At 70.5% G+C, this 42,603-nt stretch carries 29 protein-coding genes and 1 tRNA gene; 7 read left to right on the top strand and 23 right to left on the bottom strand.

The genetic code is table 11. The features are described 5' to 3' along the window. Positions 1-35 precede the first annotated feature (35 nt). Positions 36-413, bottom strand: coding sequence for a thioredoxin family protein (locus ACH9D2_RS16265; RefSeq protein ID WP_396363862.1), 378 nt, complete (start codon positions 411-413; stop codon positions 36-38). Between the two features lie 156 nt (positions 414-569). Here ACH9D2_RS16265 and ACH9D2_RS16260 point away from each other — a divergent pair, with 156 nt between their 5' ends. After that, entirely contained in the window at positions 570-1,607 is a 1,038-nt protein-coding gene (locus ACH9D2_RS16260) for an LLM class flavin-dependent oxidoreductase (RefSeq protein WP_396363861.1), read from the top strand. Positions 1,608-1,624: 17 nt separating this feature from the next. Here the strand turns inward: ACH9D2_RS16260 and ACH9D2_RS16255 are convergent, their stop codons facing one another. From ACH9D2_RS16255 to ACH9D2_RS16190, 14 genes are all read right to left on the bottom strand, one after another. Then, complete coding sequence (locus ACH9D2_RS16255) at positions 1,625-2,317, bottom strand: class F sortase (RefSeq protein WP_396363860.1); 693 nt, start codon at positions 2,315-2,317, stop codon at positions 1,625-1,627. Positions 2,318-2,403: 86 nt separating this feature from the next. After that, positions 2,404-3,108, bottom strand: coding sequence for a hypothetical protein (locus tag ACH9D2_RS16250; protein ID WP_396363859.1), 705 nt, complete (start codon positions 3,106-3,108; stop codon positions 2,404-2,406). Between the two features lie 764 nt (positions 3,109-3,872). Continuing rightward, on the bottom strand, positions 3,873-5,144 hold the full coding sequence (locus ACH9D2_RS16245; protein ID WP_396363858.1) for a hypothetical protein: 1,272 nt from the start codon (positions 5,142-5,144) through the stop codon (positions 3,873-3,875). Between the two features lie 280 nt (positions 5,145-5,424). Then, positions 5,425-7,551: a DEAD/DEAH box helicase gene (locus ACH9D2_RS16240; protein ID WP_396363857.1), complete on the bottom strand. Its 2,127-nt coding sequence runs from the start codon at positions 7,549-7,551 to the stop codon at positions 5,425-5,427. Next, positions 7,551-8,873: a BREX system ATP-binding protein BrxD gene (brxD, locus tag ACH9D2_RS16235; protein ID WP_396363856.1), complete on the bottom strand. Its 1,323-nt coding sequence runs from the start codon at positions 8,871-8,873 to the stop codon at positions 7,551-7,553. Before brxD ends, ACH9D2_RS16240 begins: the two co-directional genes overlap by 1 nt. After that, the gene (pglZ, locus tag ACH9D2_RS16230) at positions 8,870-11,599 is read right to left on the bottom strand and encodes a BREX-2 system phosphatase PglZ (protein WP_396363855.1); all 2,730 of its coding nucleotides are present in this window, start codon (positions 11,597-11,599) and stop codon (positions 8,870-8,872) included. The genes brxD and pglZ overlap by 4 nt, the downstream gene beginning before the upstream one ends. Then, positions 11,589-15,308: a DUF6079 family protein gene (locus ACH9D2_RS16225; protein ID WP_396363854.1), complete on the bottom strand. Its 3,720-nt coding sequence runs from the start codon at positions 15,306-15,308 to the stop codon at positions 11,589-11,591. The genes pglZ and ACH9D2_RS16225 overlap by 11 nt, the downstream gene beginning before the upstream one ends. 52 nt (positions 15,309-15,360) lie before the next feature. Then, positions 15,361-18,915 (bottom strand): BREX-2 system adenine-specific DNA-methyltransferase PglX, encoded by a 3,555-nt coding sequence (pglX, locus tag ACH9D2_RS16220; RefSeq protein ID WP_396363853.1) that lies wholly within the window; start codon positions 18,913-18,915, stop codon positions 15,361-15,363. Next, positions 18,912-23,147, bottom strand: coding sequence for a BREX system serine/threonine kinase PglW (gene pglW, locus ACH9D2_RS16215; RefSeq protein WP_396363852.1), 4,236 nt, complete (start codon positions 23,145-23,147; stop codon positions 18,912-18,914). Before pglW ends, pglX begins: the two co-directional genes overlap by 4 nt. A gap of 110 nt (positions 23,148-23,257) precedes the next feature. Further along, positions 23,258-23,962 carry a hypothetical protein gene (locus ACH9D2_RS16210; RefSeq protein WP_396363851.1) on the bottom strand — a complete coding sequence of 235 codons (705 nt, stop codon included), beginning with the start codon at positions 23,960-23,962 and terminating at the stop codon, positions 23,258-23,260. A gap of 136 nt (positions 23,963-24,098) precedes the next feature. Further along, positions 24,099-24,278 (bottom strand): hypothetical protein, encoded by a 180-nt coding sequence (locus ACH9D2_RS16205; protein ID WP_396363850.1) that lies wholly within the window; start codon positions 24,276-24,278, stop codon positions 24,099-24,101. Positions 24,279-24,423: 145 nt separating this feature from the next. Further along, positions 24,424-25,728 (bottom strand): DUF3631 domain-containing protein, encoded by a 1,305-nt coding sequence (locus ACH9D2_RS16200; protein WP_396363849.1) that lies wholly within the window; start codon positions 25,726-25,728, stop codon positions 24,424-24,426. Next, on the bottom strand, positions 25,725-26,111 hold the full coding sequence (locus tag ACH9D2_RS16195; protein WP_396363848.1) for a hypothetical protein: 387 nt from the start codon (positions 26,109-26,111) through the stop codon (positions 25,725-25,727). Before ACH9D2_RS16195 ends, ACH9D2_RS16200 begins: the two co-directional genes overlap by 4 nt. A gap of 104 nt (positions 26,112-26,215) precedes the next feature. Next, the gene (locus tag ACH9D2_RS16190; RefSeq protein ID WP_396363847.1) at positions 26,216-26,422 is read right to left on the bottom strand and encodes a helix-turn-helix domain-containing protein; all 207 of its coding nucleotides are present in this window, start codon (positions 26,420-26,422) and stop codon (positions 26,216-26,218) included. A 119-nt stretch (positions 26,423-26,541) separates the two neighbouring features. On the opposite strand from ACH9D2_RS16190, the gene ACH9D2_RS16185 reads away from it, so the two are divergent. Both ACH9D2_RS16185 and ACH9D2_RS16180 read left to right on the top strand, forming a co-directional pair. Continuing rightward, a complete protein-coding gene (locus tag ACH9D2_RS16185; RefSeq protein WP_396363846.1) occupies positions 26,542-27,159 on the top strand; it encodes a helix-turn-helix domain-containing protein in 618 nt (205 codons plus the stop codon). Beyond that, entirely contained in the window at positions 27,159-28,466 is a 1,308-nt protein-coding gene (locus ACH9D2_RS16180) for a site-specific integrase (protein WP_396363845.1), read from the top strand. Before ACH9D2_RS16185 ends, ACH9D2_RS16180 begins: the two co-directional genes overlap by 1 nt. 124 nt (positions 28,467-28,590) lie before the next feature. Here ACH9D2_RS16180 and ACH9D2_RS16175 read toward each other — a convergent pair. Beyond that, positions 28,591-28,672 (bottom strand) — tRNA-Tyr (locus tag ACH9D2_RS16175). Positions 28,673-28,778: 106 nt separating this feature from the next. After that, positions 28,779-29,099, bottom strand: coding sequence for a hypothetical protein (locus tag ACH9D2_RS16170; RefSeq protein WP_396363844.1), 321 nt, complete (start codon positions 29,097-29,099; stop codon positions 28,779-28,781). 136 nt (positions 29,100-29,235) lie between these two features. On the opposite strand from ACH9D2_RS16170, the gene ACH9D2_RS16165 reads away from it, so the two are divergent. Next, positions 29,236-29,727: a YajQ family cyclic di-GMP-binding protein gene (locus ACH9D2_RS16165; protein ID WP_368807831.1), complete on the top strand. Its 492-nt coding sequence runs from the start codon at positions 29,236-29,238 to the stop codon at positions 29,725-29,727. 48 nt (positions 29,728-29,775) lie between these two features. Here ACH9D2_RS16165 and ACH9D2_RS16160 read toward each other — a convergent pair whose 3' ends face one another. From ACH9D2_RS16160 to ACH9D2_RS16140, 5 genes are all read right to left on the bottom strand, one after another. Next, positions 29,776-31,401: a LuxR C-terminal-related transcriptional regulator gene (locus ACH9D2_RS16160; protein WP_396363843.1), complete on the bottom strand. Its 1,626-nt coding sequence runs from the start codon at positions 31,399-31,401 to the stop codon at positions 29,776-29,778. Beyond that, complete coding sequence (locus tag ACH9D2_RS16155) at positions 31,331-32,542, bottom strand: NAD(P)-binding domain-containing protein (RefSeq protein ID WP_396363842.1); 1,212 nt, start codon at positions 32,540-32,542, stop codon at positions 31,331-31,333. Before ACH9D2_RS16155 ends, ACH9D2_RS16160 begins: the two co-directional genes overlap by 71 nt. Before the next feature lie 167 nt (positions 32,543-32,709). Beyond that, positions 32,710-33,594 (bottom strand): zinc metalloprotease HtpX, encoded by an 885-nt coding sequence (gene htpX, locus ACH9D2_RS16150; protein ID WP_396363841.1) that lies wholly within the window; start codon positions 33,592-33,594, stop codon positions 32,710-32,712. Positions 33,595-33,741: 147 nt separating this feature from the next. Further along, complete coding sequence (locus ACH9D2_RS16145) at positions 33,742-35,613, bottom strand: zf-HC2 domain-containing protein (RefSeq protein ID WP_396363840.1); 1,872 nt, start codon at positions 35,611-35,613, stop codon at positions 33,742-33,744. A 303-nt stretch (positions 35,614-35,916) separates the two neighbouring features. Further along, positions 35,917-37,839 carry a zf-HC2 domain-containing protein gene (locus ACH9D2_RS16140; RefSeq protein ID WP_396363839.1) on the bottom strand — a complete coding sequence of 641 codons (1,923 nt, stop codon included), beginning with the start codon at positions 37,837-37,839 and terminating at the stop codon, positions 35,917-35,919. Between the two features lie 261 nt (positions 37,840-38,100). Here ACH9D2_RS16140 and ACH9D2_RS16135 point away from each other — a divergent pair, with 261 nt between their 5' ends. Next, positions 38,101-38,589, top strand: coding sequence for a Fur family transcriptional regulator (locus ACH9D2_RS16135; RefSeq protein WP_396363838.1), 489 nt, complete (start codon positions 38,101-38,103; stop codon positions 38,587-38,589). Positions 38,590-38,604: 15 nt separating this feature from the next. Here the strand turns inward: ACH9D2_RS16135 and ACH9D2_RS16130 are convergent, their stop codons facing one another. Next, positions 38,605-39,993, bottom strand: a complete 1,389-nt coding sequence (locus tag ACH9D2_RS16130; RefSeq protein ID WP_396363837.1) for an SseB family protein — start codon at positions 39,991-39,993, stop codon at positions 38,605-38,607. A 226-nt stretch (positions 39,994-40,219) separates the two neighbouring features. Here ACH9D2_RS16130 and ACH9D2_RS16125 point away from each other — a divergent pair, with 226 nt between their 5' ends. Both ACH9D2_RS16125 and rarD read left to right on the top strand, forming a co-directional pair. After that, on the top strand, positions 40,220-41,488 hold the full coding sequence (locus tag ACH9D2_RS16125; protein ID WP_396363836.1) for a DUF6882 domain-containing protein: 1,269 nt from the start codon (positions 40,220-40,222) through the stop codon (positions 41,486-41,488). Between the two features lie 21 nt (positions 41,489-41,509). After that, a complete protein-coding gene (rarD, locus tag ACH9D2_RS16120; RefSeq protein WP_396363835.1) occupies positions 41,510-42,442 on the top strand; it encodes an EamA family transporter RarD in 933 nt (310 codons plus the stop codon). Positions 42,443-42,603 lie beyond the last annotated feature (161 nt).

The following is a 42,603-nucleotide window of genomic DNA, read 5'->3' as shown; positions in this document are numbered from 1 at the left end:
GGCCCGGTGCGGGTCGTGCGGGAGCGGTTCCGCGGTCAGGCGTTGGGCGCGTCCTGGGACTGCTTCGCGACCTCGGCGCGGACCTCTTCCATGTCGAGGCCCTTGACGGCGTCGATGACCTGGTCGAGGGCGGAGGCGGGCAGGGCGCCCGGCTGCGAGAACACGAGGATGCCCTCACGGAACGCCATGAGCGTGGGGATCGACGAGATCTGGGCCGATGCGGCGAGCATCTGCTGCTCCTCCGTGTCGACCTTCCCGAAGACGATGTCCTCGTGCTTCTCCGAGGCGGCCTCGTAGGTCGGTGCGAACTGCTTGCAGGGTCCGCACCACTCGGCCCACCAGTCGAGCAGGACGATGTCGTTCTCGGCGATGGTCGTGCCCAGGGTGTCCTGGGTGATGTCAACAGTAGCCATGCCCTCCAGCGTAGAGGCCGGGCCGCCCGAGGGCACAGGATTTCACTGCTGGCTCAAGACCGAGCGGTGCGCCCGAACTAGACTGGGCGTCCGGGCCGGCCCTCCGGCCCGGGCTTCCGTCCCCGGAGGCAGCCCCCGTGCACGCCGAGGTGCGCCATGAACTTCGAGATCGGCATCTTCTCCCTGGGCGAGGTGGTCCCGGACCCGGTCACGGGCACCCGGCCCGACAGCCGTCAGCGGCTGCGGGACATCATCGAGCTGGCCGAGGCCGCGGAGCGCGCCGGGCTCACCGTGATGGGCGTCGGGGAGAACCACGGCACGGACGTGGTGGCGGCCTCCCCCGTGGTGCTGCTGTCCGCGATCGCCGGCCGCACCCACCTCCTGCGGCTCACCACGGCCGTCTCCGTGCTCACGGCCGGGGACCCCGTGCGGCTCTACGAGCAGATCGCCATGCTGGACAACATCTCCGGCGGCCGCGCGGAGATGATCGTGGGCCGCGGTTCCTCCCAGGGCGTGCTGCGCGCCCTGGACCTGGCGCAGGACGACCAGGACGCCCTGTTCGAGGAGAAGCTGCTCCAGCTGCTCCGGGTGCGCGAGACGAACCCCGTGACCCTGACCGGCCCGCTCCCGCAGCACGGCATGGACATCGACCTCGAGCCCCGTCCCCTGCAGCCGTGCCTGCCGATCTGGCTGGGCAGCTCCGGCACGCCGGCCTCCGTGGCCCGCGCCGGGGCCCTCGGGCTGCCCCTCGCCCTGCTGCGCACGCACGGTCCGTTCACCGCGGTCGTGCCCCTCGTCGCGGCCTACCGGCGGGCCCTCGAGGCGTCCGGCCGGGACGCCGGGACGCCGGTGAGCCTCAACGTGCCGGGCTTCGTGGCGCGCACCCCGGCACAGGCGCGGGAGCTCAGCCGCCCCTGCTTCGCCGCGGGGGCGCGCAGCCACGGGCCGGTCCACCCGGAGGATCCCCGCTGGTCGCGGAAGGAGTACGACCGGGAGTGCGCCCCGGGCGGAACCCTCGTGGTCGGGGACGTGGAGGAGGTCGTCGCCAAGATCGTGGCGCAGCAGCGCGCGATCGGCCACGAGCGACTCCTGGTGCGGATGGACGCGGGCGGCCTCCCGCACCACCGGGCACTGGAGTCGATCACGCTGCTCGGCACCGAGGTGGTGCCCCGGGTGCGCGCGGTCCTGGGCTGAGCCCCCGGGGGCGGACCTCAGTCCTGCGCGGGGGACGCCGTGAGCACGACGTTCTTGCCCCACAGGTCCTCGGTGTAGCAGCTGACGACGACCAGCCGGTCCGGCACGATCTGCCAGATGTCGCTGTCCTTCAGGGTGTTCTTGTCGTGGGTGACCACGGAATCCACCACGTACTCCAGCGTCCCCGTGGCGGTCTCCACCTCGATCTCGCTGCCCACCAGTCCGGGGTCGCTGAGCCGGTTGAACGGGGCGTCCCGGTCCTCCCAGCTGTGACCGGTGATGTAGGTGGTGTTCTCCGACCCCTCACCCGGCACGCCGTACGGGGTGAGCCAGTAGCCGTCCAGGGTGTCCGGCGGGACCAGCAGCTCCGTGGCCAGCTCCTGCTCGCTGGGCGTCAGCGGCAGGACGGTCACGTCGAACTGGGCGTCCTCGACGGCCAGCCGCACGGGCGCCGCCGCAGCCGGCCGGTCGGAGGAGGCCGCGGCGGCCGACGGCGCGGCCTCGGGCGCCGCGGTGGTGGGTGCCGCCGAGGTCGCCTCCACCGGAGCGGTCGACGTCGCGGCCGGGGCGCCGGCGTCGGAGCCCACGGCGCCCCACGGGTCCGTCAGCAGCACCGTGGACAGGACCGCCACGGCGCCGAGACCGCCGAGGGCGGCCCAGCGCGTACCCGCACCGCGGCGCGGCGCGGTCTTCTGCTCGGGTGCGTCCATGCTGCGGTCCTCACGGGGTCGGGTCGGGAAATGGCTGCGCCCTGGTGCCGCGCGAGCACGGCACCAGGGCGGTCAGCGGTGGTGGATCAGGCGCGCGCGCGGCGCATCCGGAAGGCCACGGCCCCGGACACGGCCGCACCGGCGGCCAGCAGGCCGGCCAGCACACCCATGCTGAGCCCGCCCTCCTCGGCGGTCTGCATGTTGATGCCCTGGTTCACGCCGGCACCGGAGTCGGTGCCCGTACCGGCCCAGTCGTCCGAGTCGGTCCAGTCGCCGGAGCCGGTCCCGTCCGTGCCGGTCCCGGTGCCCAGGACCTCGCAGTTGTTCTGGAACAGTGCCACGAGATCGGCACCGTCCTCCATGAAGACCTCGCCCTCCGCGCGGGCCTCCGTGGCGGCGGCCTGGAAGTTGGCGGCTGCGGCCCGGGCGGCCACGTAGGCCTCGTCCACGGCGGGATCATCGGTCGACGCGGCGTAGGACTCCTGCAGGCGCAGGATCTCGGTCCAGGCGCCACGGGCGCGGTCCATGGTGTCGTCGTTCACGATGGCGTCCTCGAGCACGGCCTGCTGGGTCTGCAGCTGGCTCAGGACCGCCTGGTCCGTGACGAGCGAGTTGAAGTGCGCTCCCGTGTCGTAGAGGTGGTCGGCGGCGGTGACCAGGTTGCTCACCGTGGTGCTGGCGGCGGGGGCCACACAGGTGTCGGCGTGGGCCGCGGGGGCGCCCAGGAACAGGCCTCCGGCCAGGACGGCAGCCGACGAACCCGCGGCCACCCACTTCTTCACAGCAGTCATATCGGTCTGTCTCCTCAAATCATTCAGAACCCCGGGCCTGCCCCTGGGGTACCAGCGCGCGGCACAGTCCTTCCCGGCCTCCTCGGCGCCGGACACCGGCGGGAGCGCTGCAGGGTCGGTCGTGCTGCTGGTCATCCGGTGTGGGGGTCCCGACGTGCCGGCTCGGGGTGTGGTGGCACGTGGCCGGATGATGCTGTCGCCTCAAGCTACAAGGGTATTCATGTTCTTAGCAATTGTTAAGGCCGGAACGGCGCGGCGCACTCCTCGGCGCGTCCCCGGATCGGGGGATCCGGCGCAGGATTCGGCGCCGGCGCGGGAGCCTCCCGGCAGGAGTGGAGCACCGGCTCCGGGGCGCTCCCGGCTGCCGGGGCGGCCGCGTGCGTCCCCGGGGCGAGGGACCGCCCCGTCGGTCGTGGCCGGCAACGGCGAAGGCCCCGGTCCTGGGACCGGGGCCTTCGTGGTGTCGCTCGTGGCAGATGAGGGATTCGAACCCCCGTAGGCTGTGCCAGCTGATTTACAGTTCGTTAACGCCCATGTCAGGCTCTGTTCGCAAATGCAATTTTATGATGTTTCGCCTAGCCAGAGCAGGATTGGGGGTTGTCACCTGTTAGCTGGTGATGGCCCATGCTGGCAGGTCCCCTAACAGTTCTCTAACACTGGCCACCTCGACCTCTAGCGACGTCTCCCCCAATAGAGGCGGGCCACTGTGATGGTGACCGCCTCCGACATACCCGGAGGCCTATCGTGTTCCGTGGCGTCGACGCTCAGTCGCCGATTCGGGTCATGTTGCACCCATCGATGGTGAACCCGGCCGCGGTAGCCGGGATGTATAGCTCGAACTGCGGAGCGACGCTGATGAAGTTGTTGTCGATGGTCTCCCCGGTGGCGTCGGTCATCTCCCAGTAACAGTTCTCCACCTGCGGTCCCACCGTCTGGTAGAGCCCCGGCTGCAGGTCCTTGCCCACCAGGTATTTCTGCCCGTCGGAGGCGTAACCGCCGTTCTCCCTATTCTCCATGTCCCGATCCGCCTGCTGGCGCTGGGCGTCTGCCTTCGCCTCCGCGGCCGGCAGTTTCTGCGACAGTTGCTTCCACTGCCCAACCTGCGGATGGGACGGGCACAGATTGGCGGCGGTGAGCCGGTCATAAATCATGTGCTTCTGAGCCGGCGCGTCGGCGAGCTGGTGGTCGTTCTCTGCGCAGAGACTGGCCACATCGGCCACTCGGCTAGGGCCGATGGAGTCCTCGTTCTCTCCGGAAATGATTGGCTCGAAGGCGGCTCGGGCTTCTGCGGTGAGGTCCTCTGCGTCAGTCGCGTCCGAATCGCTCCAAAGGAATTCCGGCTCCCATTCCCAGTCGGTGATGCACAGCTCTCCGGCGGACACCTTCTTCCACGACTCACCAAAGGTCTCCGGGTGAGATTCGGCGTAGTTGGCGTTGAAGAGCATGGGGTCTCCATCGAACGGGGCGCAGTTGTTGACAACCGCAGTATCGGCTCCGATCAATGGTGCGTTGGGGTCCTTCTCGGGAGTGGCCTTCACCGTGGGCGACGGTTCTGCCGTGGGCTCAGCGGGAGTGGAAGCCGCCTCATCGGAGAAGCAGATGTCAATGACTTCTGTACCGCTCTGGGAGAAGTCACTGAAATCCACGTCCAGCCGGTCGGCGCCGCTCTCGGCCTGGTCGACCACCTCGCGGGGCGCAGCAATGACATCCTCAAGATGGCCGCGCAGCTCCGGACTCGCCGCAGCGACAATAGGCTCCAGGTCCGATTCCAACTGCCGCCCCTGGTCGAGCATTTCTTGGTCGAACACCGCGGTATTGACAATGTCATGGGCGTAGTCGGCCACGTCCTCCACCAGACCAGCACCCTCTCCATTGCCATTGTCCAGGAGCTGCTGGCAGGTCTCTTCGGTCGAGACCGACCCACTCGCCTCAATATCGGAACTCTCATCACGGCCTTCAAAGTCGGCTGCGGTGGGTCCACAGCCTGTGGCGAGCAGAGCCACGAGAGCAACGACGGGCAAGGCTAAAGGTTTCATGGGCGTCTACCTGGGGGCGCGGGGCGGAGCGATCCGCCGAAAGAGGGGGAATTACAAGTGTAAATGAGAACGATGACCTCACATGTACGCAAGGCACCCTTGGGCGTCATCGTCAGCCGCACCATGCGGATTGCAGCCCTTCGGCTTCCAGCAGGAAACTTCACCGATCCGCATAACGCGGGACTGAAGTAACGCACCGACTCCCAGCAGGTACTTCGCACGTGGAAATCGTCCATGGCCAGCACTATGCCCGCATAGTTAGGGACAAAATGCCGTCGTCTCAGGACGCCGTTACGTGGCCGCGCTCCAGCACGTGGATCACGCCTATTCGATCGTTTATCCGCTCGGCGACCGTCCGCAGGGAAAGTTCCGGCGGCAGCATCTCGAAAAACTTCAGTTGCCGGACCGCCTTTTCGTCAGTCTCGGGAACAGCTTCGGCGAGCTCCGTGCCGAACTTCTCCTGAGCCAGTCGTAGCGCCGAGAACACCGAGCCACCGGTCGCATCGTTGCGCAGGGCGATCTGGAAGTTGTCGAAGGCGGTGTTGGTCTCGAACAGGTCGGGGGCCACGTCGGAGAGCGCCGCGGCCAGCACGGCGTTCGCCCTCGCCCCTGCCCAGGTCCACCAACGCACGCGGCTGTCGTCCTGACCGGTGACCACGGACCCGGAACCGTCCACCCGGTGGGCGTACTCCTCCCGGAGGTCAGTAACCCTGTCTCGGGCACGTCGGGTCAGCCGGACTCCGGTTGGCTCGGCACCCAGCAGGACCCGCCGCACGGCGTCCGAGAGGGCGTAGGAGATGGGCTGGGGCATGCTCATCCAGCGGACGGCGCCACCGCTCTCAGAGGGCTCGACGAAGGCCTTGCGCCGCTTCCAGTCGATGTACGTCACCCGCCAGGGCCGACCGCCCAGGGTGATCAGCCTGGGCCCTGCGACCTTGCGCTGCAGCAGCATCGGATCGACGGCACCGACCTCTTGCCGCCCGTGCAGGACGATGATCTGCGGATCAGCGGTGAACACCGCCATGAGGTCGCGGTAGTGGATTTTCCCGTAGCGGCGTTCGGCCTCGGGGCCGACGAAGAGCATGCCGCCGTCCTCGTCGAGGTGTCCTTGCTGCAGGAGCCAGTCCTGGATCTCGTTCCACTCCTCGGGCGAGGCCAGATCGAGAGCACCGAACCACTCGGGCCAGACGTTGCGTCCGACGTGGCGCTCCTGCAGGACGAGCCCGAGGAGTTGCTGGGCCGCGACATGGCGGGGCGAAGGCGGAGGCAGGACCGGTTCGACGTAGCCCTCGGACCAGAGCAGCAGCAGCCCGCAGGCGCGCAGAAACTCGGCGTCGTTGGTGCCCAGGAAGAGCATGTTCCGTGACGTCCCGGCGCGCCGACCCGTGCGGCCGAGCCGCTGCAGCAGCGAGGCCACCGTGCCCGGGGCCCCGACCTGGATGACCCGGTCGAGGTCGCCCACATCGATGCCCAGTTCCAGCGTCGAGGTGGCGACGATGACGCAGTCCCGCCCCTCGGCGAAGGCTCCCTCGGCCCAGAGGCGGGCGTCGGCCGACAGCGACGAGTGGGAGACATGGGTCTCGACCTCTCGGTGGTGCAGGCCCAGCGCCAGGTCCTCCACGACCCGCCGGGAGTCTGCGAACACGAGCCGCTTCTCCCCGCGGTGCAGGAGTGAGATGACCGTCGCGGCGTTGTCGGCGCTCCCGACGAAGTCGAGCTCCATGTCCGGCACCACGGTGGAAGCGGCCTCCGGGGCCACGACCGTGGCCGGTCGATCGGCGGCCCCGCCTTGGAGCCAGTGGAGCAGGTCCGGGGCGTTGCCCACGGTCGCGGAGAGCCCAATGCGCTGCAGCGGATGCCCCGCCAGGTGGCTGATGCGTTCCAGCACGCCCAGCAGGTGCCAGCCGCGGTCGTCTCCGGCGAAGGCGTGGACCTCGTCGACGACGACGGCGCGCACGTCGGCGAACAGCCGTCGCGGGTCGCTGCTCGCGGACACCAGCATGGACTCCAGCGATTCCGGCGTGGTCAGCAGGACGTCGGGACGGTGCAGCATCTGGCGGCGCCGGGCCGAGGCACCGACGTCGCCGTGCCGCACGGCGGCGGTGCGACCCAGCCAGGCGGTGTAGCCGGCGATCCGCGGCTCCAGGTTGTTGAGCAGCGCGCGCAACGGGCAGACGTAAAGCACCGAGGTCCCCTGCCACTGCTCCTCGGACATCCGGGACAACAGCGGGAAGACGGCGGCCTCGGTCTTGCCGCCGGCCGTTGGCGCGAGCAGCAGGGCGTCGTCGCCGCGCATCAACGGTGCGACCGCCTCCGACTGCAGCGGCCGCAGCGCCGGCCAGCCCAGGCTGTTGACGATGTGGTGCTGGACCGCCGGGCTGAGCAGGTCGAATCCGCCGCCGGCCATCAGAGGTCGAGGCTGATGTCGTCGGCCGTCCGCGCGCCGGCGTTGCGCTCGACGTCCGTCATGTCGTCGCGGGACAGCGTCAGGGAGTAGTGCTTCCGGGGGTCGAAGTCCTCGAACTGGTCGACCCGGTCCAGCACGTCCCCCACGAGCTTCTTGAGGAACAGGCGCGGAGCGATGCCGACCCGTCCCCCGAGCCCGCCCGCGACGGCGGCGGCAAGATCCGCGAGATAGGCGTCGTCAACGATTGCGTGGAGGCGGTCGACGTCAGACGAACCTGAAGCGTAGAGGTCCCGCACCCGCCCACCGACCTCGACCAGCGAGCCCTGGGTGAAGCCGGGCAGCCGGATTTGAACGGCCCGGGGATTGTCGAAGCGCGCGTCGGTGGTGAAGTCCGTGGCCAGCCGCTGCGCCAGCGGAGGCAGGCGGGGCACGCCCGAGGGTCCCTCGAAGAACGCCGGTGTGCCGGTGAGCACGAGGTACAGACCCGGGAAGCGACCGGCGTCGATCTCGTCCATGAGCTGGCGCAGCGCGTTGAGGGCCTTGTCCCGGACGTCAGCGCGCATGCGCTGTAGGGTCTCGACCTCGTCGAGCACCACGAGCAGACCCGGATGCCCCGCATCCCGCAGGACCAGGAGCAACCCCTGGAGGAAGGCCATGGCCCCGAAGTGGTCGAGGTCGCCTTTGATCCCGGCGGCTCGCTTCGCCGCGGCCGCCACGTGCGGTTGTCCCCCGAGCCAAGCGGCCAGCCCGTCCGCGATGGCGGCGTCCCCGGAGGCCGTGGCGGCCCGGTAGCCACGGAGCGCCTGGGCAAAGGCGGGGGTCTTGGCACTGACGGCGGCCAGCCGCTCGTCGAGCAGCTTCGTGACGGCCCCATCCAACGCTTCGACATTGGACGGGTCCAAGGATGGATCCGCGGAGAGCGCGTCGTCCTCGAGAGTGAACAGCCATGAGTCCAGCACGGCGCGGAAGGCGGACGGCGGAACGGAGGCGGTGCGCAGCGACTCGGTGATGCGGCGGTAGACGGTCTCCAGCTTGTGCAGTGGCGTCTCGGTCTCGGAGATCTGCACCTCGGCGGCCGCGAACCCGCGGCGCAAGGCCGCCTCGGAGAGATGACGGGCGAAAAAGGTCTTGCCCGTCCCGTACTCACCACGCACGGCCTTCACCACCGAGCCACCGCCCGCCACGGTGTCGAGCTCCTCATCGAGCGCACCGCGGAACCGGTCCAGGCCCACCGCAAGCTGGTCGAGCCCGTTGGCCGGGACCGTTCCCCGGCGCAGGGCGTCGACGACCTCCTGGCGACGACGGGGAGACACAGTGCTCATGCGGGAATTCCAAACTGCTGGGCGAGAAGCGGGGCGTCCAGCACGAGCATGCCACCGTCCATGCGCACCACCGAGTAGCCCTCGACGTTGAGCAGCTTCTGGAGCTGCCCCACGGCGAACTGCACCCGCTGCTCGGGGATGCGCAGAAGGGAGGCCACGGCCGAGGCCGGGACCCGCTGCCCGCCTGCACCGAGCAGCGCGTCGATGAGGCCGGCCACGGCGTCGTCGGCGAGGGTCACCCGTCCGGCGATCTGCCGTTGTGCGGCGTAGCGCTCGGTCGCCACGACGGTGGGGCCCACGGCTTGGGCTGCCGGCGGCGTCTCGAACAGCTCGAAGGCGCCCTGTCCCGGAGCGTCCACCGCCGGTTCGGGAACGACCGAGGGGGCACCGGCCCGGGCGAGATCCCACCAGACCGGCACCTGGGTCGGGGCCGGCTTCCACCCGGCGAGGCGGACCTCATCACCGGTCACCGTGGCCGTCGGGATGAGCACGACCACGGGCACGACCACCTCGGCCGGGGAGCCGCCGCCGTGGTAGCCAGCCTTGAGGGTCGAGTACCGCAGGCCCTCGTCGACGGCCAGCACCGCCGACCCGCCGTGGGACAGCACCCGGGGACCGCTCACGAGCACCTCGCCCTCCCCCGCCGGGTTCTCCGCCGCGCGGGAGCGAGCGCTGGAGACGTCCGTCGCCGCCTGCTTTTCTCCGGTCCGTCGTTCGACGACGTGCCCGTGGTCGGCCGTGATGATCACGGCGCGCCCGGCCGCCTGAGCCGCGGCCAGGACGGGTCGGAGATGCTTGACGAGCTCCTCGTTCCAGACCGTGCCCCCGGGGTCGCTGCGGTCGAGGGCGTCGTCGATGGTGTTGAGCACGCACCCCACGAGCGGATGCCGCTGCACATCGGCGATGGCGTCCGCGACGTCCTGCGAGAGCTCGAAACCCGCCCGCCGGGTGTCCAACCCGGCCTTATGGAAGAGCGTCCCGTTCCCGCGACCGGCGGCCCGAGCGATCTCCGTGAACCCGACGCGCTCGTCCGATTGTCCGCCGGTCGCCAGGCGCCCACAGAAGAAGGAGGTGCGACTGTGCTCGGTGAGGCTGGGCAGGACCGCGAGCGCAGAGGCCCGGCGCGTGCTGCCGGCGGGGACGAGCTCGGTCCACTGCGCGCCGCGCTGGGTGACGCTGCTGAGCACCTGGGTGGCAGCCCCCGTGCTCATGCCGTCGAGCAGGAGAACCAGGGTGGGCCGCTCGCGGGCAATCGGGACGACCACCTCGCGGGCGAGCTCCTCGATGCGCCACACCGCGCCGTCGCCCTGGTCCGACCCGCACAAGGACCGACCGACATCGGTTCCTTCATCGGCCACGGCGCAGGCGAAGTCACGGTCGTGGAGCCGGCGCTGCTCGAGGGCCCGCCGGACCATCGCTTCGAGGCCGGAAGCGAGTTCGGTCGACTCCACGCCGCGGGCGGCGATGTTGACGGCGGCGTCCACCCAGGCGTCGTCGGCGGTCTGCCGCCGTGTGAGGGAGACCAGCGTGCCTGGCGCCTCGGACTCTGCGAGGTGGGCCAGCCACCGGGTGATCCGGACGCCCGCCTGGGCCGGTGCCCTGCGCGGGTCGGCGTGCTCGCCAATGCCCTGGGCCAGGGGGTGCTTCTGCACCTCGGACCAGACGTTCTCCACGTCCTCGGCCCCACCGGCGAGCGCGCGGCCGAGGCGGTCGTAGGCCGCGTCCAGGCCCGAGGGGAGCAGACCGGACCGACGGGCCACGGTGGGAGCGGAGACCTCCGTGAGCACACGATCGGTGCGGTCGAGAAGGCGTTCGCAGGTTTCCTGCGTGGCCGTCCGGGCGAGGAGCTCCTGGACGGTTATCTCGCACAGCGTGCCGAGCGCTTCGGCCTCCTCGGGGCGCAGACCCAGTCCGCTCCAGACCCGTTCGGTGAGCCGGACCTCGGCGACCTTGGCTTCCTCGCGCAGCTCTCGCGCGGCGCGGCGGAGCTGGTGCAGCGCCAGGCCGGCCGGGAGGATCTCCGGGAGCCGTCCGCGCCCGAGCAGGTGCAGGATTGGGCGGCGGGCGGGCCCCGCCTGGTCCGCAAGCCAGCCGAGGACCGCATCCGTCAGCGCGTCCTGGGCCTGTGCTCGCAGGGTGGAGACTGCGGCGACTGCCTCGGGGCGGGCAGTCCACTCCAGGATGCCGGGGGCGTCGGCGCCCAGGGGCAGGCCGAGGTACTTCACGGCGACCGAGGCGTAGGCATGCTCCCGGGTGAGGACCCCGCCGGGGGCCGTCGGCCAGCCGTCCTCGGGGGTCAAGGCGACCAGCTGGGTGGGCAGCTCAGCCTGGCGTCCCTCAGCCAGCAGCGCCCGCTGGAGGGTACGGGCGCCGAAGACCTGCATCGCCGCCTCCCAGGGGTCCGGGGTCAGGAGACGGTGGTCGACCAGGCGGGCGAGCGTTCCGGAGCCGAGGTCGTCCTCGGGCCGGTCGGTGAGGACGACGAGCCAGCCGGTCCCGTCCCAGCGGTGCAGGGCGTCCCACACCGCCAAGGTGGAGTAGCACGCCTCAACCGTAATCCGATGACCGGCCGGGGAGGAGCGGGCCACCGTCACGTTCGACGTGGGATCCGCCCGGATCCCGAGAACTCCGCCGTTGCGGTGGCGTCCGGTGGCCTCCACCTTGGCGACGACGGCGGCCACCGCCGCTCCGGTCACTCGCGGCGCCGTCAGCAGGTCAGCTGCCATCGACGAACCTCCAGCGCAGCTCAATCCGGCGGCCCTCGGCGTTGCGTTCCTCGAGCTCGTCCTGCAGCTGCTGCAGCGAGCCGTTGCCCCACGTGATGGTCCGCGTGTGCCAGGAGACGTCCGGAAGGGGGCCCGTCGGCGGTTCGGGCGGATCAGCGAGGACAGGACCCCATGGCTGCATGGCCCAGTCCCAGGCCGCTTTCTTCGCCGCGGTGAGCGCCCCGATCAAGGACCGCTCGTACTCGTGCGCGGTCAGGGCCGTGCCCAGCGTGTCAAGAATCCGCGCCGCGGCCCGGCCGCGGTCGGTGGTCTCCCCGCGGGCTCGGAGCAGCGCCTCGAGCGGCTCCCACTCGACCGCCCGCAGCGCCTGGACCACCGCGCCGGCCTTGTCGAGGGACACCGACGCCATGGCGTCGCTGCCGGGCAGGTCCGCGGTCGCGAGGTGGCGGACCAGCGGAACTCCGGACAGGTCCCGGAGGGTCCGGGTCAGCGTGGCGGTCGCTCGGGCCATCTCCAGCCGGGCGCTCTGGCGCCGGTCGAGCCTGTCGTAGGCGCTCTCTAGGGCCCCCACGAGGTCCTGGGCCGGTGCGGCGAACGCGGCGGCCTTCTCCGTGACCTGCTGACCGAACCGGTTGACCGCCGAGGCGGTGAGGTACGGCTGGTCGCCGGTACCGAACAACCGCGCGGCCCGCTTCCGGGCGAGGTCCCACTCCCCCGCCTCCGGCATCTCCTGCGGGCGCAGCTCCCAGGTGCCCTGGATCTTCCCAGGGCTTGCCTGTTCCTTCATGGCCACGTTGTAGGCGTACCAGGCCCGCTGGCGCAGAGCGGCCCAGGCGATGACGACCGTGTCCGCGACCTCGTCGCGCAGTCCGCGGGCCGGTTCAATTGCGTCGAGGATGCCGCGCAGCTGCTGCACGGTCACGGGGTCGTCCTCTTGAAGACCCTGTTCCACCATGCCGCGGACGATGAGGCGGGGCCAGTCACCGAAACGGTCCTCGCCGAAGAGGAAGTGGGTCTCCGTAGCTTGGCCGACCTTGAGGGCGTTGGCGACGCGGCGCACCGCGGCGATGTCTCCTTCGAGCGGCACGCGGTGCTCGGGGTGGGCCACCGCCCGCTCGACGTGGCGGAGGACCTGCTGGAGCTGCGGGACCCGCACTTCCTGGTCCGCCGGCTCGAACTCCGGGTGCCCCGGGTAGCTCGCATCGAAGGCCTCGGACACGAGCCGTGCGAAGGCATCCTTCATCGGCCGGTTCGTGGCCAGCTCCGGGGTGAAGCCCCGGTCGAGGGACCACAGCACCTGGCTCGCCGAGCCCTCCTGCAGCGTCCCGGTCTGCGCGGTAGCCACGCCGTAGGCCTGGGCGACCGCCTTGCGGAGGGTGTCGAGCAGGGTCCGGTGCTGGCCGTTGAGGATCTCCTTGGCCACGCTGCGGTCGGTCTCACTCAGGTGTTGGGAGTACTGGTTCCAGCGGTCCCCACTGCCGGTGAGCAGCCAGTCCAGGACGACGAGGCGGCGCAGTTCCTTCATCTTCTCCGCGGAGAGGAAGCGGGGCAGCCACAGCACGGACTGGCTGGCGACATTGCGGGCCAGGAGGCTGTCAATGCGTTCGACGTCCTCGCGGAAGGAGTGGCCCTCCTCGTCGAAGGGATGGTCGATGACGAACCGCCACGCCCCGGCGGAGGCGCGCAGACGGTCCTCTGGCAGGTCCCCGGCGTCGCGCACGTTGCCGAAGACGATCTCGATCTCCCGGCGCGAGCCCCGCCACACGATCGTGTGCCGGTGAGCGCCGGTCATGTCGGTGTCCCCGCCGAGGTTCAGCTCGAGGTTCTCGAGCACGAGCCGCCGCAGCATGTTGCGCTGCCGGCCAGCGTTGTCCTCGACCCGGGCCTTCTCGACGATCGACTCGTAGTCGACGTCGGAGAGCTGGACCCGCACCACCGGGTCCTGGGGGTCGTCGTCCACGTGGATCTCGGGCACGCCGCTGGCCCAGGTGCGCACCTTGGCGCCCACCACACGGGCCTCGCCGCCGGGAAGCGGCGAGACGATCGAGCCGTGGTTGAGCGAGGCCAGGCGAGTCGTCGTGAGCCGGCTGAGCGCGGGCACCTTCGTGGCGACCGCGGACAGCAGCAGCGTCTTGGCGAGCCGCTCGTCCGCCCGGTAGGCCGCGGGCAGGGTTTCGGGGTTCTCCAGGTCCTGCGGGGAGAGGTTGTTGGCCTCGAGCAGGACGGGGCGCAGCTTCTCCTCGTAGAGCTGGCTCGCCGAGCGGAAGAGGGCCGCGGCCTGGGGATCGAGCACGGCACTGCTCTTGCCGGTGACGATGTGGTCGAAGGCGTCCCCGACGGGGATCACCTCGTCGATGGTCATGGTGTCCTGGCGCTCCACGAGCATCTGCTGCATGACCTTCAACGCTGTGCGGTCGCGCTGCATCACCCCGGACAGGGACCGCAGCGTCGAGACCAGCGCCGGGGAGAACGGGTAGGTCATCCGGAAGGACTTCTCATCAGCCCCGCGGTGCTGCTCGTCGGTGTTCACCCCGTCGAGCAGTACGGTCCAGACGTCGGGGGCCCGGTCGAGGTGCTCGAAAGCCGTCTCGACCGCCGTGCGGGCGGACTCGTCCTTGGGCTGGAGGAGTCGCTTGCTGGCGACGAAGGGCAGGTTGTCATCGCCCAGGGTGATGGTCGCGAAGCGCCCCTCCTGGTGGCGGAAAGCCTGGTCCAGCGCGGCCTGCTGGCTGCCGCTGGCCCCGGAGTCGGCGAACCACTGGCTGAGGTCCATCTGCCGGGCGATGAAGGAAACCAGCGGCACCGGCAGCTGACCGTAGGCACCTTCGACGAGCTTGGTGATTTTCTGCGACTCCCGCCGGAAGAAGTCCGGTGTGTGCATGGCGAAGGCCAGCCACAGCACGAGCTCGTCAAGAAACAGCACCACGGCGTCGTAGCCGAGATCCTGGGCGTGCTCGGACATCGCCCGGAGTCCCTCGTCCAGGTCCACATAGGTGCCCTGGCGCGCATAAGACCGGAAGTAGGTCTCGGACAGTGCACTCACCAGCTGCTGACGCTCGGCGCTGCTCGGGCCGGCGGCTCGAGCAGCGTCGTACCGTGCGCGATTCCACGCGTCACCGTCGAACACCATTCCCCACTCGTCATCGGCCGGTTCTTCCCCGCCCAGACCAGCGAAGAACTCGGCCTCATTCATGCGCTGCCGCATGCTCTCGGCGTCACGGAGTAGGTCGTCGGCTCGGTAGAACGCCGGCAGTGACGCCTCGGGGTGCAGGGCGCGGATCTGCTCGACGTACCCGCCGAACAATGCCGCCTCCATGGAATTGGCGTTGAGGAAATGGAAGGCCAGCGGCAGGATTTTCCGCTCGCGCAGCGCATCGTCGTGGCGGACGACAACGTCCTGCAGCTCCTCGATGGCCCGCGCCTCCGGACGGTGCCGCAACAGGGCGTGGAGCACGGCCATGAAGTGCGACTTGCCGGACCCGAAGGAACCGGCCAGGAACGCGCCGCGGTTCTTCCGCTCCCGGATCGCGCTGGAGACCAAGTCCAGGGCCTGGTCGAAGGCATCGGCCAGCGCCGGGGTCACGACATAGTCCTGAATGGCCCGCACAGCACCGTCGTCGTCGACCGTGCTGGTCAGCCGCAGGACGTAGTCCTCGGCGCCTGCGCGGCGGGGGATGTCGAAGACGTCCTTGAGGAGGGGGGAGGTCACGCGGTCGTCCTTCCGTCCGGGTCCGTCGAGAGCAGTGAGTGCGGAGCGAAGATCACGAAGCCTTCTTCCGCCGGCCGCGGGTCGCCTTCGGCGGTCGCCACGCGACGAGGTCGTCGAACGAGACACCGAGCCGCGCTCGCCGCTGCTCGACCTCCTGGGCCGCGAAGTTGCCGAGACTCACCCCGTAGGCGGGGTCGAGGTCCGCGTGCCACTGCTGCACCCACGGCATGAGTTCGTGCAGACCGGCGAGCACCGGGACGAGCCGGTCATCCCCGGCGCCGTCAGCAGTCATCCGGTCCATGTGCGAGGCCAGGGCCAGGAACTGCTCGGCGTGGTTCCAGCCGGCCCAGCCCAGCAGCATCGACCGGTCGGTCGACAGCTCCGCCTCGGAGTACACGATGAAACGCTCCTTGGGCACGTCCAGCTTCCCTCGGTGGGACCAGTAGGACTGCTTGCGGAAGTCCGCGGTCGTGTACTTCGGCGGCACCGGGATCGGACCGATGTCCTCGCCCTCGTCCTCGCGCCGCTGGAGATCCCACGTGGTCTTCCACGCCTCCCACTTGCGCAGGGCCGGCTCCTTGAGCCGCCATGCCGCGAGGTACGGGACGGCCTCATCGGCGAGCAGCTTGCTCAGTGAGGCCACGAGGTCGACATCGCGCTGACCTGCCCAGAGTTCGAGGACAGACACGAAGTCCTCGTCGCGGCCCAGCGCATCAGCGAGCTGACCGATGCTGCGCACTGCCGGACGCCCCTTCCGGTCGAACCAGTGGTCCCGCGTCTCGATTCGGTCGAGGAGCCAGCCTCGCAGTGCACGTTCCTGCCGCTTCGCCCAGGGCTCCTCGGCCCAGCGCCGTTTGTACTCCGGACGCTCCAGGAGATTGATCTTGCGGTCGGACTCAATGACGTCAATCCGCCGCTGCACGAGCTCTCGATAGTCCTGCGGCCAGTCCTGCGGGATCTCGGTGATCGGCGTGCTGCCGTGGCGGGTGAACCACGCGCTGTCCAGCTCACCGGCCGCGACCTTCCGGGCCATGACGATCTCAAAGGCCCGTTGTCCCGGGACGATCTCGGGCAACCGGCCGGTGTCGAACGTCAGCGCCTGGTCCTGCAGGCCGTATGCAGCGTAGTTCTCCCAGTCAAGCTCCTCCTGCAGAGCGACCATGCGGCAACGCAGACTGGCATCCCGCGCCTCGCAGTCAGCAGTCCTGAAAGCGGTCGGCGCAGTCGCTCCATCGTGCAGGTGAGTGGTGATGTTTTTGCGCTGTTGAGCCAAAGAATCGAGCGCAGCGCCCAGTTTTGCATCCAGCTGGCGAGGAAGAGGGAAGCTTTGAAGCGTCGTCCCCGTGAACTCATATCGGGGCTCCCAAGCTTCATCGCCGATCCCACCCCCGATACCGCCATTGCCTTTGTTGTGACTGTTTTGCTTGAGCCAGAAGCAGGCCACCGAAGAGTTGAGGACACCAAGCAACTTCAGGTGATCTTCCTCCGTTGCCCCCTCACGCAATTTAATCACTGGCGCGGAACGGTTGAATACCTTCCCGCCTCGATCGAGCACGAAGTGGTTGTGTGTCGCGACAAAGGCAAAAGTGATCGAGAGTGGCGTCTGATATCGCTTCTTGACCCATCTATACCAACCCCACCAAGGCACCCCGGCCTCAGCCTGGGTTTCTCCTCCAAAACCGGTAACATTTCCTAAACTGGTTCGTAGAGGCCATTGCCGCTGATACCAAATGGAACCATGTGCCAGATTAACCAATCTATGTTCTTGATCGTATGGAACGAATGCCCAAAGGCCTTCTCGTTCAGCCCAATCCCGAACTATTTCTCCAGTAACTACCGGCCGAATGAAATTGAAGGCGTCCGCGAATCGTATAAAATGCTTTCCTGCCCCAAAGAAGGCATCGTCCTCGCCAGTGAAGCTCGCAAAACCGATCTTCCCTTCAAGTTTAGAAACCAACCGATCCGTGGCTACCTCTTGAATTCTCTGCACAACACGAGGCGCCGCACCGCCCTGCAAATTCCAGGGGTGATTGCCGAGCGCACCGCGCTCAAGATCGACGACAGAAATCCATTCGTCTTCGTAGTTTGGCTCGCTGACATGAGTTGAGATGGATGACCACACCAGCCCTTGGGAGGCATCGGCCGGACGCCCGGGCTCCCCTCGAATACCGAGCACCGCACGGACGGTTCCAGATTCTGGCCTGCCGTTTCGGCCCACCAAAATGACGGTCGGGGTTCCGTGCCCCGGAATGTAGGCGCCAGAAGTGTCGATCACCGACCGGAGGTCGAGCTGAGCGAGAAAATCCTCGATGATTTTCGAACCGAACTCCCGTTTCATGAAGGAGTTCGAGGTAATCTGGCCCGTCCACCCTGCAGGCTGGTCTGAACTCCCGCGCTTCGCGAGCTCGAAGAATCGCTCCATGAAGGGCACAGTCATGGCGTACTTGCCCGCGCACGTCTCGTACAGCTCTCGATACCGCTCGTTCAGAGTCCTGTCCTTGACCGTGATGTACGGCGGATTGCCGACCACCACGTCGTACTGGTCCGTTGCCAAGATCTTCTTGAGGGCCTGCTGGTCCTCGGTCGCGTATGCGAAGAGGTCCGCACCGGTGCCATCTGAGAAGCCTTCAAACATGTCCGGAGCCTTGCCATGAATGAGGGAGTCTCCGGTCTCCACGTGGATATCGAAGGAATCCGCGGTGTCCAGGGACCGCTCGCCAGATGCCTGGAGTGCGGCGATCGTCAGGCGGAACCGCGCCACGGCTACCGCGAACGCGTTGATGTCCACTCCATAGACCGACGCCAAGGCTTTCTGGACACGCTCCCGCGCCTCCATGCTTGAAGCCTTCTGCGCCCACAGGTCGTTGAACCGGGCGAACGCACCCAGCAGGAAGTGCCCCGAGCCACACGTGGGGTCGATGAGCTTAAAATCCTCCAGAGGTCGTTCGTCGAGCGCCGGTGTCAGCGTCTGGTCGAGGATGAACTCCTCGACGAACTCTGGCGTCTGGAGCAGAGCAAAACTCTCCCGTGCGTGCTCGGAAAGATCCTGGTACAGGTCGCCCAGGAATCGGGTGGACAGCTCCGGATCGGCCAGGTCGTGAACGAGGGAGCCATCGTCGCCGATCCGCCGCCAGAACTCCAGGATGCGGGTCGCCATCTGTCCGGAGGGGCTGATCAGCCGCAGCCCGGCGTGCTCATCGACCAACCCTGCCGTGGCCGGAATGCTGCGCAGGTGCCCGAAGGACTGCTCAATCCACTCACGGTCGGTGAGCTCGGGGTGCTCACGGAAGAAGGCCTGCTGCGCCTCGACCGCGTGGTGACGCCGCTCCCCCGGCCCTGTGAACCAGGAGGGTGCAATCAGTTCGTTGTCCTCGGCGAACCTGACGAAAACGGTGGTCAACACCCAGGAGACGGCAGCCTGCACGATGCGGTCGTCCCGCCAAGTGGTCCAGGCCATGGCAGTGCGGCGCGCCTGCAAGGCCTGTTCATGCTCCTCGTGCCAGTCCCGGTTGCACTCGGAGTCGGCGTCCAATCGGGCGCGGAGGTCGTCCTCGACCTCCAGGACCAGCTTCTGCAGATCAGTGGTCAGCTGGGGGGTGGCTGTCATGCGTGGGCTCCTCGTGGATCAACAGGCTCGAGCAGCTGGGCCGCCCGGGGGTCGATCCACACCGAATCGACAGGGATGAACTGCTGGGGGGAGGTCTGCACGGACTCGCCGTCGACCATGGCCCCGACGTGGGAGGCGAACTGCGGCACGAGCACCCACACGGCGCGCTCCCGGCGCTCGGTGAGGTCGCTCAGTTGGCGCAGGACGGCACCGTGCCCGTAACGGACCAGCGGAGCGGTCTCGGTGAGGACGACCGGCCCGGGGCGTTCGGCGTCGTTCAGGACCTCCTGCAACCGCTCACGGATGCGGGGGATCGCGCGATCCACGACGATCTGCAGGCCCTTGCGCGGACGGGCCGTCTCCGGCTGGGCATCGGCGGCAGCGAGGGTGGGCCACGCGGGCGCCTTGCCCTCGTCGGCCATCCGGTGCAGTTCGTCGAGGAGCAGGCCGGTGACGTCCAGGATCTGTCCGGCGAACTGCTGCTCCAGGATCTGCTCCAGCTTGGCCATGCGGTCCGGGCGGGTGCCGAGCACGAGGTAGGAGCGGCGGTCGATGCTGTCCTTGAGCCGCTGGGTCAGGGCCCCGGCGCTGAGGTCCTCGGCGTCGTCGGCGATGTAGGTCGGGACCTGAGTGTACAGCCCCGTGGTGTCGCCCCGGACGGTGGGGCTCTGGTATACCTTGCGCGTCTCGTCGTAGACCAGCTCCACGCCAGCCTCCCGCAGCACGGTGTCCAGACCCGGCCGGTTCGGCAACGAGCCGAAGGACGGGAAGCGCGAGCGCACGCGGTCGTGGATCTCCTTCGGGGTGAGCTGCTCACGCACCCCGATGCCCCCGAGTACCAGGGCGACAGCGCGGTGCGGGGCGAGGTCCCGGACGTAGAGCTCGCCGATGCTCGTGGCCGCCGCGGTGGAGGACATCTGCGCGGCGAGTCGCACCGGACGGAGGCCGTCCCACAGCGGCTGGGGATCGTCGTCCTGCTGGTGCTCGCGGAACTGGGCCAGGACACGATCGGCCGACACGAGATCGTCGCCAGCGGCCCCGCGACGGACCAGGGCGTCGGCCTCCGAGCCGAGAGTGTCCGCGAGGTCGAGCAGCCGGGTGTCCCGGGCGATGGCGAAAACGCGCTTGTCCCGACGCCGGACCTCGAGGAGCTCGGCGTCCTGCTCACCGCGAAGCAGCGCCCTGCGCCGGTCGACGACTATGCGCAGGAGCCCGTGGGCGAGTCTGCGGGCCTCAGCGGGCCTCTCGGTTCCGGCCGTGGAGGCCGTGCGAATGGCCTCGGTGAGCTCGTCGGGCGTCGCCACCTGTCCCAGCTCATCGAGCCGGGCGTCAACTACATGCTCAAGAGTGCGCAGGAGACGAAGAGGGTCATCGTGTTCTGCCCATGAGCTGTGCACCTCCTCGAGGAGCTGGCTCACGCGCCCCGGTGTGACGGCCTTGCTCACAGACGCGCCGAGCTCCGCCTGCGTGGCGAAGGCCTCGAGGGATCCGGTGCGGCCGAGGATTAGGTCGACGGCCTCGACACCGCTCGAGGTGCGCCCACCGTCAAGCGCTTCGCGGAGCAGGTCGGTTGAGCGGGTCAGGGTCGGCAGGTCTGCCTCGGGGGCGCCGGGCACCACCTGCTCGCCGAGGCGGCGCCGCCAGGCGTTGGCACGCTTTTTGACCTCCCGACGGGTTGCCTCGGCCACCCCGGAGAGGCGGTTGAGCCGGACGGCGTCGACCGCCAGCAGATCACCGACCGTCTTTACCCGGAACGGCTCGAGGGCCGACAACCCTCTGGCGGACAGACCTGCCTCCGTCAGCAGAGTGCCGATCTCGGCGCGGTCGGCGAAATCGTCGGCGTCCTCGGGAGCCGTGGTTCGCTGGCCGGCGAATGCCCTTTGCCACGCTGCGCGCATTTCCTGGACCGTGTCGAAGCGCTCCGCGGTGTCGCGGGCCAGTGCGCGACAGAAAAAAGCCCCGAGGGGCTGCTCCAGCGAGGGGTCCAGGTCGCCGGGGAGGACCGTGACATCGTCGTCGACCACGGTGGGTGCCGCGTAGGGGTCGTCGCCGTAGTACGGCGTCCTTCCGGTTGCCATCTCGAAAAGCACCACGGCCACGGCGTAGCGCTCCGCCGCGGAATCATACTGGGGACGGTCGAGGCCCAGGAAGGGGTCGAGGTAGGGCGCGGTGCCGATCTCGAGGTTGTCCGGGTCGGCGCGGGACGCGGAGAAGTCGAAGAGCACCAGGTGCTTGGACTTGTTGCTGTCCGGACGCACGCCGAGGTTCGAGGGCTTAATGTCACGGTGGACGATGCCGGCCTTGTCGAGGAGCTCAACCGCCTGGAGGAGGTCGTTGCCGAAGCGCTCGGTCAGGTCGAGGGACAGGCGGCCGCGGCGCTCGCGCAGCAGCTCGGTGAGGGTCTGCGATCCGGCAGACTCCAAAAGGAGGGCCTGGCGGCCGTCGACGTCGATCGGGCCCTCGACCCGTGCCACGAGGCGCGGCGAGCGCGGCAGGTCGGCCATGACCTCGGCCTCGACCTGCAGGCGCGCGGCGGCCTTGTCGTCGAGCGCCAGCTTGAGGACCCGGACCACGGGCTCGTCGCCGGTGCGGTCCTCGACTTGCATGCCGACCGCAGTGGAGCCCTTGCCCAGTCGTCGTTGCACGACGAACCGCCCGCCGGCCAGGGCGGTTCCGGCCGTGGCTTCCAGCGGGTCGTCCACGACGATCTCGGCGACGTCCGGCCGCTCGAGCCGGTCCAGGAAGTCCCGGACGGTCGACGTGCGCTCGCTCGGCCGCGACCGCGTCGCGCCCAGCACGGCATCACGGACATTGGAGCCCAGTTGCGGCACGAATGCGGCAGCGTCGAGACCGCCCTGCTCGCGGAGCTTCTCCGCCAGGTCGAGGGCACTCTCGGCCGGGTGCCGGCCCGTCAGGACGTAGAACGTCAGCGCGCCGAGGGCGAACACGTCGAGACCCATGCGGTCCGTGGACGGGCTGATCCAGCGGCCTTCAGGAGCCCGGTACGCCGCGGACCGCGCGCCGTCGTCGTCCGTTCCTCCGAGCTCGGTGGCCTCCGTGCGCACGAGGCTCGTGACGCCCGCCTCCGCGGCATCGGCCGACGCCGAACCGGCGGTCTGCCAGTCGCTGAGCTTGACCGAGAGGCGGTTCTGCTCGCGTTTGACCCACACGGTCTTCGGCGAGAGGCCCCGGTGGACCACGGCGTTGCGGTGGGCGTAGTCGATGGTCTCGGCGATGTGCCGGACGATCTCCAGCTGGTCCTCGAGGGCCACGCCATTGATCTGGTCCGCCATCCAGAGGTCCAAGCGCTGGTAGGCAGGGTCGTAGTCGTAGACCAAGCCCACGCCCATGTCGGTCTCGAGCAGATCGACGGGACGCATCAGACCGTCGTGGGAGAGCCGGCTCATGAGGCGGAACTCGTGCTCTGCGACCTGGCGTCGGTGACGGACTTCCTCCTTGGAGGCACCCGCGGGCGTGAGGTGGATGCGGATCCGGCCCTGGCGGTCGAGCAGCGCGGAGTGGCTCGTGGCGAGGTCCAGCCAGCCCGGGCCTTCGCCGAGGACCTCACTGGTGTGCAGGATCCACGAACCGACCTGCCGTTCGCGGCGTTCCACGCCGACGCGTTGGATCAGCTGGGCGAGGATCTGCTCCTGATTGCTACCGATCGGCGTGCCGTTGTGCGGGTCCTCGTGGATGAGGCCGGAGATGCCGGGAAGCCCGGAGACGCTCTCGGTCTCGTCGAGTCCCCACAGATCCTGCTTCGAGGCGTCGCTGAGGTCGACACGGACGTGCGGGTGGTGCAGCAAGACCGCGGCTTTGACGAAGGGCACCACCTGGCGCATGTGTGCTCGGGAGTCGATGCCCTTCTGGGCCGCCCACTCGGTGAACTCGTCCTTCAGCCGGGACGCGAAGACGCGGGCCTTCTTCTGCGCCAGCATGAGCGGGGAATCCTCGGAGCGACTGCCGCCGCCGTTGTCACGACGCCACCGGGTGTCGGTGCCGGAGATGGTCCCGCTGTAGTACTTCAGCTCGACGATGTGCAGGGTATTGCGGGTAAGGATCATGGCATCGACCTCGTGCCACCGGCCCTGGGAGTCGCGGAACTCGAAGTTGGTCCAGGCTCGGTACGGGGACTCGTCCGGGAGCAGGCCACGGAGGTAGGTCAAGCCTCGGGCTTCGTGCTCGAACTCCGATGGGCTGACTTCGATCCACCTCTCGTCAGCCAACGTCATCTCTCCAAGTCCTCTGGTGTTGCCCCGGTGCAGTTATGCCCATGGTCCGATGAAAACGCGAGCGCCGTGACGGCGACACGCCAACACACTCTAGCTTTGGTGGACACATGTCATGTGATCATGAAATCGCCCGCCACATACCGGAGAAGGTCGCTGTTTCTGATGTCCTCGAACGCCCCGAGATACCGGAAGTAGACGCCGCTGTGGAGCAGCCCGCCATCCTGTGCAACTCGTGCGGCGGCCCCCCGGCCCGTACAGGCGGGGTTGATGCCCACCGTGGGTATGCCCCATTCGGCACTAGTCCCCTTGCCGGGAGCTGGGTTCACTTCCAGTTCGTCCCAAGGGATCAGGTGAGCGGGGACGTTGGTGATGTCCACGGTCAAGAAGAACGGTCGAGTCTCCCCCGGCGGTGGGCTGTACGCGTTCTGCGGACCATGGTGATGAACGAGGCCGTCACTGGTCTCCCGCCGAACCGAGCTGCCGTCGTGCCCCATCATCTTGGCCCGGGTCTCTACCACCTTGCGGCGGAGATCCAGCGCCCGGATGATCTCTGCGGCACCGACCCCGGGCATGGTCACCACAGCCGAGACCGCGGCGTCGATCTGATCGAGCTGCTCCATCGACAACGCCACCAGCTCCTCAGCGCCGAGCCTGGACCGCCGTTCGAGTCCACGCCGGAGCGCTTTGGCAACACCGGACCGGGTAGTGATCCCCACCGTGGGGTCGCTGGCGATCTGCTCAGTGGTCCGGCCCTGGGCACGTAGCTCCAGGACCCGGGCCTCATTCTGGAGAGCGACTTCGTTCTGCGTGGTCATTTCTGATTCCTCCCCTGGGTGTCCCGGTTCGTGTCCTGCGTGGCACCACCCGGCCGGCCCCGGTATGGCCGGATTGGGTTGCTAGCGGCGAATGCTCCAGGATTCAGCCCTCCCGCGCCGGCGCTGCGGCGTCCCATCATGTGCCTCCCTTCTGCCGGGCGGCGTCGGTCTGTGAGCGGTGGAGCAGTTCCTGCAGCCGGTGATTGCGTCGCTGGAGTTGTTGGGCAGCTTCGATCCAGTCCGGTTTGGTCTTACAGATGCGAGTGAGATCGGGCATGTCCTCGAACTCGTCCAGGCGCTCGCTGTCGTCCGTCATGGGAGTAGCCTCCAATCGCAGCACGGGTGCACATCGTCCGCGAGCGCCGGGTGAAGGGGGTAACGGCACGAGGGACACCAGCGGCCGGTGATGGGGATGAGGTGTCCGTCGTTGTCAGGGACGCGGCGGAGGTCGCGGAGAGGGTTCATGCGGCGTCCCACCCTTCGGCTTTGCACTGGAAGCATTCATTCTCGAGGCCGCCGTGTGGGCAAGTGCCCTGCCCGTTGTCCGGAAAGTCGGTGACATCGGTGACATCCGTGACATGCCTTGTCACAGGGTCTTTGGCCGGCGACGGTGATGTGTTGCGGTCGGTGACATCAGTGACAAGCCGGTTGGGGGCGTCACCGGTGTCACCGGTGTCACCGGTTTTCGGGGGAACGGGCGGCAGGTAGCGCTCCCAGGCATCGATCAGGTCCACCTTCTTGTAACCCTTCCCCCGCCCCGTGGCAGTCCGGACTGTCTGGTTCGTCAACACCTCGAACTTGGTGAGAGTGCGGGCGAGGAATCGGGCGTCGACCGGCTGTCCCTTGATCGAGCCCCACGGCGAGGTGTCGATCCCGATCAACTCGTCCAGGAGGTCTGTGGTGAGCATGGTCTCCCGGTTCCCGAACACGTCGCGCAGGTCGGCCAGCAGTTTCACCCCCAGCGTCTGGGGCTTGGTCTTGGCGATGGCGACCAACTGAGTGGCGGCCTCCCGGACGGTCTGGGGCCAGTGCCCGCCGGCGGCGTCCGCGACGGCTACCAAGGGTTCCCATATGTCCGCGTCCCGGTCCTCGATCCCCGGCGGCAGCTCCGGCCACGCATCCCGCACCTCATCGAAGTGACGGCGTGCAGCACGCTGCAACCTGGCGGCCAGTTCGGCCGCCTCGGGCCCGTAGGTTCGGCGCCGGTACGGTTTCACCACCTGATCCGGCCGGCGCTTCTTCATCGGCACGATGATGGAACGGCTCATCAATGTGTCGGGCAGTTCGTTCAATCCTGCGAGTGCGACGGGGCAGAAGCTGGGCCAGTCCTCCGGGATCTGCTCGTTGCCCCGCATCACCACCCGCCCAGCTGTCGCGCCCTTCCGGTAGCCGGAGTTGAGCAGTCCGCGCAGGTCCTCGTTCCCGTCGGCCTTCTTGTGGGAGAACACGGCGTCGGCCTCGTCCATGAGCAGAGTCGGCAAGCCGTCCGGGTCTGAGATTTTCCGGAAGACGTAGGCCACTGAGGCGTTGACGCTGAGCACCGGGCGAGGCACCAGAGCTTCGGTGATCTCCATCGCCCGGGACTTTCCCGAGCCCGGTTCCGGGGACAGAAACGCCAGCCGCGGGGTGTTTTCGAAGGCGTCCACCAGGTGTGCGTGCCCGATCCAGAGTGCGTGGACCGGAGCAGCCTCAGCTGTCGGGTAGGCGATGAACCTGGTGGCGAACTTCTGCACGTCGTCGAGAACTTCGGCGAGGTAGGCGGTCATGCTGCTCGACCCTCCTGATGGTTCTCGATCTCTTCCAGCTCCTCGGCGGTGTAGATGGGGTAGGGGTCGTGAGTGCGCCCCTTTGCGGCGCGGTCCCCGCGGGCGGTGCCGGTGTACCGCTGGGGACCCGTGGACGCGGCACGGGCGGTCTGGGCGGATTCCTGCGCCAGAATCAAGGCCACGGACAGCTGACGAACGATGAGGTCGATGTCCTCCGGGTGCAGCCGGTAGGGCTGCGGGGTGGCTTGGGACTCGATCCCAAGCCGGTGGCACGCGAGGGCCAGCTGATCGTTGCTGCGGATGAGCCGGATGGCCAAGTCCAGGAACTGGTCGGGGTTGCGCCCCTGGTTCTGGGTACCGGTGGGGGGTATATTGGTGTGCACGTTGTTCACTCTCCGGGAGCCCCCGCCCCATGCGGGGGTTCTCCTTTTTCCACGGGCCTGTCCGCCCCGCCCCCGGATGGGGGCGCCGTTGCTGGTGTTGCTGACTACGCAGCGCGGTCCCGGTGGCCACTGAGGTACCGGTCCAGGTCGACCGTGGACACCCGGAGCTTTTTCCCGAGCCGGAGGACCCGAATCGGAAACTCACCCGTCCGGACGAGCTCGTACGCGGTCGACCGGCCAATACCGAGCACTGTGGCGACGTCGGGCCAAAGAGGAAGTGTGGCGGGGGTGTCGCAGCATTTGTGTTCCATGAGGTCACCTTTCCTGTTTTCTGACCCTGCCGGGGTCACTCCACAAGATTGACCCCTGTGCCGTCTCGTGTCAAGCTGTACTGGAAATCCATCACTGGAGCACAACGACGGAGAGTGGCATGGACGACTGGGGCACCACCACCACACACCGCATCGGCAAGAACGTGGCCGAGACGCGCAAACGGAAGAAGATGTCGGCGCAGACGCTGGCGGATCTGTGCGAGGCCCGGGGGATCCCGATGAAGCGCACCTCCATAGCGAATCTGGAGAACGGACGCAGGGACAGCGTGACCGTCACGGACCTGATGGCGATCGCCGCGGCCCTGGAAGTACCCCCAGTGACCCTGATGTTCCCCACCGACCAGGCGGGGCTGGAGGTCGAGGTGTTACCCAATAATTCAGCCATGACCTTCGACGCCCTCACCTGGTTCACGGGCGAGACCACCATCACTCCGGGCGATCCCGACATCGAGGTCTCCCTGCTGATAAATCTGCGGAGCATCCGGGCTGCTGAAAACAAGGCACGTCGATTCATTAGGCAGCCCATGGGAAATCCACCCAGCGAGGAGCTGCAGGCAACACTGCGCGACCATGCGGTATGGGCCTTGAAGGAATCTCTCCCCTACCGCGAGGCCTGCGAGCGCCTGTTGAACCATCCCCTCCCCATACCGGACGACCTGGTAGGTCTGTACGGCCGCGCCGAACTTGACCGCTCCTCCGTCCCGGGGGGGCTGTGATGGCCGGATCGGTGTTCAAGCGATGCACCTGTTCTGCCACAGAGCTGACCGACCCCAGCACCGGGAAACGGCGGGTCTGTACCAAGTCGCACGGCGCGTGGTGGTTCAACATCGCCGCCGGCACGGACCCCGCGACCGGGAAGCGGAAGCAGGTCGCCCGGGGCGGGTTCAAGACCAAGCGCGAGGCCCAGGCCGCGGCCACCGACCTGGTGTCACAGATCAACGCCGGCACCTGGACCGACGATCGGGGCATGACGGTGGGCGCCTGGCTCGAGACGTGGCTGGACCGGAAGGTCGCCAACGGGTTGCGCCCGGCCACGGAACGCCTCTATAGGCAGCACATGACCGACTACCTGGTGCCGAACCTGGGGAACGTCCGGCTGCGCGACCTACGGCCGGGGCACGTCTCCGACCTCCTGGCGCGGCTCCAGACCGAGGCTGGCGCCGGCGGGAAGCCGTTGTCTGCGAACACGGTGGTGCGCGTGCATGCCTGCCTGCGCTCCGCGCTGACCACGGCGGTGCGGATGCGGCTCGTGTCGTTCAACGCAGCCCGAGACGTCGAGCTGCCCAAGGTACAGCGAACCAGGGTGCACCCATGGGAGCCGTGGGAACTGGGCGCCTTCCTGGACGGCATACAGGAGGAACGGCTGGCGCCGCTGTTCGAGGTCATCGCATCCACCGGCCTGCGCCGCGGGGAGGCTTTGGGGTTGCGGTGGAATGACGTGGACGTTGCTCGGGGTGTACTGGTGATTCGACAGCAGCTCACGGAACGGTCGGGCACCACAGAGGTCTGCCCATCCTGTGATGAGGTGCACGTGGGATTGAAGTTCGCCGCGCCGAAAACCGAGTCCGGTGAGTACCGGCGGGTCGAGCTGGACCGGAACACAGCCGGGGTGTTGCTCGGATGGCAGGTCGCTCAGAGCGCGGAGCGGGAAGAGTGGAGGCACGGGTACGCAGACCACGGACTCGTGTTCTGCCAGGAGGACGGCACCCCGTTGCGCCCGGAGCGGGTCGACCGGTTGTTCCACCGGCTGACCGACAAGGTGATGGTCCCGAAGGATCGCGAGCGCACCGAGGGCTCCCTGGTGCCGTTGCGCCGAGTACGCCTCCACGACCTCCGCCACGGACAGGCATCCATGATGCTCGCGGCCGGGGTAGACATGAACATTGTGTCGAAGCGACTGGGGCACTCGCGGTCTAGCTTCACCGCGGACGTGTACAGCCATCTGCTCGAGGGGGTTGGTCGGGACGCCGCGGAACGGGCCGCGGCGTTGATCCCAAGGCGGTCCACGACATCAACCCCCTGATGGGCGGCTCTAACATCCCTCTAACAATCAGGGGTCCTCAGAGCTGTTAGCGGCAGGACACCAGGCAACAGAAAACCCCGGTTCCTAGGTGTTTCTCCTAGTGAACCGGGGTTTTCCCGTGCCGTGGCAGATGAGGGATTCGAACCCCCGTAGGCATTGCCAGCTGATTTACAGTCAGCCCCCTTTGGCCGCTCGGGTAATCTGCCGGGGTGCTGCCGCCGGCCCGTCCGGACCGGTGGTGGCGGCCCCCGCGTGCGGGAGCACTTCAACAGTACAGAACATCCGCCGTGATGCGAAATTGCCGCGACCGGCTCAGCCGGCCAGCCGCTCGCAGACCTTCCGGAGGAAGCTCGTGGCCTGTTCCGCGGTGATCTCGCCGTGTGTCACGGCCTCCGCGAGGTCCTGGGCGACGCCGACCAGCCGTTGCGCGACCTCGGGGTCGATCCGCTCGGTGGCCGCGGCCCCCGTCCCCGGACGGGGCTGCGGCGCCGTCTCGGCAGCGGTTGCCGCCGCCGGGCCCAGCCCGATGCCCATCAGCAGAACCGCCGCCAGTGCGGTGGCCGCCACGGCGCTGCCGCGCCGGGTCCGGCCCGGGACGGGAACCACGTCGTCGTGGCCCGGGGATGTGCTCATGCCGCCATCCTGGGAGACCGACCTGAACAGTTCCTTGAGCGCAGGTCACGAAACGGTGACGGGGCCGCCCGGTAAGCTGGGCCACAGACCCACGGGCCGCGCGCCGCCCGTCCACCGTCCCAGCACAGGAGGCAGCATGGCCAGCGATTCCTCGTTCGACGTCGTCAGCAAGGTCGACAAGCAGGAGGTGTCCAACGCCCTGAACCAGGCCCAGAAGGAGATCGCGCAGCGCTACGACTTCAAGGGCGTGGGCGCCGAGATCGACTTCTCCGGCGAGAAGATCCTCATGAAGGCGAACTCCGAGGAGCGCGTCAACGCCGTCCTCGACGTCTTCCAGTCGAAGCTGGTCAAGCGCGGCATCTCCCTGAAGTCCCTCGACGCCGGGGAGCCCTTCGCCTCCGGCAAGGAGTACCGGATCGAGGCCTCCGTGAAGGAGGGCATCGCCCAGGACCAGGCGAAGAAGATCACCAAGCTCATCCGCGACGAGGGCCCCAAGGGCGTCAAGGCCACCATCCAGGGCGACGAGCTCCGGGTGTCGTCGAAGTCCCGCGACGACCTCCAGGACGTCATCACGCTGCTCAAGGGCTCGGAGCTCGAGGTGGACCTGCAGTTCATCAACTACCGCTGAGCCACCGGGCGGGGTCGGCCCTCGGCCGCCGGAGGACCGGCCCGGGGCTCAGACGATCCCGTGCCCGAACGCGAAGGCCGCGGCTGCCGTGCGAGTCGGCACGTCCAGCTTGGTGAAGATGTTCGACAGGTGGCGCGACACCGTCTTCTCGCTCAGGAACAGCTCGGCCGCGATCTCGGGGTTGGTCCTGCCGGACGCGACCAGCCGGAGCACCTCGACCTCGCGGTCCGTGAGACCGTGGGGGGCTGCCGGACCGCACAGTCGCGCCGACTCCGACTCCTCCGCCGGAGCGCCGAGCTCGTGGAACGCCTGCCGCGCCGCGCCGAGTTCGGCCCGAGCGGACCGGTCGTCGCCGAGCGCGCGCAGGGCGCCGCCGACGAGCAGGCGGGCGCGGGCGGTCTCGTACGGGGCCTCGAGCCGCTGCCAGTCGAGCTTCGCCCGGCGCAGCTCGGGCAGGGCGGAAGCGGGCTGGCCCGCCGCGAGCAGCACGTCACCGCGCGCATGGTGCGCCATGGCCTTCAGACCGGGGCACCCGAAGGACTCCGCGACGGACGTCAGCTCCCGGCTCGCCGCATCCGCCTCGTCCACGGCGTCTCCCGCCACGAGGATCTCCACGGCGGCAGGCAGCAGCCGGGACCGGTGCACCGGATCGCGCGGCTCGGCCAGCAGCCGCCGGACCGCCGCCAGTGCGTCGGCGGTGCGTCCGCGGGCGAGCCAGAGCATTGCCAGTCCCGGCTGGGGGTCGTGGCCGAAGCGGATCGCGCGGGCGTAGGCCGCCTCCGCGGCGGGCAGCTCGCCGAGGATGCGCAGCACGCCGCCGCACTCGTCCATGGCCAGCCCGGCGGGGGCCGGCGTCCCGGTCCTCTCGTAGCGTTCCACCGCCAGCTCGAACTCCTCCACGGCTTCGTGGAAAGCTCCCCTCAGGCGCATGATCTGTCCCCGGTGGACCGCACACTGTCCTGTGAACGCGACGAGCCCGGGCTGGGCACCGACCCAGTTCGTCAGTGCGGCGGTCCACTCGGCGGCCCGGCCGAAGTCGGACACCTCCTGGCACGCCTCGACCAGCGAGCAGTAGGTCGTGCCCGCCACGATCGGGGAGACGTCCCCGGTGGAGATGCCGATCATGGCCTCGTCGAGCAGGGCGAGCCCCTCGGGGACGTGCCCGGAGTACAGCAGCAACCGGCCCTGGACGTTGAGCCCGGTGGCCAGCAGGTCCGCGTCGTCGAACCGGCGGCCGTAGTCGATGATCTCCAGCGCCAGCTCGTGCGCCCGGTCGTACTCCTCGGCCAGGACGTGCCGGAGCATGATCGGGGCGAGCACCTGGCCGCGCTCGACGACGTCGCCCTCCACGTCGGCGAGCATGCGCTGGGCCCGTGCCGCCCATCCGCCGGCGACGGCGCCCTCCCCGCTGGTGAGCAGCACCATCGCCAGCTGGGCGGCGCACCGGACGGCGGCCAGCGTCTCGCCGGCCTCGACGTGCGCGGTGTAGGCCCGTTGCATGGCCTGGATGAAGTCGTTCAGGCGTCCCAGGAGGTACGCCGTCGTGGCCAGCCGGGTGAAGTCCTCGGCAGGCATGGCCGCGCCCTGGGCGCCGGAGAGGGCGTCATACGCCGCGACCCACTCGCGGCGCTCGAACGCCTGCCGGGCCCGGGCGAGATCCTCGAGGACTCCCATGTGCACCTCCCCCACCCCCCGAGGATAGCCCCCGGTGGTGGGCGGACGGCAGCCGCCGGGACGGGTGCGACGCTCTCCGGGCGATCTGCCGGGCGATGTGCTCCGCGTCGCGGCCGACGCCCGGCAGGAGCATCGAGGTGAAGGAGTACTGGAAGCTCAGGCCGCAGAAGTACAGCCCCGGGGCGTCCTCGGCGACTCCCCGGAACTCCCGTGGCCAGCCGCTCCCGTCCACGACGTCCAGCCGGATCCAGTCGAAGCTCTGCCGGAAGCCGGTGCACCAGAGCACGTTCTCGACCGCCACTGGCCGGTCGCCCACGACAGGGAGCCCTCCGGCCACCCCCGTGACGCGGTCCGGCAACCGTTCCACCCCGCGTTCCCGCAGGTCCTCCCGCTTCACCCGGAGCATGGGTGCACCGTGGAACCGGACGTGGGCCATCGCCCGGCGCCCGACGGGCGTGCGGCGCGTGAGCACGTGCCGTCCCATGAAGAGCAGGAGCGGCAGCACGACCCGCGCCCTGCGGGACTCCAGCCGGACGGGCAGCTGGCCGGGGTCCCGGCCGCAGAGGATCGTCTCGTGCGTGCGGGCGATCTCGAAGGCGATGTCCGTGCCCGAGTGGGAGGCACCGACGACGAGCACCCGTCCGGGCCGCAGCTGGTCGGGCCGGCGGTAGTCGCTGGAGTGCATCTGGAGGATCGAGCCGTCGAGGTCCTGCGCGAACGGCGGGACGTGCGGTGCCCGGCCGAACGTCCCGGTCGCGACGACCACGTTGTCGCAGGTCATCGTGTCGGCGCCCAGGGACACCGTGTAGCCGCCGCCGGGACGGGCTTCCACGGAGTCGACGGTGGTGTTCGTGCGCACGGGCAGGTCCCAGTGCAGGGCGAAGCTCTCCAGATAGGCGGCGACCTCGTCCTTCTGCGGAAAGGACCAGGGATCCGCCGGGAAGGGGAGGCCGGGCAGGCCGTCGTACCTGGCGGGCGTGTAGAGCCGCAGGCTGTCCCACTGGCGCCGCCAGTTGTCCCCCACCCGGTCGTGGGCGTCCACGACGAGGAACGGCCGCCCGAGCCGCTGCAGGTGTCGACCCGTGGCGAGGCCGGCCTGGCCTGCTCCGATGACGAGCGTCTCGATGTGCTGGGTGTTCATGGCGGAGACCTCCCTCGATCTGCTGGAACGGCTCCAGCCTAGGAAGCGGGGGTCCGTGCCGCATCGGGAGGATGGTGCAGCGCCCAGCAGCCGCCGTGGGCCGATCACCCCATGCCGCGCGGCCGCCCGGAGCCCTTCCGGCGCGCCGCGCACCGGTGGCGGAGCGCTCAGCGCCGGCCGAGGCCGGCCATGCCCTCGAGCCGGGCCACGCGGTCCGCGGTCGGGGGGTGGGTGCGGAACAGGCTCGCCGTGCCACCGCGCCGGAAGGGGTTGGCGATCATCAGGTGCGAGGTGTTGACGAGCTTCTGGTCCGCAGGGTTCAGCGGCCGGGCGTTCGTGCCCATCTCGATCTTGCGCAGGGCCGAGGCCAGCGCCAGCGGGTCCCCCGTGAGCTTCGCGCCGTCCTCGTCGGCGTCGTACTCGCGCGTGCGGGAGACCGCGAGCTGGATGACGGTCGCGGCGAGGGGCGCCAGGAAGGCCAGCAGCAGCCCCACCAGGGGATTGCCGCGGTCGCCGCCCCGCCCGCCGCCGAAGATGGCCGTGAACTGGAGGAACTGCGCGGCCGCGGTGATGATGCCGGCCACGGCCGCGGCGATCGAGGACGTGAGGATGTCCCTGTTGTAGACGTGCATCAGCTCGTGGCCGAGCACGCCCCGCAGCTCGCGCTCGTCGAGCATCTGGAGGATGCCCTCCGTCACGCAGACCGCCGAGTTCTCCGGGTTCCGGCCGGTGGCGAACGCGTTGGGGCTCATGGTCGGCGCGATGAACAGGCGGGGCATCGGCTGGTCCGCCCGCTGCGACAGCTCCCGCACGATCCGGTAGTACCCCGGCGCCTGCTGCTCGGTGATCGGGATGGCACGCATGGAGCGCAGCGCGAGCTTGTCGCTGTTCCAGTAGCTGTACGCCGTGGACGCCAGACCGATCAGGGCGAAGATCCAGATGAAGGCGCTGCTTCCGGTCCCGCTCGCCACGAACCACCCGATGGCCAGCAGCACGGCCCACAAGCCCCCGAGGAGCAGGACGGTCTTGAGCCCGTTGTTGTGGTGGTGCATCGCGGGTTCGGCTCCTTCATCGACGGCAGGGGTCTTCCGCTGGGCACAACCCCGCCGGCGGCTCCGGTCTTCCCGGCCCGGGCGACGTGCAGAGACCTCCCAGCCGGCTCCGGGCGTCCTTCCGCACTGCTCAGCGGCGGCCCGCGGTCACCCGCCCGGAGTGGGGTCGACGACGACGGCCTCGCCGGACGCCGGTGCCGAGGCCTCCGGCGCGGGTGCTCCGGTCGCCGGGGGCTGGGAGGCCGGTGCCGAGGTCTCGGGCGCGGGTGCTGCGGTCGCCGAGGGCTGGGTCGCCGGTGCCGCCGTCTCGGGCGCGGGTGCTCCGGTCGCCGGGGGCTGGGTCGCCGGGACCTCCTCCACAGGGGTGTCCGGCGCCGAAGGCTGCTCCACCGGGGCCTCGGACACGGGGGCTCCGGGCGCCGGGGTCTCCTCCACGGGAGTCCCGGTGACCGGGTCCCCGGGTGCAGGCGTCCCGGGTGCAGGCGTCCCGGGTGCAGGCGTCCGGGGTGCAGGTGCCTCAGGCGCCGGGGGCTGCTCGGCGAGGGAGCCCCCGGCCGTGGTGCCGCCGTCGTCCGCGGGCGACGCAGGAGTGCCGGCCCCGCCACCGGCAGCGGCGGTGGCGGGGCCGGTGGCGCCGCTGTCCGAGGACTCCGTGCCTCGGGACCCTGCACCCGAGCGCTCTGCGCGCGACGCCGCGGGCCGAGGCGCGCGGCCGTCGTCCTGGGCGCTCGTCTGCGTCCGGGGCGCCGCGACCGGGGGACGGCCGGTGGACGCGCCGGAGTCGGCGCCGGTCTCCCGGGCGCCGGCGGCCGTCCGCTCCGCCGTGGTGGCGGTGATGATCGTTCCGCTGCTCTCACGCTCGGCGCGCGCCTCGGCCGCGGCCTCGGTCAGGGGGCCGGGCGACGGTTCGGAGGTCGGCAGCGAGAGCACCCCGCCCGCGCCACCGGGCACCGGGGCACCGGGCACCGGAGCACCGGGGCCGCGTGCCACCGTCGCCGCGTCGTCACCGGCCCCGGAGGACGCGCCGGGTGCGGCGGCGGAGGGCGCCGTCGTGCCGGAGCCGCCGGTGCGCCCCGCGGCCTGCGTGGTCCCGTCGCCGAGACCGCCGGAGCCCGTCACGGCGACTCCGGCGAGCGCCGCGGCGGCCGCCAGTGCGCCGGCGCCGAGGAGCACCTTCCGGCCCCGTCGTGAGACGTGGACGGCGGCGAGGGCTCCGCCGGCCACGTCGGTGCCGGGCGCCGCGCTGAGTCGTCCGGCGCTCATCCGTCCCGCGGTCCGGACCAGTTCCACGAGCTCGCCGGTCCGGGTGTCCCACAGCGGCACCCCGGCGAGCACGGGCAGCAGCCAGCCGCGCAGACCGGCCTCGGTGTCCTGGAGGTACAGGTGGTCGGCGGTGCAGCGGGGGCACTCGTCGAGGTGGGACCGCACGGCCTGCGTCCGCTCGGCGGACAGGCCGTCGTCGGCGAAGGCGCCGAGGTCGGCCGCGCAGTCCGCGCACCCGGGGAGGGTGGGGAGGTCCAGCCGGGCCTGGCGGTAGGCGGCCCGCAGCCCGGCGCGCGCCTCGAGGTGCAGCGCCGTGGTGGCGGCCGGGCTCAGGCCGAGCACCGCGGCCGTCCGCTCGAGCTCGAGGGCCTCGATCTCGAGGTGCCACAGCACGGCCTGCCAGGACGCCGGGAGGCCGAGATAAATGCTGGTGACGGTCTCGGCCGCGCGCTTGCGCTCCACGCCGGCCCGGCCGACGACGGCGACCAGCCGTGCCCGCAGGAAGACGCCCTGCCCGTCCTCCATTTCCTCCTTGTCGCCGATCTCGGTGAGGACCTGGTCGAAGGCCGTGCCCGCCAGCTGCTCCGCGTCCTGGCGGCTCGGCGTGTGGAGCCGGGCCACGACCACGGCGGTGTGCCAGTGCCGGTCCCGCAGGTCCGGGAAGGCGTCGGGACGCTGCGCCCGCACCGCGGCGAGCAGCTCCTCGTCGGTGCGCGGTGTGCGCCCCTGGGCGAGCGGCTCGGTCGTGCGCGTCATGGGATCTCCGTGGGTCTCGGGAACGCTCGGCCACCTTGCGGTGCGGGCGACCCGGGAGCGGTGCCGCGGGGGCGCGGCCCCCGGCGATCACGATGACGACGCGCGCCGGCGGCGCGCGGTTCCTGACTGTGGACCCCCCGGTCCCCCGACCCCATGGTAGAGCGCCGCCGCGGAGGGCGGCACGCCGACCGCGTCACGGCTCGTTCCCGTTCGTAACAGTGGACTGCCGGTGGACGCCGGTCAGCCGGTCCACCAGTCAGGCGGAGGACGCCGAGCCGCCGGGGCATCGGCAGGGACGTGCGCTCAGCGGTGTGCGCCGCGCTCGCCCGCCCCGGCGTGGCCTCCCCCGCGGCCACCGTGGTTGTCGTGCTGTCCCCGCTGGTGGTCGCGGCCATGCCGACCGGTGTCCTTCGGGGTCTCGGACCGGCGGTGCTCCCAGCTCCGCCCGCGGTCCCGCGGCCCGCGCTCGACCTGCCGCACGTCGGTGGCTCCGGCCTCCCGGTGCGTGTGCTGACGTCCGGCGCCGGGAGCGGTGCCCGTGCTCGCGGGGTCGCTCGGCGGTGCGGTCGTCCGGGCGGGAGTCGCCGGCGCCTTGAGCGGCGCGGGGCTGGCCTCCTCGGTCGGCAGGGAGCTCGGTGAGGGGGCCGGTGCGGGCGTGCCCGCCTCCCGTGCCGGCGCGGGACCGGTCGAGGGTGCCCGCGTCTCCCGCGGCGCCGGCGCGCTCGTCGGAGACCCCTCGGACGAGGTCCCCCGCGCGGATCCACCCGCGGACGCGGCACCGGGCGTGCCGGCCTCCGCGGCCCGGGCCCCGCTGCGCACGGGCGCCGAACGCTCCGTGACGGCTGCCGGCCGGGTGACTCCGTCGCCACCGGAGGCGTCCGACGCGCCCGCGGCGGCCCCGGCCGCCACGGCGCCCGCGTCGCCGGTCCCACGGTCGGCGGCGCCGACCAGGGCGGCGGCCTCCTGCCGTGCACCGTCCCGGGGCGTTCCGGCCGCCGGGGCGTCGAGCGGACCGGCACCGGTTCCGGACTCGTCCGCCCCGGCCGAGCCCTGCTCGCGGTCCGGTCCGGAGTCCCCGGCGCCGGCCTCGTCGTCGTCCGTCCGCGCGGAGCCGGCCGCCGGATCGTCCGCGCTCGATCTCTCCAGGTCCTGAGCGGTGCGCGGCGCCTGCTCGGCGGCGAGGCTGTCCCCGGCCGGGACGGGGTCCCCACCGCCGGAGACGCCCACTGCGGCGACGGCCACGGCGGTCGCCAGGGCACCGGCACCGAGGAGGACCTTCGCCGTGCGGCCCGACCATGCGGAGGTGCCCGCCGCCGCGTCCGGACGGACGCCGGCGGCGCCCGCTCCGGCGCCGACCGCGGCAGCCCCCGCTCCGTGTCCGGCGGCAGCGGATCCCGCACCCACCACGGCGGCGGCTCCGGCCCCTGCGGCCGCGGCGGTGCCGCCCCCCGCAGCGGCGATGAGGTTGGCGAGCTCGAGGGACTCGGTGCCCCACAGCGGCAGGCCGGCCAGCACGGGGAGCGTCCAGGTGCGCAGGCCCGTCCCGATGTCCTGACGGCTCAGGTACTCGGCGGTGCAGCGTGCGCACCCGTCCAGGTGGGCCTTGACGTCCCGCCGGCTCCGCTGCCCGCGGGTGCCCCGGACGAAGTGGGTCAGCTCGCGGGAGAACTCCGCGCAGTCCGGTCCCGCCGCGCGGTCCGCCGCCGCCTGGCCGTAGAGCCCGCGGAGCCCGCGGACCATGTCGCGGTGCAGACCGGCGGCCGCGACCGCGCCCAGCCCCAGTGCCGCCGCGGCCCGGCGTGCGCTGTGGCCCAGCACCTCGGTGCGCCAGAGGAAGCCCTGCCACTCGGCGGGAAGACCGCTGAAGACCCGGACCAGGGACGCGGGGTCGGAGGGATCGTCCGGCAGCGCGACCGGCCGCGTGCCGCCGTCGGCCTCCCGCCCGACCATCCACACGACGAAGGCGCCGAGGAAGGCGCGCGGCCCGCCGCCCTCGCCGACGACCTGCTCGATCCGCCCGAAGGCCGCCGAGGCGAGGCGCTCCGACTCCTCCGCGCTGCCGGTCCGCGACCGCGCGACGGCGAGGGCCGTGCCGCGGTACCGCTCCCGCAGCGCCCCGAAGGCCTCGGCGTTCCCGGAGTGGGCGGCCTCGAGGAGGACGTCGTCTCGGGGACCCTCCGTCTCGGCGGTGCGGCCGTTCGGGCGGGCGTGGGCAGGACGCGTCATGTCTGTCTCCGTGGTGGTCGCGGTCGTTCGGGAAGAAAAGGCTTCGGGAACGTCCCGTCCGGCTCGCGGGCGCGCACGCCACGACGACGGCACCGGACCCCCATCCCCCGCGCACATCGTAAGCGCAGGTCAGAAGCGGGTAAAGGCGTGAGGGGGCGGGGGCGACCAGAACGGTCACGATGGGTTCGCCATCGCGAAAACAGCGGGGGACGGGCCCGCCCCACTATTGTGAGTGCATCGTGATAACGCTACTGTGGAGGGATGCAGACAACGGAACGCCCCGCACCGGACACCGCCCGGGCCGCCGCGTGGTCGGACCTGCTGCGCTCCCACGGTCGCCGGGTCACCAAGCAACGGCTGGCCGTCCTCGACGCGGTGGACCGCCGCCCGCACTCCACGGCGGAGGAGGTCCTCGCGGACGTCCGCACGGTGCTTCCGGCGATCACGCTCCAGTCCGTCTACGTGGTCCTCTCCGACCTCACGGCCGTCGGCATGCTCCGCAAGTTCGAGCCGCCCGCGTCACCGGCCCTGTACGAGACCCGCACCGGGGACAACCACCACCACGCCTACTGCGTGCGCTGCGGAACGGTCGCCGACGTCGACTGCGCCGTCGGCCACACACCGTGCCTCACGCCCTCCGAGCACCACGGCATGCAGCTGCTCACCGCCGACGTCGTCTACCAGGGCATCTGCGCCGACTGCCTCGCGGCGGGTCCGGCCCCCGCGCCGGCGTCCCCCGCCGCGGGCTGACCGGTCCGCCCGGGCTCAGTTCCCGGCCGCGCCCGGGGCGGCCGCCCCGCCGGAGGACCCGTCGCTCCCCTGCCCCTGCTGCTTCTCCACGAGGGCCAGGAGCTCCCGGAGCTGGTCGTCGGTCAGCGTGGCCACGGGCGGGTGCGCGTTGATGCTGACCTTCCGCGCCCCGGCGTCGAGGGCGAAGCGCAGCGCCTGGCGCGCCGGCGCGGAGCGGACCTCCAGGGTGGTGTCCAGCACGGCGATCTCGGCCGCGGACGTGAACAGCAGCAGGGTGTCCGGCGTGGCGCCCTCCTCCTGCGGCTTCGCGTAGACGGGCACGGCCCGCCCGTCCTGCACGCGCGCCCCGAGCAGCAGCACCGCGTCCGGGGCCAGGAGCCCCGCGAGCAGCTGCGACATGTTGTTCTCGAGCATCGCGGTCTTCACGGCGTCGTTGCGCGGCGCCCGCATGGCCCACTCGACCTGGGGGCGGCTGATCCGGCAGCCCTGGCGGGCCGGGTCGATGACCAGGTGGTCGTACTGCGGATCGTCCGCGAGCATCTTCAGGACCTTGACGGCGGACTCCCGCAGCAGCACGGGCTTCCCGCCGTCCGGGTGGTGGCGGTCGAACATGGCCTGGGCCTCGGCCGCCGAGGTGTACACGGCCAGTGACCGCGTGCCGTCGGCCTCCCCCAGCGTCTGGACACGCAGGGTCGACTCGGGCCCCACGGCCTCCCCGTCCGGGCCCTCCACGAGGTCGCTCGCGGAGACGTCCAGCAGCAGGGAGCCCGCCATGCACTGGCGGATGACCTCGATCATCGCCCTGTTGTCCGGGGCGCTCGCGAAGCGGTCGACAGCCGCCCTCGCCAGGGGGTGGACGACCCCTTCGGGGTCGCTCTGCTGCTCGGCGCCCGGCGCGAGGACCGGCAGCTCGACGCCGTCCCGCTCGGCGAGCTCGGTGGCCCACGCCGGGATCCGGGCGCGGGTGCGCGGGAAGCGCTCGAGGTGCTCCAGGACGTCCCGGGCCGTGAACGGCCCCTCGGTCCCCCACTGGCGGGGCTCGCCGTCGAAGTCGTAGGTCCCACCGATCCGGTGGGTCGGCTCCGGCCAGCCCTCGGCGAGGATCACGACCGTGGCGGTGAACCACGTCCCGCGGCCCGGGACGTGGACGTTCTCCCGCAGCTGCTCGACGGCGGGGATGACGGCGCTGTCCTCCTTGATGGGCCCGGCGGTGCCGGGCACCACCTCCTGGCCCCGCTGCTCGCGCACACGCAGGTGCACGCGACCGCCCTGGACCTTGAGATCCACGACCATCCGGTCCCATCCCGGCTCCGTGCGCAGCACGGAGAGCACCCACGAGCCGATGGTGTTCAGCAGGTCCTGCCTAGCCGGTCCGGAGGTCGGGGTGGCGGGGGTCTCGCTCATGCGGTGGCTCGTTCCCGGCCCGCGAGGGGCCTGCTCGGATCGTGGTGGTCACGGGACGGGCGCGGGGACCGACGCGGCGTCGCCGAGCCCCGGGGGCCTCGCCCCCACCCTACCCAAGCGGTCCCCGGCCGCCCGCGGGCGGAGCGGACGTCCGGGGCTGCGCCGACCCACCGGGCGGCGCCCGCCGTGACGCTCCCGCGTCCGTGATGGTTGCTAGCCTGGACGCATGACGAAAACGCTGCAGGACCTGATCGACGAGTCGATCTTCATCTCCACCGAGTACCAGGCCAGGCTGGCCGAGCTGACCCAGGGCGCCGGGTGGGACGTCGACTTCTCCGCGCCGGCGTTCACCCTGCAGACCGAGCCCCCCGTGACCCTGACCCCCTACCTGCTGGGCACCGAGTCCGCCTCCCGCGGGTCCTGGATCTGGTCCTGGCAGGAGCTGGGCCACTTCCCGGCCGAGGTCGTCTCCGCCGCGGTCCAGGCGCGCGAGGCCGGGGAACGGCTGGGCGTGGACGAGCTGTCCACCGACGAGCTGCCCGTGGCGGAGGGCCTGGCCCGCCGGCTGACCCTGGCGGCCAAGGCGGTCACGGGCGTGTACGCGCACTACCCCGCGGGCGCCGGCGGCGGCGTCACCGCGTGGCTGCTGCTGGACGGGCCCGAGTTCGAGCTGCCCGAGCTCACCGTGGAGCGGATGATGCGGGTCATCGCCGAGGCGCTGACCACGGACACCGCGGTGGACCACAACCTCGCCGTCGACTCCTACGCCAAGCTGCGCGGCGCCCACGTCGAGTGGGACACCGCGGCCACGTGCGTGGTCACCGTCCGGGACGGCGCCCAGCGGTTCTGGTTCGACGACCACCAGATCTCGGGCGTCGAGCCCGCCGAGCCGGCCGTGGGCCCCGAGATCCTGGCGGACCTGGCGGAGGACGCCCGGTCCCGCGCCGCCGCCCTGCGCGAGGACCGTGCCGCCGCCGAGGCCACGGCGGCCCGGCAGGAGGCCGAGCCGCAGCGCGCCGCGGCGCCCGCGGAGACCCCGCAGCCCGAGGAGGCCCCGCAGGAGCAGCCCGAGCCCATCGAGGTGCCCGAGTTCGTCGAGACGGAGCACGCGCAGGAGCGGCCCGAGCCGGTCGAGGCGCCGCGGGAGGCCGAGGAGCCGGCCGCCGCGCACGCGGGTGCCGGCGACGCCGATCTCCCGTTCGACCAGGAGCCCTCGGACCGGGACGTGCGCCCGGGCCGCGTGAGCACCACGGTGGTGCCCGGCCCCGAGCCCGTCCGGCCGGCCGCCGAGCAGGCGCCCGCGCCCGCCGCCGCGCAGCACCGGGAGCCCGTCGCGGAGCCCGAGGAGGAGCGCGAGGTCGAGCGCGAGGTCGTGGCCGGCCCCGGGGTTCCCGGCAGCGCCGGGACGGAGCCCGTGGTGGAGGGCGAGGAGACCGCCGAGGAGGAGCAGGGCGAGCGGAAGAAGGGCTTCTTCAGCCGATTCTTCGGCCTCTGAGCCCTGGCGGTACCCTCGAGCGTGACCGCATACAACACCGCGCCCGGCCCGGATCCCGACGAGCAGTCGAGGACCCGGGCCGGTGTGCTGTCCGGATTCGCCGCCTACGGCATCTGGGGTCTGCTGCCGCTGTACTTCGTGGCCCTGGAGCCGGCCACTCCGGTGGAGATCGTCGCGCTGCGCGTGCTCTTCTCCCTGGTCTTCTGCCTGGCGCTGCTGGCGCTCACCGGGCAGCTGCACCCGCTGGGCCGGGCGCTGCGGTCGCCCCGCACCCTCGGAGCCCTGGCCGTGGCCGGGCTGCTGATCGGGATCAACTGGCTGCTCTACACGGTCGCGACGACCACGGGCAACACCCTGGAAGCGTCCCTCGGCTACTTCATCAACCCGCTCGTGGCCATCCTGCTCGGCGTCGTGGTGCTGCGGGAGCGGATGCGGGCCCTGCAGTGGACGGCCGTGGGGATCGGCTTCGTCGCGGTCGTGGTCATGGCCGTCTTCTACGGGCGGGTGCCGTGGCTCTCCCTGGGACTGGCCTTCTCCTTCGGCTTCTACGGACTGGTGAAGAACAGGATGGGCGGGTCCTACCCCGCCATCGTGACCCTGACCGTGGAAACGATGGCGCTGACCCCGCTGGCGGCCCTGGTCGTGGCGATGCTCGGGGCGGACGGCCGGCTGACGCTGGGCACGGAGGGCACGGGTCATCTCCTGCTGATGCTGTCCGCGGGCGTGATCACGGCCGTGCCGCTGATCCTGTTCGGGGTCGCCGCGACCCGCCTGCCGCTGAGCACCGTGGGCATGATCCAGTACGTGGCGCCCATCGGGCAGTTCCTGCTGGCCGTGCTCGTGTTCGGGGAGCAGATGCCCCTGGAGCGCTGGGTCAGCTTCTGCTTCGTGTGGCTCGCGGTGCTGCTGCTCGTGCTGGACGCGGTGCGCGCCCCGCGGGTCCGCCGCGCCTGAAGCCCGTGCCCGGGCCCGGGACCTGGATCCGACCCCGGACCCGGGGGCCGGGCCGGGAAGCTGCACCCGGCGACCGGACCTGGTGGCCGGGCCCGGCGACCGGATCCGGCGACCCGGATCCGGGGGGCCCCGCGGCCGGGCCCTGGCGACCCTTCCGGCAC

The organism is Kocuria rhizosphaericola (assembly GCF_044462205.1).
In the GTDB taxonomy this organism is placed as follows: domain Bacteria; phylum Actinomycetota; class Actinomycetes; order Actinomycetales; family Micrococcaceae; genus Kocuria; species Kocuria rhizosphaericola.
The sequence above is the reverse complement of the archived record's forward strand: the minus strand, read 5'-3'. Positions and strand labels throughout refer to the sequence as shown.

Coding starts and splice junctions, on each gene's coding strand:
- ACH9D2_RS16265 (WP_396363862.1), bottom strand. CDS start 413: ATGGCTACTGTTGACATCACCCAGGACACCCTGGGCACGACCATCGCC.
- ACH9D2_RS16185 (WP_396363846.1), top strand. CDS start 26,542: ATGGACGACTGGGGCACCACCACCACACACCGCATCGGCAAGAACGTG.
- pglW (WP_396363852.1), bottom strand. CDS start 23,147: ATGACGTTGGCTGACGAGAGGTGGATCGAAGTCAGCCCATCGGAGTTC.
- htpX (WP_396363841.1), bottom strand. CDS start 33,594: ATGCACCACCACAACAACGGGCTCAAGACCGTCCTGCTCCTCGGGGGC.
- ACH9D2_RS16180 (WP_396363845.1), top strand. CDS start 27,159: ATGGCCGGATCGGTGTTCAAGCGATGCACCTGTTCTGCCACAGAGCTG.
- ACH9D2_RS16170 (WP_396363844.1), bottom strand. CDS start 29,099: ATGAGCACATCCCCGGGCCACGACGACGTGGTTCCCGTCCCGGGCCGG.
- ACH9D2_RS16190 (WP_396363847.1), bottom strand. CDS start 26,422: ATGGAACACAAATGCTGCGACACCCCCGCCACACTTCCTCTTTGGCCC.
- ACH9D2_RS16205 (WP_396363850.1), bottom strand. CDS start 24,278: ATGACGGACGACAGCGAGCGCCTGGACGAGTTCGAGGACATGCCCGAT.
- ACH9D2_RS16245 (WP_396363858.1), bottom strand. CDS start 5,144: ATGAAACCTTTAGCCTTGCCCGTCGTTGCTCTCGTGGCTCTGCTCGCC.
- ACH9D2_RS16165 (WP_368807831.1), top strand. CDS start 29,236: ATGGCCAGCGATTCCTCGTTCGACGTCGTCAGCAAGGTCGACAAGCAG.
- ACH9D2_RS16250 (WP_396363859.1), bottom strand. CDS start 3,108: ATGACTGCTGTGAAGAAGTGGGTGGCCGCGGGTTCGTCGGCTGCCGTC.
- ACH9D2_RS16210 (WP_396363851.1), bottom strand. CDS start 23,962: ATGACCACGCAGAACGAAGTCGCTCTCCAGAATGAGGCCCGGGTCCTG.
- ACH9D2_RS16145 (WP_396363840.1), bottom strand. CDS start 35,613: ATGACGCGCACGACCGAGCCGCTCGCCCAGGGGCGCACACCGCGCACC.
- ACH9D2_RS16140 (WP_396363839.1), bottom strand. CDS start 37,839: ATGACGCGTCCTGCCCACGCCCGCCCGAACGGCCGCACCGCCGAGACG.
- ACH9D2_RS16240 (WP_396363857.1), bottom strand. CDS start 7,551: ATGGCCGGCGGCGGATTCGACCTGCTCAGCCCGGCGGTCCAGCACCAC.
- ACH9D2_RS16255 (WP_396363860.1), bottom strand. CDS start 2,317: ATGGACGCACCCGAGCAGAAGACCGCGCCGCGCCGCGGTGCGGGTACG.
- ACH9D2_RS16125 (WP_396363836.1), top strand. CDS start 40,220: ATGACGAAAACGCTGCAGGACCTGATCGACGAGTCGATCTTCATCTCC.
- ACH9D2_RS16160 (WP_396363843.1), bottom strand. CDS start 31,401: ATGGGAGTCCTCGAGGATCTCGCCCGGGCCCGGCAGGCGTTCGAGCGC.
- ACH9D2_RS16135 (WP_396363838.1), top strand. CDS start 38,101: ATGCAGACAACGGAACGCCCCGCACCGGACACCGCCCGGGCCGCCGCG.
- ACH9D2_RS16260 (WP_396363861.1), top strand. CDS start 570: ATGAACTTCGAGATCGGCATCTTCTCCCTGGGCGAGGTGGTCCCGGAC.
- pglX (WP_396363853.1), bottom strand. CDS start 18,915: ATGACAGCCACCCCCCAGCTGACCACTGATCTGCAGAAGCTGGTCCTG.
- brxD (WP_396363856.1), bottom strand. CDS start 8,873: ATGAGCACTGTGTCTCCCCGTCGTCGCCAGGAGGTCGTCGACGCCCTG.
- ACH9D2_RS16155 (WP_396363842.1), bottom strand. CDS start 32,542: ATGAACACCCAGCACATCGAGACGCTCGTCATCGGAGCAGGCCAGGCC.
- pglZ (WP_396363855.1), bottom strand. CDS start 11,599: ATGGCAGCTGACCTGCTGACGGCGCCGCGAGTGACCGGAGCGGCGGTG.
- ACH9D2_RS16200 (WP_396363849.1), bottom strand. CDS start 25,728: ATGACCGCCTACCTCGCCGAAGTTCTCGACGACGTGCAGAAGTTCGCC.
- ACH9D2_RS16130 (WP_396363837.1), bottom strand. CDS start 39,993: ATGAGCGAGACCCCCGCCACCCCGACCTCCGGACCGGCTAGGCAGGAC.